Source organism: Paenibacillus sp. RUD330, from assembly GCF_002243345.2.
In the GTDB taxonomy this organism is placed as follows: domain Bacteria; phylum Bacillota; class Bacilli; order Paenibacillales; family Paenibacillaceae; genus Paenibacillus_O.
In genome coordinates this window covers 1,666,246-1,721,154 of sequence record NZ_CP022655.2, presented here as the reverse complement: position 1 = coordinate 1,721,154, position 54,909 = coordinate 1,666,246, and the positions used below count along the sequence as shown (strand labels likewise).

The 54,909-nt window shown below is 62.3% G+C and carries 55 protein-coding genes (2 of these 55 cut by a window edge); 14 read left to right on the top strand and 41 right to left on the bottom strand.

The genetic code is table 11. The features are described from left to right. From CIC07_RS07650 to CIC07_RS07595, 12 genes are all read right to left on the bottom strand, one after another. Positions 1–289, bottom strand: partial view of a GNAT family N-acetyltransferase gene (locus CIC07_RS07650; protein WP_076358386.1) — the 5' portion only. It extends 266 nt beyond the left edge of the window; only the first 289 of its 555 coding nucleotides appear in the window; the start codon lies at positions 287–289; its stop codon lies off the left edge, out of view. Between the two features lie 143 nt (positions 290–432). Next, positions 433–1,344: a 5'-3' exonuclease gene (locus CIC07_RS07645; RefSeq protein ID WP_076358387.1), complete on the bottom strand. Its 912-nt coding sequence runs from the start codon at positions 1,342–1,344 to the stop codon at positions 433–435. A 4-nt stretch (positions 1,345–1,348) separates the two neighbouring features. Next, positions 1,349–2,566: an aminotransferase class I/II-fold pyridoxal phosphate-dependent enzyme gene (locus CIC07_RS07640; protein WP_076358388.1), complete on the bottom strand. Its 1,218-nt coding sequence runs from the start codon at positions 2,564–2,566 to the stop codon at positions 1,349–1,351. Further along, positions 2,559–2,930 carry an arsenate reductase family protein gene (locus CIC07_RS07635; protein WP_076358389.1) on the bottom strand — a complete coding sequence of 124 codons (372 nt, stop codon included), beginning with the start codon at positions 2,928–2,930 and terminating at the stop codon, positions 2,559–2,561. The genes CIC07_RS07640 and CIC07_RS07635 overlap by 8 nt, the downstream gene beginning before the upstream one ends. Beyond that, positions 2,927–3,949 carry an RluA family pseudouridine synthase gene (locus tag CIC07_RS07630; RefSeq protein WP_442953351.1) on the bottom strand — a complete coding sequence of 341 codons (1,023 nt, stop codon included), beginning with the start codon at positions 3,947–3,949 and terminating at the stop codon, positions 2,927–2,929. The genes CIC07_RS07635 and CIC07_RS07630 overlap by 4 nt, the downstream gene beginning before the upstream one ends. Beyond that, positions 3,939–4,511, bottom strand: a complete 573-nt coding sequence (locus CIC07_RS07625; protein ID WP_076358390.1) for a cob(I)yrinic acid a,c-diamide adenosyltransferase — start codon at positions 4,509–4,511, stop codon at positions 3,939–3,941. The genes CIC07_RS07630 and CIC07_RS07625 overlap by 11 nt, the downstream gene beginning before the upstream one ends. Before the next feature lie 208 nt (positions 4,512–4,719). Beyond that, positions 4,720–4,950 carry an aspartyl-phosphate phosphatase Spo0E family protein gene (locus CIC07_RS07620; protein ID WP_076358391.1) on the bottom strand — a complete coding sequence of 77 codons (231 nt, stop codon included), beginning with the start codon at positions 4,948–4,950 and terminating at the stop codon, positions 4,720–4,722. A gap of 122 nt (positions 4,951–5,072) precedes the next feature. Beyond that, a complete protein-coding gene (locus tag CIC07_RS07615) occupies positions 5,073–6,287 on the bottom strand; it encodes an aminotransferase class I/II-fold pyridoxal phosphate-dependent enzyme (protein WP_076358392.1) in 1,215 nt (404 codons plus the stop codon). 12 nt (positions 6,288–6,299) lie between these two features. Next, positions 6,300–6,791, bottom strand: a complete 492-nt coding sequence (locus CIC07_RS07610; RefSeq protein ID WP_048747415.1) for an Lrp/AsnC family transcriptional regulator — start codon at positions 6,789–6,791, stop codon at positions 6,300–6,302. Between the two features lie 285 nt (positions 6,792–7,076). Further along, positions 7,077–7,547 carry a spore coat protein gene (locus CIC07_RS07605; protein ID WP_083688426.1) on the bottom strand — a complete coding sequence of 157 codons (471 nt, stop codon included), beginning with the start codon at positions 7,545–7,547 and terminating at the stop codon, positions 7,077–7,079. Between the two features lie 27 nt (positions 7,548–7,574). Next, entirely contained in the window at positions 7,575–7,799 is a 225-nt protein-coding gene (locus CIC07_RS07600; RefSeq protein ID WP_083688428.1) for a hypothetical protein, read from the bottom strand. Between the two features lie 115 nt (positions 7,800–7,914). Beyond that, entirely contained in the window at positions 7,915–8,586 is a 672-nt protein-coding gene (locus CIC07_RS07595; protein ID WP_076358393.1) for a hypothetical protein, read from the bottom strand. A 214-nt stretch (positions 8,587–8,800) separates the two neighbouring features. On the opposite strand from CIC07_RS07595, the gene CIC07_RS07590 reads away from it, so the two are divergent. Continuing rightward, entirely contained in the window at positions 8,801–9,919 is a 1,119-nt protein-coding gene (locus CIC07_RS07590; protein WP_083688430.1) for a CotH kinase family protein, read from the top strand. Positions 9,920–10,007: 88 nt separating this feature from the next. Here the strand turns inward: CIC07_RS07590 and CIC07_RS07585 are convergent, their stop codons facing one another. The 4 genes from CIC07_RS07585 to CIC07_RS07570 form a co-directional block, all read right to left on the bottom strand. Beyond that, a complete protein-coding gene (locus CIC07_RS07585) occupies positions 10,008–11,417 on the bottom strand; it encodes an MFS transporter (RefSeq protein WP_083688432.1) in 1,410 nt (469 codons plus the stop codon). 210 nt (positions 11,418–11,627) lie between these two features. Further along, positions 11,628–12,158 carry a hypothetical protein gene (locus CIC07_RS07580; protein ID WP_234993005.1) on the bottom strand — a complete coding sequence of 177 codons (531 nt, stop codon included), beginning with the start codon at positions 12,156–12,158 and terminating at the stop codon, positions 11,628–11,630. A gap of 131 nt (positions 12,159–12,289) precedes the next feature. Continuing rightward, on the bottom strand, positions 12,290–12,706 hold the full coding sequence (locus tag CIC07_RS07575) for a DUF350 domain-containing protein (RefSeq protein WP_076358394.1): 417 nt from the start codon (positions 12,704–12,706) through the stop codon (positions 12,290–12,292). Between the two features lie 71 nt (positions 12,707–12,777). After that, positions 12,778–15,141 carry an endonuclease MutS2 gene (locus CIC07_RS07570; protein WP_076358550.1) on the bottom strand — a complete coding sequence of 788 codons (2,364 nt, stop codon included), beginning with the start codon at positions 15,139–15,141 and terminating at the stop codon, positions 12,778–12,780. A 151-nt stretch (positions 15,142–15,292) separates the two neighbouring features. Here CIC07_RS07570 and CIC07_RS07565 point away from each other — a divergent pair, with 151 nt between their 5' ends. Both CIC07_RS07565 and CIC07_RS07560 read left to right on the top strand, forming a co-directional pair. Beyond that, positions 15,293–15,652, top strand: a complete 360-nt coding sequence (locus tag CIC07_RS07565; RefSeq protein WP_076358395.1) for a phage holin family protein — start codon at positions 15,293–15,295, stop codon at positions 15,650–15,652. 151 nt (positions 15,653–15,803) lie between these two features. Beyond that, positions 15,804–16,187, top strand: coding sequence for a cupredoxin domain-containing protein (locus CIC07_RS07560; RefSeq protein WP_076358396.1), 384 nt, complete (start codon positions 15,804–15,806; stop codon positions 16,185–16,187). 149 nt (positions 16,188–16,336) lie between these two features. Here CIC07_RS07560 and zapA read toward each other — a convergent pair whose 3' ends face one another. The 3 genes from zapA to pheS all read right to left on the bottom strand — a co-directional run bounded on the left by zapA (position 16,337) and on the right by pheS (position 23,251). Beyond that, complete coding sequence (zapA, locus tag CIC07_RS07555) at positions 16,337–19,387, bottom strand: cell division protein ZapA (protein WP_076358397.1); 3,051 nt, start codon at positions 19,385–19,387, stop codon at positions 16,337–16,339. A 374-nt stretch (positions 19,388–19,761) separates the two neighbouring features. Beyond that, on the bottom strand, positions 19,762–22,203 hold the full coding sequence (gene pheT / locus CIC07_RS07550) for a phenylalanine--tRNA ligase subunit beta (RefSeq protein WP_076358398.1): 2,442 nt from the start codon (positions 22,201–22,203) through the stop codon (positions 19,762–19,764). 13 nt (positions 22,204–22,216) lie between these two features. Further along, positions 22,217–23,251 carry a phenylalanine--tRNA ligase subunit alpha gene (pheS, locus tag CIC07_RS07545; RefSeq protein WP_076358399.1) on the bottom strand — a complete coding sequence of 345 codons (1,035 nt, stop codon included), beginning with the start codon at positions 23,249–23,251 and terminating at the stop codon, positions 22,217–22,219. Between the two features lie 736 nt (positions 23,252–23,987). Here pheS and mraY point away from each other — a divergent pair. Beyond that, entirely contained in the window at positions 23,988–24,938 is a 951-nt protein-coding gene (mraY, locus tag CIC07_RS07540) for a phospho-N-acetylmuramoyl-pentapeptide-transferase (protein WP_076358400.1), read from the top strand. 124 nt (positions 24,939–25,062) lie between these two features. On the opposite strand, the gene CIC07_RS07535 is transcribed toward mraY, so the two are convergent. From CIC07_RS07535 to CIC07_RS07520, 4 genes are all read right to left on the bottom strand, one after another. Then, positions 25,063–25,749, bottom strand: a complete 687-nt coding sequence (locus CIC07_RS07535) for a YcnI family copper-binding membrane protein (protein WP_234993004.1) — start codon at positions 25,747–25,749, stop codon at positions 25,063–25,065. A gap of 120 nt (positions 25,750–25,869) precedes the next feature. Beyond that, on the bottom strand, positions 25,870–26,607 hold the full coding sequence (locus tag CIC07_RS07530; protein WP_076358401.1) for a response regulator: 738 nt from the start codon (positions 26,605–26,607) through the stop codon (positions 25,870–25,872). A gap of 45 nt (positions 26,608–26,652) precedes the next feature. Further along, complete coding sequence (locus CIC07_RS07525; protein ID WP_076358402.1) at positions 26,653–27,519, bottom strand: sensor histidine kinase; 867 nt, start codon at positions 27,517–27,519, stop codon at positions 26,653–26,655. Positions 27,520–27,538: 19 nt separating this feature from the next. Beyond that, the gene (locus CIC07_RS07520) at positions 27,539–29,215 is read right to left on the bottom strand and encodes a copper resistance CopC/CopD family protein (RefSeq protein WP_234993003.1); all 1,677 of its coding nucleotides are present in this window, start codon (positions 29,213–29,215) and stop codon (positions 27,539–27,541) included. A gap of 201 nt (positions 29,216–29,416) precedes the next feature. On the opposite strand from CIC07_RS07520, the gene comJ reads away from it, so the two are divergent. Together comJ and CIC07_RS07510 are read left to right on the top strand one after the other, a co-directional pair. After that, the gene (gene comJ / locus CIC07_RS07515; protein WP_076358404.1) at positions 29,417–29,908 is read left to right on the top strand and encodes a competence protein ComJ; all 492 of its coding nucleotides are present in this window, start codon (positions 29,417–29,419) and stop codon (positions 29,906–29,908) included. A 98-nt stretch (positions 29,909–30,006) separates the two neighbouring features. After that, positions 30,007–30,165, top strand: coding sequence for a hypothetical protein (locus CIC07_RS07510; protein ID WP_157742050.1), 159 nt, complete (start codon positions 30,007–30,009; stop codon positions 30,163–30,165). Positions 30,166–30,214: 49 nt separating this feature from the next. On the opposite strand, the gene CIC07_RS07505 is transcribed toward CIC07_RS07510, so the two are convergent. From CIC07_RS07505 to CIC07_RS07485, 5 genes are all read right to left on the bottom strand, one after another. Then, the gene (locus CIC07_RS07505) at positions 30,215–30,703 is read right to left on the bottom strand and encodes a gamma-glutamylcyclotransferase family protein (RefSeq protein ID WP_076358405.1); all 489 of its coding nucleotides are present in this window, start codon (positions 30,701–30,703) and stop codon (positions 30,215–30,217) included. Continuing rightward, positions 30,693–31,511, bottom strand: coding sequence for a LamB/YcsF family protein (locus CIC07_RS07500; RefSeq protein WP_076358406.1), 819 nt, complete (start codon positions 31,509–31,511; stop codon positions 30,693–30,695). The genes CIC07_RS07505 and CIC07_RS07500 overlap by 11 nt, the downstream gene beginning before the upstream one ends. Before the next feature lie 125 nt (positions 31,512–31,636). Further along, entirely contained in the window at positions 31,637–32,200 is a 564-nt protein-coding gene (locus CIC07_RS07495; protein WP_076358407.1) for an MOSC domain-containing protein, read from the bottom strand. Between the two features lie 29 nt (positions 32,201–32,229). Further along, positions 32,230–33,423, bottom strand: coding sequence for a 5-oxoprolinase subunit C family protein (locus CIC07_RS07490; RefSeq protein WP_234993002.1), 1,194 nt, complete (start codon positions 33,421–33,423; stop codon positions 32,230–32,232). A gap of 132 nt (positions 33,424–33,555) precedes the next feature. Continuing rightward, positions 33,556–34,452 carry a helix-turn-helix transcriptional regulator gene (locus tag CIC07_RS07485; protein ID WP_076358408.1) on the bottom strand — a complete coding sequence of 299 codons (897 nt, stop codon included), beginning with the start codon at positions 34,450–34,452 and terminating at the stop codon, positions 33,556–33,558. A gap of 238 nt (positions 34,453–34,690) precedes the next feature. Between CIC07_RS07485 and fabF the strand changes: the two genes are divergently transcribed. Next, a complete protein-coding gene (fabF, locus tag CIC07_RS07480; protein WP_076358553.1) occupies positions 34,691–35,905 on the top strand; it encodes a beta-ketoacyl-ACP synthase II in 1,215 nt (404 codons plus the stop codon). Positions 35,906–36,051: 146 nt separating this feature from the next. Here fabF and pxpB read toward each other — a convergent pair whose 3' ends face one another. Continuing rightward, complete coding sequence (gene pxpB / locus CIC07_RS07475; RefSeq protein WP_157742048.1) at positions 36,052–36,810, bottom strand: 5-oxoprolinase subunit PxpB; 759 nt, start codon at positions 36,808–36,810, stop codon at positions 36,052–36,054. A gap of 295 nt (positions 36,811–37,105) precedes the next feature. On the opposite strand from pxpB, the gene CIC07_RS25655 reads away from it, so the two are divergent. From CIC07_RS25655 to CIC07_RS07450, 6 genes are all read left to right on the top strand, one after another. Continuing rightward, positions 37,106–37,231: a hypothetical protein gene (locus tag CIC07_RS25655; protein WP_268802145.1), complete on the top strand. Its 126-nt coding sequence runs from the start codon at positions 37,106–37,108 to the stop codon at positions 37,229–37,231. A gap of 163 nt (positions 37,232–37,394) precedes the next feature. Further along, positions 37,395–38,276 (top strand): ATP-binding cassette domain-containing protein, encoded by an 882-nt coding sequence (locus CIC07_RS07470; protein WP_076358409.1) that lies wholly within the window; start codon positions 37,395–37,397, stop codon positions 38,274–38,276. Further along, positions 38,267–40,531 (top strand): hypothetical protein, encoded by a 2,265-nt coding sequence (locus tag CIC07_RS07465; RefSeq protein ID WP_076358410.1) that lies wholly within the window; start codon positions 38,267–38,269, stop codon positions 40,529–40,531. The genes CIC07_RS07470 and CIC07_RS07465 overlap by 10 nt, the downstream gene beginning before the upstream one ends. 3 nt (positions 40,532–40,534) lie before the next feature. Next, positions 40,535–41,122, top strand: coding sequence for an RNA polymerase sigma factor (locus CIC07_RS07460; RefSeq protein WP_083688442.1), 588 nt, complete (start codon positions 40,535–40,537; stop codon positions 41,120–41,122). Then, positions 41,106–41,951 (top strand): hypothetical protein, encoded by an 846-nt coding sequence (locus CIC07_RS07455; protein WP_076358411.1) that lies wholly within the window; start codon positions 41,106–41,108, stop codon positions 41,949–41,951. Before CIC07_RS07460 ends, CIC07_RS07455 begins: the two co-directional genes overlap by 17 nt. Before the next feature lie 18 nt (positions 41,952–41,969). Next, on the top strand, positions 41,970–42,812 hold the full coding sequence (locus CIC07_RS07450; protein WP_076358412.1) for an ATP-binding cassette domain-containing protein: 843 nt from the start codon (positions 41,970–41,972) through the stop codon (positions 42,810–42,812). On the opposite strand, the gene CIC07_RS07445 is transcribed toward CIC07_RS07450, so the two are convergent. Further along, the gene (locus tag CIC07_RS07445) at positions 42,793–44,028 is read right to left on the bottom strand and encodes a vWA domain-containing protein (protein ID WP_157742046.1); all 1,236 of its coding nucleotides are present in this window, start codon (positions 44,026–44,028) and stop codon (positions 42,793–42,795) included. The two genes, CIC07_RS07450 and CIC07_RS07445, sit on opposite strands and share 20 nt — an antisense overlap. A 65-nt stretch (positions 44,029–44,093) precedes the next feature. After that, positions 44,094–44,246: a hypothetical protein gene (locus CIC07_RS07440; protein WP_157742044.1), complete on the bottom strand. Its 153-nt coding sequence runs from the start codon at positions 44,244–44,246 to the stop codon at positions 44,094–44,096. A gap of 193 nt (positions 44,247–44,439) precedes the next feature. Between CIC07_RS07440 and CIC07_RS07435 the strand changes: the two genes are divergently transcribed. After that, positions 44,440–44,742: a hypothetical protein gene (locus CIC07_RS07435; RefSeq protein WP_076358414.1), complete on the top strand. Its 303-nt coding sequence runs from the start codon at positions 44,440–44,442 to the stop codon at positions 44,740–44,742. Between the two features lie 133 nt (positions 44,743–44,875). Here the strand turns inward: CIC07_RS07435 and CIC07_RS25650 are convergent, their stop codons facing one another. The 10 genes from CIC07_RS25650 to CIC07_RS07390 all read right to left on the bottom strand — a co-directional run. Then, positions 44,876–45,001, bottom strand: a complete 126-nt coding sequence (locus tag CIC07_RS25650; protein WP_268802144.1) for a hypothetical protein — start codon at positions 44,999–45,001, stop codon at positions 44,876–44,878. A gap of 27 nt (positions 45,002–45,028) precedes the next feature. Further along, on the bottom strand, positions 45,029–45,631 hold the full coding sequence (locus CIC07_RS07430) for a hypothetical protein (protein ID WP_076358415.1): 603 nt from the start codon (positions 45,629–45,631) through the stop codon (positions 45,029–45,031). A 67-nt stretch (positions 45,632–45,698) separates the two neighbouring features. Then, on the bottom strand, positions 45,699–46,034 hold the full coding sequence (locus tag CIC07_RS07425; protein ID WP_157742042.1) for a hypothetical protein: 336 nt from the start codon (positions 46,032–46,034) through the stop codon (positions 45,699–45,701). Positions 46,035–46,054: 20 nt separating this feature from the next. Continuing rightward, the gene (locus CIC07_RS07420) at positions 46,055–46,969 is read right to left on the bottom strand and encodes an amidoligase family protein (RefSeq protein WP_076358416.1); all 915 of its coding nucleotides are present in this window, start codon (positions 46,967–46,969) and stop codon (positions 46,055–46,057) included. A 343-nt stretch (positions 46,970–47,312) separates the two neighbouring features. Further along, positions 47,313–48,356 (bottom strand): galactose/methyl galactoside ABC transporter permease MglC, encoded by a 1,044-nt coding sequence (mglC, locus tag CIC07_RS07415; protein WP_076358556.1) that lies wholly within the window; start codon positions 48,354–48,356, stop codon positions 47,313–47,315. Between the two features lie 31 nt (positions 48,357–48,387). Continuing rightward, positions 48,388–49,899 (bottom strand): sugar ABC transporter ATP-binding protein, encoded by a 1,512-nt coding sequence (locus CIC07_RS07410; RefSeq protein WP_076358417.1) that lies wholly within the window; start codon positions 49,897–49,899, stop codon positions 48,388–48,390. A 234-nt stretch (positions 49,900–50,133) separates the two neighbouring features. Continuing rightward, positions 50,134–51,180 (bottom strand): galactose ABC transporter substrate-binding protein, encoded by a 1,047-nt coding sequence (locus CIC07_RS07405; RefSeq protein ID WP_076358418.1) that lies wholly within the window; start codon positions 51,178–51,180, stop codon positions 50,134–50,136. A gap of 219 nt (positions 51,181–51,399) precedes the next feature. Further along, positions 51,400–52,374 (bottom strand): substrate-binding domain-containing protein, encoded by a 975-nt coding sequence (locus CIC07_RS07400; RefSeq protein WP_157742040.1) that lies wholly within the window; start codon positions 52,372–52,374, stop codon positions 51,400–51,402. Continuing rightward, positions 52,367–54,175 (bottom strand): cache domain-containing sensor histidine kinase, encoded by a 1,809-nt coding sequence (locus tag CIC07_RS07395; RefSeq protein ID WP_234993001.1) that lies wholly within the window; start codon positions 54,173–54,175, stop codon positions 52,367–52,369. The genes CIC07_RS07400 and CIC07_RS07395 overlap by 8 nt, the downstream gene beginning before the upstream one ends. Before the next feature lie 8 nt (positions 54,176–54,183). Beyond that, positions 54,184–54,909, bottom strand: partial view of a response regulator gene (locus CIC07_RS07390; RefSeq protein WP_076358421.1) — the 3' portion only. The gene runs 930 nt beyond the window's last position; only the last 726 of its 1,656 coding nucleotides appear in the window; its start codon lies off the right edge, out of view — the gene reads right to left on this strand; the stop codon is at positions 54,184–54,186.

The window sequence follows — 54,909 nt, the reverse complement described above, 5'->3', positions numbered from 1 at the left end:
GGCAGTGATCCCGCCTCCAGTTATGGTAACCGCATGTTCCCATGAGCCGGTCCTCGCCTTTGAGGGTGACAGCCCAGCGAAGGGCGGCGCCGCTGTCGATCCTCTCATTGAAGCGGCTGATCAGCGCCTCCGCCTGGCCCAGCTCCGTGAACGATTCCAGATTGTAATACTTCGTCACTTCATCGAGCGAGAAATAGGCGTACATATCCTCTGCATCCGACGAACGCAGCCTGCGAAGGGCAAGCCTTGGGGTTTCGAGTTCTGCAAAGGAGGAAGCTTCCGTCTTCATTTGACCATCCCTTTCATCCGATGAGCCTATTCTATCGTATAAGAATATAAATTATGGAATAATATGTCAATATTTTTCATTATCTTCTTTGCGAGAAATTAAAAAAGGACGCCCGATAGGCGTCCAATCGATCGTTCTTCCGATCAACTGATCAGGCTGATCAAGCTTCTGAATTCCAGCTCTTCGAACTTCTTCTCCACGAGAGCGCGATTGACGGACCAGCAGCAATCGTCCATCGCCAGGGCGACGGGCGCCTCGCAGTGGATCGTCGCGAGCCTCCGGGATAGATGGAGCATGTCCAGGTCGGCCTCGATCTTGGCCCGCACCGTCTTGGACAGCAGCTCGAGGCTGGCGAGGATGCCGTCTACCGAACCGTGCTCCTGAACGAGCTTGTGGGCGGTCTTCTCGCCGATGCCCTTCACACCGGGATAGTTGTCGCTTGCATCGCCCATGAGCCCCTTCACATCGATGATCTGCGCAGGCGTCAGCCCGCGCTCCTCCAGCAGCGTCTGAGGCGTATAAACCATATAATTGCCGTGGCCCTTCTTCATGATGACGACCGACACCTTCTCGTCCACCAGCTGCAGCATGTCGTGGTCCCCGGTCAGCACGAACACCTCGTGCTCCCGGCCGTGCAGCTTGGCCAGCGTCCCGATGCAATCATCCGCCTCGAAGCCGGGCGCGCCGATGTTCGGCACGCCGAAGCTCGCCACGACCTCCTTGACGAGATCGAACTGGGGAATCAGGTCATCCGGCGCATCCGGCCGGTTGGCCTTGTACAGCGCGAACTCTCCCGTGCGGAACGTCGTGCTCCCCAGATCCCAGCAGCAAGCGACATGGGTAGGCTGGAACTTGCGCACGGCATCCATGAAGTAACGCACGAAGCCATGCACCGCGTTGACCGGCAGGCCGGAACTCGTGCGCCGGACGCTGCCGCCGTATGCGGTGGCAAAATAAGCCCGGAATAAAATGGCCATGCCGTCGACGAGCAGCAGCCGCGAACCCGCCTCCTCCTGCAGAACGGGCGGTTCCTCATTCCATGTGAATAAATCCATTTCCCTATCTCCCCTCTCCCAACCCCTGCTTCTTCAGCCAGACTCCGATTCTCTCCGCCGCCTCTGCCAGACGGTCCGCGCTCTCGACAAGCGCGATCCGAACATAACCCTCTCCCTCGCTGCCGAACGCATCGCCGGGCACGACGGCTACGCCCGCATCCTGCAGCAGCTGCCGGGCAAACCGGCGGCTGCTCCAAGCCGCAGCGCCTGCCGGCGGCCGAGGCACAGCCGCCCACAGAAACATCGTCGCATCCGGCTTCGGCACGCTCCAGCCCGCCCTTGACAGCGCCTCGGCGAACCGGTCGCGGCGCTCTTCGTAGACGCCGCGGAATCCGGCATAACCGGGAGCGTCCATCGCTTCGCGCAGAGCTGCCGCAGCCGCCTCCTGCACGGCGGGAAAAACGCCGTAGTCGATGTTCGCCTTGAGCTCCTTGAGAGCTCCCACGGCAGCGGCGTTGCCCGCCATGAAGCCGATGCGGCAGCCGGCCATATGGAAGCTCTTGGACATCGAATGGAACTCGACGGCGATGTCCTTCGCGCCCGGAATCGTCAGGACGCTGAAGGGGCGGTAACCGCCGTAACCCATTTCCGAATAGGCCAGATCGAGGACGAGCAGCGTCCGATGCCTGCGCGCCTTGTCCACGAGCCGCTCCAGCACGTCCAGCCCTGCCGCGGTCCCGATCGGGTTGCCCGGCAGGCCGACAAGCACGAAGCGCGCCTTGTCCCAGATGCTGTCCGGAAGGGAATCGGGATCAGGGAGGAATCCTCCCTCCGCCCGCAGCGGCAGGAAGGCGGCCTCCACTCCCGCCACCGCAAGCGAAGCGGCGTAGATAGGATAGCCGGGATCCGGGACGATCGCCGTGTCGCCGGGATTGCAGATCGCCGTCGCCAGATGCGCCAGTCCGTCCTGGGACCCCATCAGCGTCACGACCTCCGTCTCCGGATCCACCTCCGTCCCGAACCGATGGCGCAGCCACTCCGCCGCCGTCCGGCGGAATTCGATGCTCCCCTCGGACGACGGATACCGGTACGCCTCCGGCCGCAGCGCCGCCTCGCTGAGAGCTTGGCGCACCGCAGCGCTCGGAGGCAGATCCGGGCTGCCGATGCTGAGGTCGATCACGTCGAGCCCGGCTTCGGAGGCTTCCTGCCTCCACCGGGCCACTTCGCTGAAGATCGACGAGCCGAGCCGGTCCAGCTTGTCCGAGCGCCAGGAGCTAGCCATGCCAGGCAGCCTTGTACGACTCCGGCTTGAAGCCTACGGTGACCCTCACCCCATCCGTGGCGATCGGCCGCTTGATGAGCCTGCCGTTCGAGGACAGCAGCTCCAGCTGCTCCTCCTCGCTCATCGTCCCGAGCTTGTCCTTGAGCCCAAGCTCCTTGTAGACTTCGCCGGAGGTGTTGAAGAACTTTTTCAGCTCGAGCCCGCTCTTCTTGACGAGGGAGCGGAGCTCCTCCTTCGAGGGCGGCGTCTCGAAGAGGGGAATCCGCCTCACGCTGCGGCCGGCGGCCTCCAGGTCCTTGAAGGCCGAGCGGCAGGTGCCGCATTTGCTGTATTCATACAGGATCATTTCCTTTTTGTCGCTCATCTTGTCCGCCCTTCTCCTTCATCGTGTCTTTGCCCGCTGTCCTGCCGCAGCAGCAGCTCCAGCCGCTTCAGATCCGGCGGCAGCGGCGCCGTGAATGTCATCTCTTCCCTTGTCATGGGATGCTCGAAGGAGAGCATCTCCGCATGCAGCGCCTGCCGTCCGGCGGCTTCCTCCCAGCTGCCGATGCCCCCTCCAGCCGCGGCCGGGCCGTACATGAGGTCTCCGATCAGCGGACAGCCGATCCAGTCCATATGGACCCGGATCTGATGCGTCCTTCCGGTCTCGAGCCGGAGCCGGACTTTGGAGGCTCGGCCGCCGTAGACGGCCAGCGTTTCGTAACGGGTAGCGGAAGCGTACCCGGACGGGGTCACGATCCGGTGATGGGGCGAGTCCGGATTCCGGTCGATCGGCGCGTCGATGCGTGCGGCCGGAATCTCCGGCGCTCCGTACGTATAGGCCGCATACTGCTTGCGGATGCGCCCGTCCCCGTGCTGCTCGGACAGCTGCTGATGCACATATGGGTTTTTGGCGAGCAGCACGAGCCCCGACGTATCCTCGTCGAGACGGTGCACCGGCCTGAACCTTACGTTCTCGCCGGCCTGCTGCCAGTGGTGAACGGCCGCATTGGCCAGCGTATTCGTATAATGTCCGTGGGTAGGATGCACGACCATGCCGGCCGGCTTGCTTGCGAGCAGCACCCATTTGTCCTCGAACACGATCTCCAGGGGAAGATCCTGCGGGAGGATATCCTCGGAACGCTCCTGCTCCATCCGGATTTCCGCGATATCCCCGGATCGGACCGGGTCGCCGGAGTAGGCGCGGACGCCGTTGATCATAAGTCCCTGCTCGGTCAGCTTGAGCCGGGAGAGAAGCTTGCGGGAGACGCCGAGCCGCCGCTCAAGCAGCTTGCTCAGCCTCCAGCCGTCCTCCCGCTCTCCGGCCTCGATCCGGATCGGCTCGTAATAACCGAACGGCGGGGCGATTCCTTGCGCATACCGTTCCGAAGTTCTAGCGGTCACCACGAAATACATCCGCCCCCCGCACATATTCGGTGTCGGCCGTTCCCGTCCGGAAGTTCGACGCCCGCGAAGCCGCGAAGAAATAATCCGAAAGCCTGTTCAAGTATTGCAGGACGCCCGGATTGATTTCCTTTGCCGCAGCCAGCGCCGCTGTCCGTCTCTCCGCCCTGCGGCATACGGTCCGGCATACATGCAGCGCCGATGCCGCCGCCGTCCCGCCCGGCAGGATGAACCTTCTCAGCGGAGGCGTCTCGGCGCTCAGCGCGTCGATCCAGCCTTCCAGCTTCAGCGCCATCGTCTCGGACACCTTGAGCTGCTCCGGCTTGGGATCGGCATAACTCAGATCGGAGCCGCAGTCGAACAGCTCATGCTGGATCTCCTCGAGCTGCCCCGTCAGATCGTCCAGCCTCGGATCGCGAGCCGTCTCCGCCCGGGCCGCCCCCGTGAAGGCATTGAGCTCGTCGATCGTTCCGTACGCCTCCACGCGGGCGTCATGCTTGTCGGCTCTGCCTCCGATCAGCGAGGTCTGACCGGAATCGCCGGTTCTTGTATAGAGCTTCATCGCCAGCCTCCTGCACTTATTGGGATAGGTTCCATTATACCATATCGAACGGCTTCCTCTCATTCTGCAGCTGCTTCCAGCTTCAGGACGGGAGGCGGCCTCGAAGCTTCTTTTGGAGGCCCGGCTTCTACTGTCCGCACAGGGAAGAAGAGACGGATGCATGCAAAAAACCCGCTCCGGCAGCGCCGGGGCGGGTGGGTCGGTGGGATCAGCTCAGCTGGAAATGGAGAAACTCGTTGATCTTCAAGTCCAGCCTTTGGCTCGCGGCCAACAGCTCCTCGGACTGAAAGCCTGAAATATCCTCATAGATGGTCTCCATCTCTTTGCGAAGCGCATCGATTTCTTCGGAGAGACTTCTCAAAAGCGGGGACCAGTCGGGAACATTCCGTACTCTTGGCTTCGCTTCTGCCGCTGATAGACAATCCATGCCTGCCGCCATGCTGACATCCCTCCCCGCTTGCAATTGCAATCTTTTTCAATCCGAAATGCCCTTCATTCGACAGGATGTAAAAAAATTGAATTTTGATTAGTCCTGATTATAGCAAATCATCTTCCCGATGCCTACCTGATTTTGTGGACGAACGCTCCCATTCGATCCAACGCTTCATTGAGCTGCGTTACGGAAGTCGCGTAGGAGCATCTCAGATGCCCCTCTCCTCCCAGTCCGAACACGCTTCCCGGAACAGCCGCTACGCCATGCTCCTGAACGAGCCGTTCCGCGAATTCCTCCGAGCTCAGCCCAGTCGAGGCGATCGACGGGAAGGCATAGAAGGCTCCCTGCGGCTCGTGGCACTGCAGGCCGATGTCGCGCAGCCCTTTGACGACGAGGCGGCGGCGCTGGTTGTACGACTCCATCATGCGGTACATCTCTTCCATGCCGTTCGTCAGCGCCTCCAGCGCGGCGACCTGCGCCATATTGGAGGCGCACATGACCGTGTACTGGTGGATCTTGAGCATCGTGCCGATCAGCTCGGGATGGCCGCATGCGTAGCCGATCCTCCAGCCCGTCATGGCGAACGCCTTGGAGAAGCCGCTGACCAGAATCGTGCGGTCCTTCATTCCCGGCATGGAGGCGAAGCTGACATGCTTGCTCCCATAGGTCAGCTCGGCATAGATCTCATCGGATATGACGACCAGATCATGCTCCTCCACGACCTTGGCGATGGGCAGCCAGTCCTCGTAGGTCATGATGCCGCCGGTCGGATTGCTCGGATAGCTGAGGATCAGAATCTTGGAGCGGGGCGTGATGGCCGCCCGCAGCGTGTCGGCCTGCAGCTTGAAGGCATGCTCCGCGAATGTCTCCACCCCGACGGCAACCCCGCCGGAGAGCGTCGTGATCGGCGAATACGAAATGTAGCTCGGCTCCGGCACGAGAATCTCGTCGCCGGGACTGATCAGAGCCCGCAGAGCGAGGTCGATCGCTTCGCTGCCTCCGACCGTCACGAGAATTTCCTTGGCCGGGTCGTACGCGACGCCGAACGAGTCGCTCAGGTATTGGCCGATCGCTCCTCTGAGCTCCGGCGTGCCGGCATTGGACGTATATTGCGTCTTGCCCGCTTCCAGCGAGGCCACGCAGGCGTCGCGGACATGCCACGGAGTGACGAAGTCCGGTTCGCCTACGCCGAGCGTGATCACATCCTTGCGGCTGTTCGCCAGATCGAAGAACCGGCGGATTCCGGATGGCTTGATCGCCCTGGCGCCCGGGGACAGGTAGTCGGACATGGAACGGCGGACAGAAGGTTCGGAGGGACTAGGCGTCTTGCTGGAGATGGTCATGGTCTCTCAGCCTCACGGAGTGACCAGCAGCCGCTGATCGCCTTCTTTTTCTTCGAAAATGATGCCGTCCTGCTTGTATTTCTTCAAGATGAAGAATGTCTTGGTCGAAAGCACCGAATCGATCGTCGACAGCTTGCTGGAGACGAACGAGGCCACTTCGTTCAGCGTGCGGCCCTCCACCTCGACGAGCAGATCGTACGCTCCGGACATCAGGTAGACCGTCTTCACTTCCGGATACAGGTAGATCCGCTCCGCGATGCCTTCGAAGCCGCGGCCGCGCTCGGGCGTAATCTGAACCTCGATCAGAGCCGTCACTTTCTGGTCGTCCACCTTGCTCCAGTTGATTACGGGCGCATATTTGACGATGACGTGATCCTGCTCCATTTCCGCGATCGCCTGCTCCACCTCTTCCTGTGGCTTATCAAGCATCGTGGCGATCAGTTCGGGGCTCCTGCGAGCGTCTTCCTTGAGCAGCTCGAGCACCTTGAATTTCATTTCGTTCATCGTCTTTGACTCCCTTCCTGAAGCGTTATAAAGAACATTTTACACCGTTAACAAGCTATTTGGAAAGTGAAATCGCAAGCTTGGCCGCCAGATGTAAATCATTCCCCCGCCGCTCGTCCGGCTCTCCAGCTCCGTCCCCGCTTCCAATTCCAAACGGACTCCGCCTTCGCGGCAGACTTCCCGGCCGATGACAGAGCCGTACGCCGGGGTCGGATCCCGAAGCAGGCTCCGGCACAAAAAAAAGACAGGCGGGGAACCTGTCCCCGCCCGCCTTCTTCCGGCTGTTCAACTATAGAAATGCTGGCGCTGATGGTCCTGCACGGGCTGCGGAATCTGAGGCTGCACGTACTGCTGCGGAGAGTGCAGCTGCGGCTGCATATAAGGCTGCTGCGATTGCGTCTGAGGCTGCACAGGCGGCTGCGCCGCCTGGCCGCTCATCCGCTGATGGAGAAATTGCTGGGTCTGCTGCTGCTTCTGCTGGAACGAGGCAATATTCTTCTGGATGTCCTGGCGCAGCGCAGGCGAAGGCGCCGTGTACATATTCGCCTGCTGCATGGCGTTGAACAGCTCTCCCTGCAGCTGCAGGGTGCTGTTCGTCAGAGACGTGAACATCTTGCGCACTTCGGGACAGGAGCTCTCCGTCGCGGCCGTCGCATATTCGCGCACGACCCGCTTCAGGTCGCACAGGACCGTATTGGCCCAAGCGTCTTCCGGGAACGGAGTCTGCATGGCGTTCTGATTTTGCTGCTGATACATGTATTGGCCTCCTTGTTGGAATGGTTGTCAGCTTTGCGGCGAGGACGGAGCCATCGTCTGGTGCTGGTACAGGCTGTTCAAGAGCGTTGCGTAATTTTGCTGGTGGGTCATGACCATTCTCGAGGCGAGCTGGCTGACGCCGGGATTGCTCACGCTGGTCGCCATGCAGGCGCATTGCTTCATCAGCAGGTCCTCATTGGTCATGGAATCCGAGATGTACTGAATTTCCTTGCCGGTCAACGGTTGCAGCATGGTGCCCACTCCCTTGGTTTTGAATTGCTTCCAAGCTGTAGGATGCCCCGACGGACTGTCAATATGTACCCTCGGCGCCGGCTGCGGCATGAGTGCGGATGGCGGTATTCCGAGGTTAGAGATGCAGCGCTTCGATAGCGGAGAAATGCAGGCAGACGCTGCTGCCGGACGCGTCCGTCAGCGTGACGAGCTGACCGTCGATCGAGGCTAGAACGCCGGACAGATCCGGCAATTCGCCTCTTCCCGCAACGATGAACTCCCCCTGCAGCTTGGCCAGCTGCTGGGAGAAGCTCCGCGCCAGGCCCAGCGACAGCGGGCGCAGCGGGAACTGTTCCGGCGTGAGATGGTACGGCGCCAGCCCGGAAGGATAGGGCGATAGGCAGCGCAGGCTGCCGAGCGGGACAAGCACAGCCCCGTTCATCGGCGCGCAGAAGATCAGGAAATCGTTCATGACTCCGGCCAGATAGCCGTGAAGCTGCCGGTTGGAGGAAAGCTTGATTTCGGAGAACGAGCCTTTGGAGGCCAGCAGGATCTTGCGGTAGGTCATGCGCTCGGACGGGGTGCGGTAAGGATGGTCTTCGGCGATCGGGGAGCCTTCGGGGGCGGGCACGGGGGAGAGGGACAGCTCCTTGACTTGCACCAGCGGGATATAGCCGTAGCGCCGGGATGGGAGGATGAACATGGAGAGCATGTCTTCGCCCATCTCGCATAAAAGTCCCTCCAGCCTGCCGCCTCCTTCCAGAATGACGGTTACGAAGCGGTTCTGCCAGGGATGTTCGGATTTCATGGATGCTGTTGGATCGCCTCCTGCTTGAAGGAAGGAGCTCTCGTGGGATAGCCGCTCTTCCTGTCCCCAGTATATGCGGCCTGTCTTCCCGGCGACAGGGAGGTTGGCGGAGCGGGAGAGCCGCCGCCGGCCGAACCATCCTGCCGTATTCCGAATAGGGTAACGCATGGGCGGATACGCCTCAGGCCGAAGGCGGCAAGAGGAGGATGGGCATATGCGGACAGGAATTCCGGAGCGGTCGGTGTGGATGGGACCGGATCAGAGGTCGGAGCTTGACCGGGATATATGGAGCCGCAGATATGTGCCTGCGAAGCTCGGCATCGGCGGACGGATATCAGGCGCGAGAATCCGCTACAGAGGCGGACATACGCGGGAATACGCGAAGAAATCCTACGAGATCCAATTGGACAGCGGGCTGGTCCTTCATTGGAATGCGGAATCGGATGACCCTTCCATGATCCGCAACGCGCTCAGCTTTCATTTCATGGAGCAGATCGGGGTCCCGTCCCCGCGCACGCGTCCGGTATGGCTGTCGGTCAGCGGCAGGCCGGACGGCGTTTATCTGGAGATCGAAGCCGTCAATTCCCGCTTTTTTTCCATGCGCGGAATCCGCTACCGGTCGCTTCTGTATGCGGCCAACGACAGCGCCAACTTCGAGCTCAAGGATCCCGAGTCCCGGCGCCGCAAGCGGTCTCTTGCCGACGGGTATGAGTTCGTCGAAGGAGACGGAGGCACGCTTGTCCGCTTATCCGACTTCATCGGCGGCCTCCACCGGCTCAAAGACTCCCGCCTGCAGGAGGCCATCGAGGAGCGGCTCGATCTGGACCTGTATTTCAAATGGCTGGCCGGCGCCGTGCTCACCGGCAACTACGATGGCTTCGAGCAGAACTACGCCTTGTACGAGGATGAAGCTTCCGGCCGCTACGGCATCCTTCCCTGGGATTACGAAGGCTCATGGGGCCGCAATTGCTTCGGCAAGCCCTGCTCGGCCGATCTCGTGCGGATCCAGGGCTACAACGGCTTGACGCGCCGCGTCTTCCAGTTCCCGGAATGGAGAAGGCGATATGCCGAAGAGCTGGAGCGCATCATGGAGACGGAGTTCACGGAAGAGCGGATCGGTCCCGTCGCGGGCGGCATGCTGGAGAGGATCGCTGCTGCCGTCAAGCTCGATCCTGCGCGCGCTGCGACGCTGAAGGCGTTCGGCGGAGAAAAGGCCTTCATCCTCGCCTACATCGGCAAGCGCCGCCGGTTCGTCAAGGCGGAGCTGAGACGCTGGCTGGGGAGTGGCGCAAGCTTGCCTCGCCGGCAGTTGGCGGGCGGGTCCTCAGACTGAGCTTCGCGGGCGGGTCCCAGAACCGGGCCGGCAGTCGGCGGCGGGCAGCTGAGCTTGGCGGGCGGAGCCCAGGACCGGGCCGGCACCTTCATGGCTGGCTCCCCGGCGCGGCCGACGCCGGCTGCTCCCGCGGCTTCAGGGAACGCCTGATGAACCACCAGCCGGCAATCGGAGCGGAGCCCAGAACAAGCAGAAGCCAAGCCAGCCGATCCGGACTCGGGTTTCCTCCGGCAGCCACGACGAGGAACGCCGCTACTCCCGCCACGCGCCCGACTGTGAGCGAGGCTTCTCTAAGCACCGTATACTCCACCCTTCTCCGTACCGAATCCTCGCTTCTTCCGATCAGATCGAACACGGCGGAGGTCATGGGAATCATATACAACGGAGCGAACAAAGACGTTCCGATCCCAAGCAGCAGCAGCGTGGAATATTTCACCCCGGCCAGCAGCGGAACGACGACCGCCGTCATGGCCAGCGTGCCCGCCAGCATAGCCGCGCTCCGTCTGGACGGCCGCAGCAGCTTGCCGCAGATCCAGAAGCTTACGAGGGCGACAAGCGAGGTGACGAGATAAAAGGTGCCGAGCTGCTTTTCCTGCTGTGTCGCCGCATATACGGTCAAGCCGATCAGGAACATGAAGACCCCGTCCCGGAGCCCCTGGAACAGAATGGCCGGCACGAAGCGGCGCCATGGGCTTGACGGATCCTTCAGCTCGCGGATGGCCATGAGCCATTCGTACCGTCCTTGCGGAGGTCTTTTTTTCAGCTTGGCGCTGATGACTGCGGCTAATACGAACAGCACAAGCGACAAGCCGAAAATGACCGCGTATCCGGCATCGCCTCCACGGGCGGCGATGATGATTCCGGACAGCCATGGCGCGAACATGCCGACCCCCGAAGCAAGCAAGCCGGCCCATCCGTTGAACCGGTCCCGGTTGTCCCTTTCGGTGATTTCAAAATAGAGGACATTGTAGGCGAGCCAAAAAAATCCGCCTGCGATGCCGTTCAGCATGCCGAGCGGCGCGGCATAGCTCCGGGCGGCTCCCCCCAGCAGCAGCACGCTCAAATAAAAGATGCCGGATAAAGCGACGCCTGTTCTCAGCGACAGCACCAGCCCCCTCTGCTTCACCCAAGCCCCGGCGAGCCATACGATTATTCCTCCGCATAAGTATTGAAGCAGGGAATACATGCCGACCAGGCTGTAGTTGTGGCCTGCCTTGAACAGGTAGACCGGTACGAACGTCCCTGAAAAGGCATTCGCCGCATTGAACAAGGTCAGCACGGCGAGCAGCATGGCGGCTTGGCCGTCGATGGCAGCCGCGCCCCGGCTTGCGGCCTTCTGCCCGTGCGGCGCCGAAGAGCCGGCGTCCCCTCCGATCGGCATTTCTCCCGCCATTGCAGCCGCTTCGACATCCCCTCTGTCCGGTATCGCTCCTTGTCCGGAAACAGGCCGGTCTGCCGGAGCGGACTGCCGCCGCCTGCGATGTTTGCGTGTGCCCATATCAGCAACCACCTCCATCGTGACAGCATTCCCCGGCTGCCGAGTTCATCTGCATGCCTTTATTTGGTTCAGCGGGCAGGCATTGGTCTTGCGTCTTTCATGCTGGGGCATGACAGCTGAAAAAACGAAAAGGGCCGCCCCCAGTCATGTTCATGACTTGAAGGACAGCCCCGGCTTTTTGTTCAGCCGCTGGTTGCCAAAAACAGATGATCAGCTTTCCGCGCCGAGCGCGGAAGTCAGGAAGCCCCTGGCATCGCGGTCAAGCTTGAGCGACACCTCATGGCAAGCCGGGCAGACGTAGACCTGCAGGCCCGGCGATGGCGGGAGGAGCGGCTTCTTCAGCGCCGGTGGCGCGGCCGGCTCGAATGGAGCCAGCTGCTGGGTGCCGCCGAACAGCATGTACTCCCTGCAGGACGGACATTCCGGCATTTCCTCCTGATCGTCCATGATCCGCTGGATCTTCTCGTCGGCGAGCAGCCAGGAACGAGGCCTGCCTCCTCCGGCCCAGCCCGTGTCGTCGCCGGCCTGCTCGTCGGCATCCCAGTCCGCAGCCTCGCCGTCCTCGGCCTCTGCCGCTTCCGGGGCGTCCGCATCGTTCTCGCCCAGCTTCAACGTCCGGTATCCGGTCAGCTCGTTCTCGCAATGAGGGCAGTACTCTTCCGGACCGATCTCCTCATCCCATACGATTTCAGTCGAGCACCAAGGGCAGATCAAGCCTGTTTCCTGCATTTCTTTGCTCATCGGCTCCGTCTCCTTCCGTCAGTTCAAATAGATGATTCCCAAAACAAAAAACAATACCGCAAGCACGGCAAGCGTGCCCCATAAGTATTTCATCCCAAGCCCTCCGCTGCTTATGCCTCGCAAGTCGGCTTCTATATCGTTCCTCCGATCACGAAGGAAATGGAGACGGATATGACCATCGCGATGAATCCGACCGCACGGTTATCCTTCCTGATTTCCTCGTCGATCCGGAATACCGGAGTCAGAAACTCGAACAGAAAGTAGGCGAGAAGCAATATGATAAACCCGTATGCGCCCCAAAGCAAGCCCGCATAGATGGAATCCCCGGCATTGGCGGAAAAACGGAAAATGTTGCAGATGCCGAATATTTTGCCGCCGGTCGCGAACGCAACCGCCATATTGCCTTTGCGGATTTCATCCCAGCATTTGTACTTCGCGACCCATTCGAACAAGGATAAGAACAGGATCAAAGCCATGATGGCAATGGATACATAAATCAGGGAGGAAAAGTACTCGTTGCGCAGCAGACCATCGACAATCCTGTCCATTCCCGCACCTCCTGCCTGCTTGCCTTGGTTTCATTCAGCCTCCGGTCCTCGGCTCGCCGTAGCCGCGGCGGCTACTTCAGCTCCGCCACGGTCACTCCCGATCCGCCTTCGCCATAGTTGCCCAGCCGATAGCTCTTCACAAGCTTATGGCGGCGCAGGAAATCCTGAATTCCCGTCCGCAGCACTCCTGTTCCCTTGCCATGGATGATGTACACCTGTCCCATTCCCGACAAGAACGACTCGTCCAGGAACCGGTCCACCTCGATGATGGATTCATCCAGATTGCTGCCCCTGAGGTCGAGCTCCATCTTCACGCTGTCGTCACGGGTGCGCTTGAGCGTCGCCGAAGCTTTGGGCGGCTGCGTCTTCGGAGCCGGAGCCTGCTTCACGAGCTCCAGATCGTCTTCCTTGACCTTCATCTTGAGAATGCCCAGCTGCACGGTGGCTTCGCCCCCGGACATGTCGACGACATAGCCCTTCTGATTCAGGCTGTGCACGATAACCTCGTCTCCGGGGCCGATGCTGCGGCCGGCTTCCGCCTTCTTGCGGGCGGCCTGCTTCCGGACAAGCTCCGGAGAAGCCTCTTCCAGCCGCTTGCGGGCCTCGGTGAGCTTATGGTCCTTGACCGCCGCTCCTTCCTCCTTGGCGAGCTGGCGCAGCTCCGAGATGATCTCTTCCGCCTCGCGCCTCGCCTTGGCCACGGCGAGCCGGGCTTCCTCCTGGGCTTTGGCCAGCATCCGGTCCCGCTGCTCCTCGAAGCGCCTGAGCTCCTGGGCGTACAGGCTGCGCTCCTCTTCCAGCTCCTTGCGGAGCGCTTCGGCCTGTCCGCGCTCCGCTTCGGCGCTTTGGCGGTCACGCTCCAGCGAAGCGATCATGCTTTCCACGCGGAGATCGTCCTCGCTGACCTCGCCCCGGGCCTGCTGGATAATGCCTTTGTCGAGACCGAGCCTCTCGGCAATGGCGAAGGCGTTGCTTCGGCCCGGCACCCCGACCAGAAGGCGATAGGTCGGACTCAAGGTCGCGATGTCGAATTCCATGCTCGCGTTGATGAGACCTTCCCGGTTGTAGGCATAGGCCTTCAGCTCGCTGTAATGGGTCGTGGCCAGCATCCGTGCGCCGGACCGGTGGATATGGTCGAGAATGGCGATGGCGAGCGCGGAGCCTTCCGCAGGATCCGTGCCGGCGCCAAGCTCGTCGAGCAGCACCAGGCTGTCCGCTGTCATGCGCCCGAGAATGCGGATGATGTTGGTCATGTGGCTGGAGAACGTGCTGAGGCTTTGCTCGATGCTCTGCTCGTCGCCGATATCGGCATAGATGGCGTCGAAGACGCAGAGCTCCGTACTGTCGTCGGCCGGCACGAACAAGCCGGACATCGCCATCAGGCTGAGCAGGCCGACCGTCTTGAGCGCCACCGTCTTGCCCCCGGTATTGGGGCCCGTTACGATGATGCCGGTATGGCTTCCTCCCATCTCCAGATCGAGAGGCACAGCCTTGTCCCGCTCGATCAGCGGATGGCGTCCTCGCCGGATGCGCAGATACCCGTTGCCGTTCATCGCCGGGCGCTCGGCACGCATGCCATGCGCAAGCACGGCTTTGGCGAAGGCGAAATCCAGCTGCGCAAGCAGATCGTGGTTGATGGCCAGATCCTCGGCCGCTTCGGCCGCCTCGGCGGTCAGCTTCTGAAGGATGCGCTCGATCTCGCGCGCTTCCGCAGCCTTGACTTCCCGCAGCTTGTTGTTCATCGCGACGACTGCCTCCGGCTCGATGAACAGCGTCGCGCCGGAATTGGACTGGTCATGGACGATGCCGCCGAAGTGAGAGCGGTATTCCTGCTTCACCGGGATGACATAGCGGTCTCCCCGCAGCGTGATCAGGCTGTCCTGGAGCATCTTCTGAACGGAGGCGGAGCGCAGCATCGATTCCAGCTTCTCCCTTACCTTGCCCTCGCCCTGGCGCAGCTCCCGCCTGATCTGGGCCAGCTCGCTGCTGGCGCTGTCGAGGACATGGCCGTCCTCGTCGATGCAGGCGAAGATCGCGTCCTCGAGCTCCTTGCGCGGATAGATGCCTTCGGCCACATGCTCCAGCAGAGGAATCGGATGATCTTCATGCAGATGCTGGATATGGCTTCGGACTCTGCGGGCTCCTCTGGCGGTCAGCGCCGTTTCCAGCAGCTCCGCCGAGCTCAGCGTTCCTCCGATGACCGCCCGCTTGAGATGGGCGCGGATGTCGGCAATGCCGCGGAACGGGCCGATTCCCTTCAGGCGGTATGCCGCCGCCGCTTCCTCGGTAGCTTGAAGCGAGCGCTCGACATCGGGAAGATCCGAAGAGGGAGCGAGCTCTTCGGCCAGGCGGCGACCCATCGGGGTCGATGTATGTTGTAGTAGTTGGTCGATGATTTTGGCATATTCGAGTGTATGCAGGATTTTGCTGTCCACGAGCGTCATGCAGCTCCTTTCAACGTCATTATACCGGAAGCGGCGGATCCGCGCACGCAGGTCAAATCGGCTATACATGAAATAGCCCGAAAACATCCACACTAGGAGCGAAGGCTGAGTTCAAACTTCAATTCACTAAGGAGGTACCCGCATGAGCTTTTTAGGACATGTCGTTCGTTTCATCGTCGCGGCCATCGTTCTGATGCTGGTGGGTTACATCGTTCCCCAGTTTGCCGTAGGTGGATTCTGGAGCGCGTTGATGCTGGCTCTGGTCATCGCTCTGCTTGGATGGGTCGTCGAAGGCATCTTCGGCAAAAGAGTGACCCCTTTCGGACGCGGCATCGTCGGCTTCATCGCGAGCGTCGTCGTCATCTGGCTGGCCCAATTCATCGTCGGAGGAGTAACCGTGACCTGGCTCGGCGCCATTCTGGCCGCGCTCGTCATCGGGATCATCGATCTCTTCATTCCGACGCCTTTCGATGCCGGCCGCAGCAAGAAAGAGCATCATTGACCGCAGGCACGGAACGGAGCCGGCAACCGCTCCTTTCGTGCCTCTACATATGTCATTTTTTGTTCAAACCCTGTCCGGCATACTCGTTTCATCCCATATCCAAATTCGTTATGATAGATAGAAGACAATCCGAAAGGGGACAAACACAGTCATGTTGCATAAATGGGGAAGAAAGCTGCCGCTCGCGGCCGCCATGGCCGTACTTCTCGTTGCGCTCACCGCATGCGGCTCCGGCGCCAGCAATTCCGCCTCCACGACGGAGGATTCGGCTCCGGCCTCCCAGGAGGTCGTCGTCAAAGCCACCAATTACAAGTTCGACCAGCAGACATACGAAGTGAAAAAAGGCGAGCCGGTACGGATCAAGGTCGAAACCGACGGCATCCACGGCATCAAGGTCGCCAACACGGATATTGCCTTGAAAGCAGGACAATCGAAGGTTTACACCATCAACGATGCCGGCGAATATGAAATTGTCTGCAGCATCCCATGCGGACCCGGCCATGAAAAAATGCGCGCGGTTCTCAAGGTCCAGTAGGATTCCGCTCATCAAGGGGGCATCGTTCCCTGTTTACGCAGCCGGCTTGAATTGTGCCGGCATGCAAAAAAAACCGTCTCGGCTGCCGCAAGCGGCAAGGAGACGGTTTTTTTGAGCTGCGGTGACGAGCTCGGACGCCGCAGAGCCTGTCAGCTCTGTTCGATCAGCTCGATCCATTCGTTGTACTCTGTCTGCAGCTTGGAATATTCGCTGCGGAGCTTTTCATGCTCGATCTTAAGCCGTTCATGGGATTCGGCCAGCCGCTCGTTCTCCGTATGGAGATGGCTGATGCCGTCGCGATTGTCCGAACGCTCCGCTTCCAGCTCCTGCAGGACGCTCTCCAGCCGCTCAAGGGCCGATCCCGATGCCGCAGCCTCCTGGCGGGCACGCTCCATCTCCCGCCGCAGCTCGGCTTCCGTGCCGGATTGCTCCTCCTGCTCCTCCGCCAGCTGTCTAAGCTGATCTTCGCGCTGAGCCGCAAGCTGCTTCAGCTCCCGCAGCTTCTCCTCCAGCTGGAGCATACGCTCCCCGGCTGCCCGCTCGGAAGCCTCCCGCTCCGCTTCCGCCTGGGCCGACCGTTCCGCGGCCTGCCGCTCCAGGGATTCGGCGCGCGCTTGGGCGCTCCGGAGCTCCTCCAGCAATCCGCTTACGCGGCCCTGATGGCCTTGCTCGACTTGCGCAAGGCGATCTTCGGCAGCGGCCAGCTTGGCTTGCAGCTCCTCCAGCCGACCGCGGGCGAGATCCAGATCCTGCTGGGTGCCGCGAAGCTGCGCTTGCGACGCCTCGAGCAGACGGCCGCGCGCCTCCTCCTGCTCCAGCACGGAGTAGAGATGCTCCTCGGCGTCGCTTATCCGCTTGCTCCACTCCTCCTGCAGCGCGGCATTGGAGGCCGCCGCCTCGCCAAGCCGCTTTTCCAGCTCGCTCCGCTCCTCCGCCCAGCCGTCTGCGCTGCGAAGAAGCTCCCCTTGATGGGCATCCTCCAGCTTCTTGAGCTCAGACTGCCATTGGTCGCGGTTTCGGGAATTGCTCTCCTCCAGCTTCGCGGCCTTGGCTTCCGCCTTGACGGCCTCTTCTCCCGCACGCGCGGCTGCCGCTTCCGCCGCGGCAAGCTTCGCTTCCGCAGCAGCGGCCGACAGCCTCAGCTCCTCGCGGATCCGCTCCGTCTCGGCTGCCGCTTCTGCTCTCGCACGCTCCAGCTCCGCCTCGGCGTCCTTCGAGCGCTCCAGCTCCCTGCGCTCTGCGGCTTCCTTCACATGCTCGATTTCCCGCGCCGCACGCTCCAGCGACTCCCTGAGCTCGCTTGCCGCAGCTTCCCGCTCGGCCGAAGACGCCAGACGCAGACGTTCCAGCTCGGCCTCGAGAGAGGCCGTCCGCTCGCGCAGACGCGCTTCAGCGTCGATCCGGGACTGCTCCGCCTCCTGCAGCAAAGCCTCGGCAGCGGCCAGCGCCTCGGAAAGCTCGCTCTCCTGCTGCTTGCGCAGCTCTGCCTCGCGCTCCTGCAACGCCGCTTGCGCCGCAGCCGCAGCCTCGCCAAGCTCGCTCTCATGCCGCTTGCGCAGCTCCGCCTCGCGCGCCAGCAAGGCCGCTTGCGCCGCAGCCGCCGCCTCGCCAAGCTCGCTCTCCTGCTGCTTGCGCAGCTCCGCCTCGCGCGCCAGCAAGGCCGCTTGCGCCGCAGCCGCCGCCTCGCCAAGCTCGCTCTCCTGCTGCTTGCGCAGCTCCGCCTCGCGCGCCAGCAAGGCCGCTTGCGCCGCAGCCGCCGCCTCGCCAAGCTCGCTATCATGCCGCTTGCGCAATTGCTCCTCGCGCTCGCGATGCGCCGCCTCGGCAGCGGCTGCCGCCTCGCTTTGCCGGCTCTCAAGCTCCAGCCGCAGCTTCGCCTCGCGTTCCTCCATAGCCGCTTCCGCTGCGGCCGCCGCTTCTGCGAGAAGCGCCTCATGGCGCTCCTCCAGCTTCGCAGCCTCGCTGCGCCAATCGGCCTCCCGGCCGGCAAGCGCGCCTTCCATCTCCGCTCTCAGACGAGCGCGCAGCTGCTCCAGCTCGCTTTCCTTGCCCTTGCGCTCGGCGAGCAGCTTCTCCTCCAGAGCGCTCACCTGCTCGCGATACAGCTTCTCGCGGGCAGCAAGCTCCTCCTGATGCTGCTGCAGCAAAGCTTCCCTCTCCTGCTCGCGCTCGCGGCACTCCGCTTCATAGAGCTGTTCAAGCTCGGCGCGCTCCACGGCGCGGGCATCCGCCTCGCGGTCGTACAGCTCCTGCAGCTCCGCGACTTTCTGCTGCAAGGAGCTTTCGAGGTTCTTCATCTCGGAGGCGAACCTGGCCTCCCGCTCCTCGATCTGTGCCGCGTGAGCCTCGTCGAGCTCGCAGCGCTGCTCCTCGAAGCGTGCCGCAGCCGCTGCCCGCTCGCCCTCCAGCAGCTCCTCAAGCTCTCGCCTGGACTCCTCAAGCTGCGTCTGAAGAAGCTTGCGCTCGCGCTCCAAGGCATCCTTCAGCGCCGAGCTTTCCGCCGCATACCGGCTCGCCGACTGCTCCAGCGCCGCAGCGTGAGCTTCCTCGCGCTCCTGGGACTCCTCGTACATCCGCTCCCATTCCTTGCGCTCCGACTCCAGCAAGCGGGCCGATGCGCCGCGCTCGCTCTCATGCTGCCGCTCGCGCTCCTCGATCTCGCCGCGATGCGCCCTTACGAGCTCCTCGCGCTCAGCCAGCCAACGCTCCTCTAGCCGAGCGGCGGCTTCGGAGCCTTCGCGTTCCAGGCGCAGCGTCTCTTCCTTTACGGCGGCCTGTACCGCTCCAAGCCTTTCCTCCGCTTCGCTGCGCATGGCCCGCTCGGCTTGTTCCCGTTCGCTCAGCAGCTGATCGAGGCGTGCCCTGGACTCCTCCTCGCGCCGCTTCATCTCCTCCTGCATGCCCTCGACCGAAGCCTGGGCTTTCTCGAGCTCTCCGACAAGCGTCTTGCGCAGGCTCTGCTCTTCCTTCAGCAGGTCGCTGTCGCTGCGCAGCCGGAACACGTCCTCCGCCATATGCACCGCCGCCAGCACAGCCAGCCTCGGCATGTCGAGTCTCGGATAGCCTTTCGCCAGCTTATGCATGTTCTCGTCGACGAGAGCCGCCACCCGGCGGATATAGTCGATGCTGGAGTGGCCTGTGAGTTTGTATTGATGTCCGTATATATCCACCGTTACTTTCAAGCGATCGGCTTCCTTCAAGGCGGTATCCTCCCGTTGTTGTACGGCTGTGCTCCCGATGTCTGCCAGCGGCGGCGAAAGCGCTCCCGAGGAACAGGCGATTCCTGTCTTCGGCGGTGCCGGGCATCGGTGCAAGCCTCTATATTAAGGCCCGGTGACGGGCGATGGTTCGCATGTTGATGTGTTCATGTGGTTCCTGTCATTCAGGTGGCGAGCCGTTCCGTGCTGCTCGTTATGTAGCGATTGCCGAATGCATATATCCCTATCGAAAAAAACCTATTTCCTTACGACGAGCAAACGCCCCAAAAGGCTTCGGAATCCGGCACTCAAAAGGAAAAACCGCATCCGCAGTCCTCTTTGGGGACTACTTCGATGCGGCTTTACGCGTTTCCTGCCTATTTCCGCAATTCAGCGGAGAAAGATTGTTCCAATTCGGCGACGGCCTTGGCATGAAGGCCGGCGATCTCTTCGTCCGTCATCGTGCGCTCCGGATGGCGGTAGACGAGCGACAGCGCGACGCTCTTGCGTCCGGCGCCGAGCTTCTCGCCCGTATAGACATCGAAGACACGTACGGACTCAAGCAGCTCGCCGGCCGCTTCCTTCACGGCCGCCGTGAGAGCTGCCGCAGCCACGCCCGCATCTACCGTGACGGCGATGTCGCGCTCCGCGGCCGGATACCTCGGCAGCGTGCGGTAGACGATGGAGCGGTCCGCGGCGTCGTACAGAACGTCGAGATCGATCTCGGCGACGAAGGTGTCGTCCAGATCCTCCGCCTGCTGGGCTTCCGGATGAAGCTGGCCGACGTATCCGATCGTCTGCTCGCCGAGTTCGGTATGCAGCTTGACGGCAGCTGTCCGGCCCGGATGCAGATGCTCCGGAGCGTCCGCCTCGTAGGTGACGGAACCGCTCAGGCCGAGCGCGGCGAATACCGCTTCCAGCACGCCTTTAGCATCGTAGAAGCCGACCTTTTCCGCTTTGCGGTTCCAGGAAGCTCCGCGCAGGGCTCCTGTAAGCAGCACGGCCAGACGGTGCTTCTCGTGAGGAAGAGTCGTCAGCGCCTCTTCGTCGGTATGGAATACCGTGCCGATTTCGAATACGGCGAGATCCGGGTTTTTGCGGTTCCGGTTGTATGTCGCCGTCTCCAGCAGCTGAGGCAGCAGCGAGGTGCGCAGGACGCTCCGCTCCTCGCTCATCGGCATCGCCAGCCGGATCGGACGCGAGCCCCCTCCAAGCGCAGGGAACAGCTCCGTGCGGGACGGGGATGTGAACGAATAGTTGATCACCTCGCTCAGTCCTGCATCGGATAGCCGGCGCCGCAGCTCGCGGCGGATCGCCTGGGAAGCCGTCAATGCGCCCGGCGTCGTGTCGCCGTGGATCGGCGTCGTCGGAATGTTGTCGTAGCCGTACAGGCGCGCCACTTCCTCGATCAGGTCCACATCGCGGGAAATATCGCCGCGGCGGGTCGGCACTTCCACCTTGACGGCGGAGCCGTCCGCCGAAATTTCGGAGCCGAAGCCGAGGCGGCCGAAGATCGTCTGGATTTCCAGCTTCGCCAGCTCCGTCCCGAGGTAGGTGTTGATCCGCTCCAGGCCGACCGTTATGACAGCCGGCTCCGCAGCCTTGGAAACTTCCTGCACGATGCCGTCCGTTACGAGTCCCTGGCCGAGGCGGGCGATCAGCGACGCCGCCCGGTCAAGCGCCGGGACGACTCGGGCCGGATCCACTTCCTTCTCGAAGCGCAGGCTGGATTCGGAGCGCAGGCCGAGCTGTCGGGATGTGCGGCGCACCGTCGAGCCGTCGAACTTCGCCGATTCCAGCACGATGTTGACCGTATCGTCCGTCACTTCGGAGTTCGCGCCGCCCATGACGCCGGCAAGCGCGACCGGCTTGTCGCGGTCCGCGATGACGAGCATATGGGGCTGCAGCGTCCGCTGCTGGCCGTCCAGCGTTTCCAGCGACTCTCCTTCGCGGGCCAGACGCACGACGATGCTGCCGCCCGCCACTTGGTCCGCGTCGAAGGCATGCAGCGGCTGGCCGTATTCCAGCATGACGTAGTTCGTCACGTCGACGATGTTGTTGATCGGCCGCACGCCGGCCGCCATGAGGCGGTTCTGCAGCCAGAGCGGAGACGGAGCGACCTTGATGCCCTTGATATAGCGCGCGCTGTAGTGGGAGCACAGCTCCGCAGCCTCGACGCTGACGGACAGATGGTCGGCGGCTTTCTCAGCCGCGGCGAAGACATCCTGCTCAGGCAGCTTGACCGGACGGCCGGTCAGCGCGCCGACCTCGTAGGCGACGCCGAGCATGCTCAGCGCATCGGAGCGGTTGGGCGTCAGGTCAAGCTCAAGCACATGCGTGTCGAGGCCGAGAACTTCGCCGATCGGGCGGCCCAGCTCCAGCTCCGGCAGCACGAGAATGCCTTCCTGCAGCTCCTTGGGCAGCAGCTTGTCGTTCAGGCCGAGCTCGCGGGCGGAGCAGATCATGCCCTGCGATTCGACTCCGCGCAGCTTCGCCCGCTTGATGTTCAATCCGCCCGGGAGCTTGGCTCCGACCGTAGCGACCGGCACATGCTGGCCGGCGTCGACATTCGAGGCGCCGCAGACGATCTGCAGATCCTCGCCGGTGCCGACGTCGACCTTGCATACATTCAGCTTGTCGGCATCGGGATGTTTCGTCTTTTCCTTGATATAACCGACGACGACGCCGGCCACGCCTTGGTCCATCGGTTCGACCGCATCGATCTCGATGCCGCCGCCCGTCATCTTCTCGGCGAGCTCCTGCGGCGTGATGCCGCTGAGGTCGACGTAATCCTTCAGCCAGCTCGTAGATACTTTCATCGCTCGTTCCCCCTTACATTCTCGCGAACTGGCTCAGGAAGCGCAGATCATTGGTATAGAAATGACGGATGTCGTCAATGCCGTACTTCAGCAGCGCGATGCGCTCGATGCCCATGCCGAAAGCGAAGCCGCTGACTTCCTCCGGATCGTAGCCGCCGGCTTCAAGCACCTTCGGATGCACCATGCCGCAGCCGAGAATCTCGAGCCAGCCCGTCTGCTTGCACATCCGGCAGCCGCTGCCGCCGCACTGCGAGCAGGTGACGTCGACCTCGGCGCTCGGCTCGGTGAACGGGAAGAAGCTCGGGCGCAGACGGATGCGGGCCTGGCGGCCGAACATCTCCTGCACGAACTGGAGCAGCGTTCCCTTCAGATCGCTCATGCGGATGCCTTTGGCGACGACGAGGCCTTCGACCTGGTTGAACTGGAAGCTGTGCGTCGCGTCGTCGTCGTCGCGGCGGTACACCTTGCCCGGGCAGATGACCTTGAGCGGAGTCTTGCCGCCGCTGGCCTTCATCGCGCGGATCTGCACAGGGGATGTCTGCGTGCGCATCAGAATGTCTTCGGTCACGTAGAAAGAGTCCTGCATATCGCGCGCCGGATGGTTTTTCGGCAGGTTGAGCGCCTCGAAGTTGTAGTAGTCGGTTTCCACTTCGGGCCCTTCCGCGATGGAATAACCGAGGCCGATGAAAATGTCCTCGATCTCCTGCTGCACCTTCACGAGCGGATGGATCGCTCCCGTCGGCAGCGGGCTGCCCGGCAGCGATACGTCGATCGTCTCCGTGCGCAGCCGAGCATCCGTCTCGGCGCGGCGGTAAGCGGCGCCCTTCTCTTCCAGCACCGCCTCGATCGCGCCGCGCACATTGTTCGCGAGCTCGCCGATGACCGGACGCTCCTCGGCGCTCAGCGCGCCCATCCCGCGCAGAATTTCCGTCAGCGCGCCTTTTTTGCCCAAATACTTGATTCTGAGATCTCCCAGCTCCTGCGGGCCGGCTACCTTCTCCAGCTCCTGCAGAGCTTCGGCGCGCAGCGCCTCCAACCGTTCCTTCATGGCTCACATGCCTCCCTGATTAAACTCCTCGTAAAAACACTACTGAGAACAATACAAAAAGGCCCTCTCTCCGCAAAGGGACGAAAGGACCGTGGTACCACCCTGATTCCAGCCTGCTGGACGAAATGGCCACCCTATCCGAGGATACAAGCCATGCCGCCCCGGCGCGTCATGCGCCCGGCTGCTCTTGCCGGATAACGGCCGGCTGACCGTAGCCTCCTACAGGCGCGGCCGTAGCCGTGCGTTCAGAGCTCCGCTCCGGAGTGAATTCGGCCAAGCTGACAACCCGGGGACGCTCTCAATCTGCGGCGTTCCCTCCCTGTGGATCAGGCCTGGCTTACTGGTCTCCATCATTGCATTGTGGTTGATTAAGACAATTATGTCCCATTATATCCGGGTTCAGCCCCTGTTGCAACCGGGGCTCCCGCTTCCTCCGCTCAGGATGGCGGCTGGAACGCGGCTCGCGACCTCCGTCCGCTGGCGGGCTCTCCTCCAGCGGCGCCGCTTTCGTCGAGGCCGGCATCTCCTTGTTGCTTGCCGCCGTTTTCGCGACATCCCCTCTATAAAGAAGGAAATATGGGCGCAGTCCGTGCAACAAGCGGCGGCGGCAGAGCGTCAAGAACAGGGATTGCGGGCATATCCCCCGCCGTGGCGGCATACATAGGAATAGTTGTCCAGCCAGCCGGAGGTTGATCATAAAGGCGAAACGTTCGCCGGATGAAAGAGCGTGCGGAGAATGAATGGAATGCTTGGAGTTTCGGGATTGTCGTTCCTGCTGGTCGCGGCAGGCTCTCCGCTCCTCATCTGGATGCTGCAGAGCCTGAAGCTCACGCAGCCGATCCGGGCGGAGCTGCCCCCGGATCATCAGGTCAAGCGCGGGACTCCGCTGATGGCAGGCCTCATCCTGCTCATCGGCATCGTCATGTCCATGCAGTTCAAGGCGACGCCGCTGATGCTGTTCCTCTGCTCGACCTTCCTGCTGTTCAGCTCCATCGGCTTCATGGACGATTACCGCAAGGCGGCTTACCAGGATCCCGGAGGCATTTCCGGCCGCGCCAAGCTCGCGCTGCAATTCGCTTTCGCCGGGCTGCTGCTGTTTGTCCTGTTCCGTTATTTTTCCCAGACAAGCGAGATCTCGCTGTTCCAAGGCTTCGCCCTGCATTTGCCCGCTGCCGCATATATCGCCGTCATGCTGCTCTTCATCGTGGGATCGGCCAACGCGATCAATTTTACGGACGGACTGGACGGTCTGCTGATCAATGCCGCGATCCCGACGTATTTTTTCTTCTTCGCCATATCCGATCGGCCGGAAGTCCAGGCTTTCTCCCTCATCATGATCGCCTGCCTGCTCGGGCTGCTTCTCTACAACATCCACCCGGCCAGAGCGTTCATGGGGGATACGGGATCGCTCGCGATCGGCGGCTCGCTGTCGTTTCTGGCCGTCCTCGAAAAAGTCGAAATCCTCATTCCGCTCCTGTTCTCGGTCTACCTGGCCGAGCAGCTCTCCGTCATCCTGCAGGTATGGTATTACAAGCGCACCAGGCTCCGGCTGTTCCGCATGACCCCGATCCACTACCACTTCAGCCTGAAATACGGCTGGAGCGAGAACCGGATCGTCATCGTGTTCGGCTTGATCTCCTGGCTGTCGGCTCTGGCCGGCTGGCTGCTGTGGAAATTCGTTCTATAGGCTCCCTTTATTGCAACTGGAAAAATGAAGCGAAAAAACCGCGGGCCGGATGGAAATCCGGCCCGCGGTTTTCTGAGTCTGGCCATCGGGCACAGCCGCAAGCGGCGATGCCCGATTCCGGCTCTTACCCTTTCGAGCCCCGGCGTGCAAAGGCGGCAATGACCGCAACCGCGCCGAGAACGAGAGCGGCGATCGAGAGGTAGAGCGGCAAGCTGCTGTCCTTCTCGGCCGGAGCAGCCGCATGGTCGGCGTCGGCCGGCGCCGGCGAAGCCGCAGGCTCTGTGCCTGCCGCGGCGCCGTGGCCATGGCCGTCGCCTTCGCCGGTTCCCGCAGCTACCGTGGTGACGGAAGCGGGATATTCCGAGTCGGCTGCTCCGACCCACTCCACGACGCTGCTGTCGCTGTACGTCTGGTAAGCCTTCCAGTTCAGCTCCTTCGCATCGGCGGCGACTTTGCCCGAAACCTTGAATTCATTGAACTCCTGCTGCGTAAGGCCTTTTCCTTCATCCGCCGTCCAGGTGATGGACTCGATCCTGCCGTCCGCCGTCGTCCCGAGCGTCGTCTTCCAGCCCGGAAGCGGCTGCGTGCGGGATACTTCCACCCCGTCCGGAACGCGGACCTTGACCGCCGTCGTCGTGACATCCGCCTTCTCGCTCGGCACGCGGACCGTGAATACCTCGTAGGAGCCCTGTGTCGTCGCCTTCGGCCATACCGTCACATGCGCGCTCGCGATGCTGCTCATCAGGAGCATCATCAGGATCGCGGCTCCCGCCGCAGGGAACAGCTTTTTCATGCCTTTTGCTCTCATCATGCACCCGCCCATTCCTTATGGTCTGAATAACTCTGCTTCAAAGTATAATCCTGCTCCTGGGAAAGGACATGACTCCAAAGGGCTACCAGCCGCAAAAGAATGTGAACATCCTCCGAACGTTCAGCCCCGGTCCATCATTCCCTGCTCGAAGGCGTACCTTGTCAGCTGGACCCGGTTGTCCAGATGCAGCTTCTGCAAAATATTTTTGAGATGGTTTTTCACCGTATGCTCCGAAATGCCGAGCACCGCCCCGATTTCTTTGTTGGACTCGCCATGCGCTACCCGCTCCAGAATTCCTTTTTCCCGCTCGGTGAGCGGAGTGAGGGACGAGGACGCCGCCCGCTTGGCCGGCTTGGCCCGATAGGCGGACGGGGCTGGCGATCCGCCGCCGGCAGGCAGGAATTCATGCAGGATGCGGGTGGCGAGCTCCCTGCTCATCGGCGCCTGATCCAGCGACACGGCCCGCAAATAATCCAGCCAAGCCGATGGAGAAAGGTTTTTGAGCAAATATCCTTGAGCCCCGCGCTTGATCGCCTCGAACAGATCGGCAATATCATCCGATACAGTCACCATGACGATCTTGATTCCGGGCTGCGCCGCCTTGATCCGCGAGGTGGCTTCCAGTCCTCCGAGATCCGGCATCCGGATATCCATCAGGATCAGATCGGGCTCAAGCTCTCCGGCGAGCCGCACCGCTTCTTCGCCGCCGGATGCTTCTCCCGCGATCTGAAAGTAGCCATCCTCCGAAAGGATGATCCGCATGCCTTCGCGTCCATGCGGATGATCGTCGACCAGCAGCACCCTGCACCGGTCCGCTCCTGCGCCTTGAATCTCTTCCTCGCTATGAAGCTCTTCCATATGGACACTTCCTTTCCGATTCCGGCCATCGGGCCTGGAATCCGCTCAGTCATCAGCTTCCTTCGCCGCAGACGGCATCCGCGCCACCTCTACGGCCGTCCCTCCGCCGTCCCGGCAATCCGCCGGACTGGCGAAGCGGAAGGTCCAGCCCGCGCCGGCAGCCCGGTCCTTCATCATGCGCACGCCGTACCGGTCCTTGGCTTCGGCGGCGCCTGGAGCGGCTCCGTCCCCGTCGTCCACGATGCGGCAGCGGAATCCGCCCGCCCCTTCCGTGCGCCCGCTCACTTCCACAAGCGAAGCCGAAGCGTGCTTGCGCACGTTCATCAGCGCCTCGCGGATGATCGCGAGCAGCTCCACCTTTTCCCGGCTCGTCAGCTGGACATCGGGGATGCGCCAGTCGATCGCGACGCGGGTGCCGGACGCTTCCAGCTCCGAAGCCGCATCCTTCAGCGACTTCAGCCACGGAATCTCCTCGGGCTCGGGCGCGCTGCGCAGATTGGCGATCGATTCCCTCACGTCGTCATAGACATGCCGCACCGTGCGGCGGATCTCGTCGGTCGCCTCCTTCACATCCCCTGCGCCGGCCGACCGCTCGAGCCGGTCCAGCTTGACCGACAGCAGGAACAGCGACTGGGAGATGCCGTCATGAAGCTCGCGCGCCAGCTGATCCCGCTCCTGAAAGGCGGCTTTGACCGCCTGCTCCCGCCTCAGCTGCTCCTGGGCATTTTCCAGCATCTCGAAGAGCCGGTACAGTAGAGTGACCGTGACGAGAAAAACAAGCACCGGACTGATCAGATTGCCGGTATCCATGGACAAATAGGGAAGCAGGAACGTATGCCTGGAGTATTCCCATGCGGCCGTGACCACAGTCGGCGTCCATAGGATCAGGCGCTTGATCGTAACAGCCTTCATCCGTCCATTCCGCCCTCCGTCAATAATTGCGGAAGCTGGTCCGCTCGACATGCTCGTCGTCGTTGGAATCCAGCACCCTGACCTCGGCCGTCCATTTCCCGGCGAACGGAAGATAAGGGCCTTTCACCTTGTATGCGAACTTCGTATATCCGTCAAACGAGCTGATCTCGTCATCCTTGAACGGCTCCACCGGCACCTCGATCGGGCCCAAGTCAGGCTTGTCCTCGGAGATCAGCCGCAGCTTCACCGACTTGGGCGCTCCGAGCTTGTTGAACATCCACACCCTCGTCGTGAATTCATTGTCTCCCGGCACGTTCGGTGCGATGCGGATCGACACGTGGAGGGCGCTGCCCATCTGATGCCAAGCCACCGGCTCGTTGGCGGGCAGCGGGCTCAGATACGTGAAGGCGCCGACGACGATCAAGATCAGGCTCATGAGGATGCCGTCGGCTTTGAGCATGGCTCCGGACGGGAAGCCGGAACGCTTCATCCGGCGGCGGATGAAGGCTCCCGTGACGGCGACGAGCACGACGAGGCCGGTCTTGACGAGCAGCATGATTCCCCATGGCGTGATGAACAGATAGGAGAGATCCGTCAGCCACAGCAGCGTCATGGCGATGCCGGAAAGAGTCAGCACCGCGATGCTGATCCAGGCCGCTCTCGTGAAGCTGGCGGCGAAGCGCCCGGCTTCCTTGCGGTCTCCCGCCCACAGCGACAGCAGCAGCATGAGACCGCCAGCCCACAATGCGGCGCCGGCCAGATGGACATAATCGAGTGCCAGATTGACCGCCTTCGGCTCCAGCGCGGCCGCATGCCCGCTCCACGCCTCCTGGGCGAGCAGCAGCAGCGCCAATAGAGCCCGCGTCTTCGCCAGGCGGGCCGGCACCATCAGTCCGGCAGCCGCCAGGACGAGCAGAGACAGCCATGTGATGCCGACCGATGTCCGGGTGAACAGCTTGATCCATTCGGATCCGGCCTGGCCTTCCATCAGCTGCGTCGATTCCATGAACACATAGAGCAGCCCAGCCAGCATCAGCCCTTGGCCCGGCAGCCTCTCCAGCCGGGAGCGCAGCGGATCGGCCAACCCTGCAAGAGGCCGGTACAGGAGGAACCAGATCGCCGTTCCCGCCGCGAACATCAAGGCGGCGTAATAGAGGAACCTCACCGCATAGAGCAGCAAGGCAGAGGTCGTGAGCGCCCCTTCCGCTTCATGCCCGGCATGGCCGAGCTGCGCGTGCAGATCGAAGGCCGAGGCGTCCTTGGCTGCGGGAGGATTTCCCACTACGAATACGTAAGAGCCCCCCACCGGATGGCCGTCCTCGGATATGATCCGGTAAGAAACGGTGTAGACGCCCTCGTCCAGCTTCGGCAGCGCGAGCGTGAGCGCCCGGTGATCGCTGCTGAGGACGGCCTTGCCGGATGTGACGCTGGCCGACTTGCCGTCCAGCACCTGGAGCGCTCCTACCGCCTCCTCGATCCTCTCGTTGAAGACGAGCTTCACTTCGGACGGAGCCTCCTCCACGCGGGTGCCGGCGGCCGGAGACGCCTCCTGCAGCGAGGCGTGCGCCGAGGCGAGGCCGGGCAGCAGGCTGAGCCAGATCGCCGCGGCCGCCGCCAGCGCCATCAGGCAGCGGAAGCTCATATGGATCGGCTGCGGGCGCCGCCGCGACGGCCGAAGATCAGAATTTACATGCATGATGCCTGAACACGTCCTTTCCGTATGTCAGCTTTAGTTTACAAGAAGGAGGCCGGACTGACCAAGCGGAAGTGTGAACGTTGTCCAACACTCGGGCTGGAAGCTCTTTTCAAGCGTGGAAGCAGCACGGCATCAAGCAGGACGAACGACGGCTCGCAGCGAATGCGTAGGGATACGGATGAAAAGGAAGGTGCTGCGTGCATGAACATCGTTGCCCGATCGAAGGAAATCGTCGTCTCCTATTCTCAGCTATGCGTCTATCCGTCAGGGACCAAGGAACCGTTCCCGGATTGGACGGATGAAGAAGTCGAGCAGGGCTTTGCCTGGAAAAACAAAAGCATCTCAAGCTTCGAAGCGATGGAGGATTCCCGCTGCATCGTGGCGGTAGCGGTCGAGGAAGGCGAGCCTGGAGCCGCCGCGGGCGCCGCGCGGTCCATATTGGTTCCTTTCGAGGTGCCCGCAGACGGGAAACTGAGCATTGCCAGCATCCTGTCGGACACGGTCGAGGCAGACGTTCCGCCCGGCAGCTGCGGACTCGTCTTCAATGCTATGCCGGGCGCCGACGGCGATGCGGCGGACCAGCCATGGACCTATATTTTCGCCTTGTATCCCGGATATGAAGGCAAGGCGGCGATCCTCGTCCGGGATGAGGAGCTGGATCCCCCTTCCCCGCTCGTGCTGGCCGGAATGTAAAGCGGACTGTAGAAAGCCGGAATGTAAAATGGACAGTCGAAGGCCTTCATGCATAACGCTGCGCCGGGCAGACCACGCTACCTATGGAGGTGGATATCATGCAGCAGCCGTTCGAGCCTTACCGGTTCGCCGATCTGAGCGGGTCGGATGATGCCGTGCAGCAGATCCGGGAACTGGAGCGGCAGCTTACCCGGCAGCGGGGCGTTCCCGTCACGCTCATCGCTTTTCAGCCGGAAACGTCTGAAGAAGACCGATAAAGCCCCTGCCAGCGAAAACGCTGCAAGGCCAAAAAGGCCGCTTTCCCCGTCAATCCGGTGAAGGCGGCCATTTGCTGCTTCCGATCGGCGGGCAGCCTCGTCTGGTCGGCCAGACATATACCCAGCCTTGCCTGGAAGGAACATCGAGATCGGCCGTCCAGATCCGCTCGTAGTCGTTGCTTTCCTCCGGTCCGAAGTACTCTTCCAGCCTGTCGGTTTCGGCAAGGCCGCCGATGCCGATCCGCAGCCACCAGCCGGATGCGGAGTCGCTTTCCGCGATGCAGCCGTTGGCCGAGGCTTCAGGGAAGACGGGCTTGCTGTCAGGACGGGCGGCCGCAGCTGCCGGGAAGACCGCCTGAATGTCAGGCCTGCCTGCCTTGTCCATGGCCAGAGCCGGGTACAGCCCTGCGCCCGCATCGACCAGGAAGCCTCTTATCCGGCCCATCTCCGCTTCCCGTACCCATGTCTGGATGACCCCGTAATTGGACATCCCCGGCTGCAGAGTCCCGTAGACGAACAGCCAGGCCTCATCCTTCATGGAGATATCCCGTCCCCCCGCCAGGAAGGACGTCTCCAGCGATCTCGCCGATATCCGGAGCCGCAACGCGCACGCCGGCTTCCTCCAGCCCCCGGCGCAGCAGCTGCGCCGCTTCGGCGGCTCCGGGACGGTCCCCGTGCAGGCATAGCGTGGCAGCGGATAGAGACAGCACCGTTCCTTCCAGCGTTCCGGCTTCGCCGCGGGAAGCGATCCGCAGAGCCTGCGCGAGCACGGCATCCGGATCATGCAGCACCGCTCCAGGCAGCGAGCGCTCGGCCAGCTTGCCGGATGCGGTATAGGCGCGGTCGGCAAAAGCTTCGGCGATTGCCGGCAAGCCATGTCCGGCTGCCGCCTCGAGCAGCCGGCTTCCCGCCTGCGCGAACACGGCCAGGCCGCAGCGGAGATCCGCAGCCGCCCGCGCGACGGCTTCGGCGGCCGCTTCGCTTTGATTGCACATATGGTACAGCGCCCCGTGAGGCTTCATGTGGCGCAGCCGTCCGCCGCTTGCGCGGACAAACGCCTCCAACGCCCCGAGCTGGTACAAGACTCCGTCGTAGATTTCATCCGGGCTCAGCGCCATTTCCCGGCGTCCGAAGCCGAGCCGGTCCGGCAGGCCCGGATGCGCCCCGATGGCGACGCCGGCTTTCAGGCAGCCGAGGACGGAAGCCCGCATCGTGGCGGGATCTCCCGCATGCCATCCGCAGGCGATGTTGGCGCTCGTAATGCTGCGCATCAGGGCTTCGTCCTGCCCGAACGACCAGGCTCCGTAGCCTTCGCCCAGATCGGCGTTGAGATCGATGCTTGCCATGGCCAAACCTCCCCGAACGAATATGATTCCAACGATTGCCGCTCGATCTCCATCAGCCGCCTATACGGCCATCATGACAGCGGCCGTCATGGCGCATCTCGCGGCGAAGGGCGAGGCGGAGCTTGTCAGATAGGATCCAGAATCCGGATTTCGTCGCCGTGGCATACCCGTCCGGGACGTTCGACGGAGCAGACGATTCCCCGCCGTCCGGCAGCCGCCTTGACGAAGCTTTGCGGCAGCCTTTCCCTTGGCGCGACGTGGTTCTGGACTTCCTTGCCTGCCTGCATGCAGGGATGGTTCTCCCCTTGACATACGAGACCGGCTCCGCTTGGAAACAGAAGGCGCGTGCCTGGAGGCAGCTTCGTAAGCTCCGGCAAGCCGGCAAGCATGAGATTGGCGCCGATCCATTCCGGCTCCAGCGCCTCTACCGCCATATCGGCGCGCACAGCCTCCATTTCCTCAGCGGACAACAGGCTGATCTGGCGGCGGTTCAATATCTCGGTGCCCCTCGGGTACATCGGCTGGCGGGCATCCGCCTTGGCCGTCAGGCCAAAGTGGCGGTCGCCGCGGATGCCTCCGAATTCCAGCTCGGCTTCGGCGAGAGGTCGGGAGACGAACGAATTCGGCGCATCTGCGGTATATAAGCCGACAACCCGGGCTGTGCGGCTGTTAGTTCTGGTAGAGGACATGTTCGGTCATAGCCTTCTTTCGCTTGTAATTATCGGGAAAGGGTTTTGAGCCGGAGAGCATGGTCCAGCACAGCCAACTCCAGCTCCTGGCCGAGATCCAGCAGCTGCGCCTCCTCCAGCCCGATCTCGGAGAAGGATACGCTGTCGCCGGGACGGAGCTGGGCCAGCAAGGGCAGGTCCGCCGAGGCGACATGCAGGATGACCGGGTAACCGCCGGTCGTGCCGCAGCCGGCGCCGAGAACGACCGGCGCGCCTCCGGGCGGCAGCTGCACCGCGCCGGGCGTGACGCCATGCGAGCGGATCTCCGCATGGCGGATCAGCTCGACCGGATGGGCTTCCGGCTGCAAGCGGACGCCCATCCGGTCGCTGGCGGGAGCTGCGCGGAAGCGCTCCCGCCACAGCCGCGCGCGGGCAGCCTCCGTGAGCTGCCCGTATGCGGAGCCCGGCACCGCGCGCAGCACGGTGCCGGAGGCGGCCGCCGCGCCCGGCAGCGGGCGCGCGAACCATGGCGCCGCGGCGAGCGGAGCTCCGCCGGCGGAGCCTGCGGCGGCGGCGCGGCGCGCCAGCGCAGCCGCCCAGGCGGCCGCTTGCGGCGGCATCGCCCCGCAAGCAAGGGCGTCGCCGGCGCCAAGCCGGCGGCCGATGCCGGCGCGCGCATCGGCGCTCCGGCTGCCGAGCACCGGCGGCTCGGCGATGCCTCCGGCGACGGCGAGATAGGCGCGGCAGCCGCGGGACGCCCGGCCGATCTCCAGGAGCCGCCCGGGCATAACATAGACGGTTCGCCACGGCGGCAGCGGTACGCCGTCCACGACGGCCTCCATCCCGGCGCCGGCAAGAGCGCAGAGCAGGCCGTCCTTGCCTGCCCGGAGAGAAGGTCCCGACATCGTCATCTCGAGCGCCGCGGCATCCCTCCGGTTGCCGGCCAGCAGATTGGCGACCTGCAGCGACCAGCCATCCATCGCGCCTCCAGCCGGCACTCCCTGAGAACGCCAGCCCGGCCTTCCCCGATCCTGGACTTCGAGCAGCATGCCCGCCTTGACGATTTCAAGCTCCGTCCGCACAGCCCCCACCTCCCGCGATTGTTCGACCGCCATGGCAGCCCCGGCCCCGGAAGCTCCGCCGGCTGTCCCGTTCGCCGGCATCCGCTCCGCGCTCGGCGGACCAGGCGGCTGCGTCAGCGGACAGCTTATCGCTTCCCTGCGACCTGCAGTCTTTGATGGCAATCGTTTCCTCCTTTCCAGTGTAGCTCAGCTCCTTCGGATAAGCTATCCAAGGCTGCGGCCGATCGCCTGTGCGGCTGCCCGCAGCCCGTTCCCGGTCTGCTGTTCCGGAAGCTGCGCCACTCCCGGCAGCGATCATGCCTCTCCATCGGAGGCAGGCCGTCCCGTCCCCCCGCTCGCCATGTCCCTGCCCGCCTCCATCAGCCGGGCCATCTTGCGGTCCGCCCCCGTATCCGGAGCCGGCGTATAAATGCTGCAGCGGAGATCCTGCTCGCCTTGAACGCGCAGGCTCGTCAGCTGGAACTGCATCCGTCCGGCCTTGGCATGCCGGAATTCCAGGATGACCTCCGGCGCGGTGCTGACCCGGCCCTCCTCCCACAGCTCCCCGAACCGGGGATGCCTGGCCTCCATTTCGCGAATGAAGCCCTCATACCAGTCGTCATCCGCGTACTGCCCGTAGTAGGAACGGAAGATAGCCAAGTATCCGCGCACGAATTCATCCCAGTTGACGGCGAGCCGCTGCAGCTCCGGACGGGTGAACAGCAGCTGGATCATGTTCCTCTCGCCGGGCGGGATGATGCCGAAATCGAGAAATACTTTGGAGGCGGCTTCGTTCCAGCCGACGATCCGGCATCTCCGGTCCGAAAAGACAGCCGGGCAGCTGACGAGCTGGTCCGCGATCAGCCGCAGCGGAGGCGACAGCTCCTGCGGACGGGATTCGGGAGCCAGCTCTTCGCCCTCCGCCGCTCCCTCCATCGCCAGCGCCGCCAGATACCGCCGTTCGTCGGCATTCAGGCGCAGCGCCTTGGCGACCGCATCCAGCACCGAAGCCGACACGCGGATATCGCGACCTTGCTCGAGCCAGGTGTACCAGGTCGCGCTGACATCCGCCAATTGGGCCACCTCTTCCCTTCTCAATCCAGGCGTGCGCCTGCGGCCGCCTGCCGGAAGTCCTGCCGCCTCGGGCGAGACCGCCATCCGCCGCGATTTCAAAAAAGCCGATAAGGCCTCCAGCCTTGCTTTCCGGTTCATATGCGATCTCCTTTCGCCATCCAAGCGTCTTATCCGGGTACTGTTTATTCTAGTATAAACGACAACTTGTACTAGGATAACAGCTATGCCAAACTTCATGTCAAGCACAGCCGAGGAGGAATTTCACATGAAGCCAGCTACAACCGAAAACCGTCAACAGGGTGTTGCCGAATCGCCATCCCGAGCCTCGGAGAATCAGCGCGGTACGGCGCTGGGCCGCCGCGTCGTCATTACCGGCATGGGAGCGGTGAGCCCGCTCGGCTGCAGCGTGCCGGCGCTCTGGGAAGGCTTGGCCGCCGGAAGCTCCGGCATTCGCCGTATCGATGCATTCCCGTCTGAGACGGGACGCGATGCCATTGCCGGAATCATCCCGGATTGGGACGGCGAAGCCCGCTTCGGCCGCAAGGAAGCCCGGAAAATGGACCGGTTCGTCCAGTTCGCCATAGCCGCAGCCGAAGAAGCGGTCAACCAGGCAGGCCTGTCGGCGGAGCAGCTGTCATCGGAGCGGGCAGGGGTATACGTCGGCTCGGGCATCGGCGGCATCGGCACGCTGATCGAGCAGGCCCGCATCCTGGGGGAGAGAGGTCCCGGCCGCGTCAGCCCGACGCTCGTTCCGATGATGATCGCCAATATGGCTGCGGCCATGATCAGCATCCGCTACGGGACGCTCGGCCCGTCGCTCGCTCCCGTAACCGCCTGCTCGATCGGCAATACGGCGATCGGCGAGGCCTTCCGTCTGATCCGCTACGGCGGAGCGGACATCGTGCTTGCCGGCGGCGCCGAAGCGGCGCTGACGCCCGTCGCGCTCGCCAGCTTCGGCAACGCGACTGCCCTCGCCTCTCCTGAAGGGAATCCGGCCGCGGCCAGCCGCCCCTTCGACGCGCTCCGCACCGGCTTCGTCATGGCCGAAGGAGCCGGCATCGTCGTCTTGGAGCCGCTGGAGCATGCGTTGGCGCGCGGAGCGGAGCCGCTGGCCGAGGTCATCGGATACGGAGCCACCTCCGATGCCTATCACATCGTGGCTACGGAGCCCGCCGGCCGCGGAGCCGCCGCCGCGATGAGGCTGGCCATGGCCGAAGCCGGCCTGGCGCCTGGGGATGTCGGCGTCATCAGCGCCCATGCCACCGGCACCGGCGTCGGCGATCTGTCCGAGACCGCGGCCATCAAGAGCGTCTTCGGAGACGATGCTTACCGGATTCCCGTCACGGCCAACAAATCGATGACCGGGCATATGCTCGGAGCGGCAGGCGGCGTCGAGGCCATCGCCCTGGTCCAGATGCTGCGCCAAGGCCTCATCACGCCCACCGCGAACCGGACCCGCCCCGATCCCCAATGCGATCTCGACTATGTGCCTCTGCATGCCCGCAAGGCGGAGCTTCATGCCGGACTGTCCAATTCCTTCGGCTTCGGCGGACATAATGCGGTCATCGCCCTGTCCCGTTACGAGGAGTAACCGCTTGTCCGATATCGGCCGCAAGCCTGGGACGCGGGTCTGAGCCATCGCAATCCGCCGGTCCAGGGCTGCCCCCGCTTCTGTGAGCATTACACCGTCATAAGCACAGCATAACGAGGCGGATGGCCCGCCTCCGCGCCTGCAGCTTATTCCGGGACGAACCGCACGTGGTCGCCCGCTTGCAGAAGCGAAGGCCTTTCCCTTCCAAAATCCGCAAGCTCGGCATCTGTGCGTCCGATCAGCCGCCAGCCGCCGGGAGATGCCGACGGGTACACGCCTGTCTGCCCGCCGCCGATGCCGACCGATCCTGCCGGCACCAGCGGGCGGGGCGAGCTTCTGCGCGGCTGGGACAGCTCCGGCGGCAGCCCGTCCAAATAAGCGAAGCCCGGCAGGAAGCCGATCATGACGACCCGGTAAAGAGGAGCGGAGTGAAGACGGATGAATTCCTCCGCCCCGAGGCCGCTGCGGAACGCCGCCTCCTCCAGATCGGGACCGGCTGCGCCGCCGTAGCGGACCGGAATCCGGACGACGGCGGCTTCCTCCTGATCCACCCTCGAGGGCTGCGCCTCCAATCGTTGCCTCATCATCTCGCCGGCAAGCTCATAAGGGAGAAGCAAGCCCGTGCCCGGATATTCCGCGCCGGGCTTCATGCTTTTCATGAGCCGGACGGGATCGTACACGGCAAGCAGAGTATCGTAGGCAGGAACGGCGTCGAGCAGCCAGCTCCATCGCGCCTCCTCCAGCCAGCGGGCGGCGGCGGCCAGACGGTCCTGCAGCGGCGCTCCAGCCAGTTCTGCCTGATCGAGGCTGATCATCATCGCGCGGTCGCCCGCAGGCTCGACCCTATAAGCGCAAGGAGCCGGACTTCGCTTGCCGATTCGGCTCCTCTTCTGTTTTTCATCCATTTTCTGTCCTCCCCGCAGCTTCTGGCCATCCTTCCGTTCCCCTTGCAATGTCGATCCTCGCCGGATGCCTCGACGCATCCCATCCTCTCCTGACTATATTAATCGTTGTCCTGGCCAAATCCTTCATCCGGAACGGCCGGCGCCCGTAGAGATGCTGGACATGACCTTCGTCCACGCCGGCATCGGGGCGGGAGCGTGTGCCGGAGGCCGGGTGCCTGCAAAGGCAGGATAGGTCACCCCGTATTTCTTTAATGACGGCCGAATCCATAAGCACCGGCATGGCAGCATCATCGGCATGGCAGCATCATCATCGGCATGGGATCCGCATCGGGGCATCGGGCATCGCCATGCCATCCTCATCCCCAACCGGCATCGGCATGCCATCCCCGTCCGCATCGGGGTCGCCGCCGTCTTCGCATGACTGGCGGCTGCAAGGTCCGCCAGGCGCGCTGCGCCCGCAGACGGCCTCTCACCGCCGGCCGGCCGCTCCCTCCCCACTGGCAGGCGGCGGAATGGTATAATGGAGGACAAAGAAGAAACTTTTTGGCACGGACAGTCGTCATTTGCGCAGGAGGATCAACACTATGCTTTCCGTCCATACGCTTGGAAAACAATATAAAGACCGGTGGGCTCTCCGCCCCCTGTCCCTTGAGCTCGGCAAAGGCATGCACGGCCTGCTCGGACCGAATGGCGCCGGCAAGTCCACGCTGATGCGCCTGCTTGCGGGACTGCTGCCGCCGACGACCGGCGACGCGATGCTCGGAGGAAGCTCCGTCCGCGATTTCAAGGTCAACGGAAACAGGATCGGCTATTTGCCGCAGACGGTGCGGATGCTCCCTCAGTTCTCCGCCCGCAGGTGGCTCGCCCATGCCGCCTCTCTTCAGGGAGGCAGCCGCTCCGAGCGGACGAGGCGGGTGGAAGAGGTGCTGGAGCAGGTCAACCTCCGCCAGGAAGCCGACGAGCCGGCGCGCTCCTATTCGTACGGAATGATCAAGCGGCTGGGAGTCGCCCAGGCGCTGCTCGGCTCTAAGGATCTGCTGATCGTGGACGAACCGACGGCGGGTCTCGATCCCGAGGAGCGGATCCGGCTCAGACGGGTGCTGGCCGATGCGGCCGCGACCCGGGTCGTGCTGCTCTCCACCCATGTCCTCGGCGACATCGGGGCAAGCTGCCGCGAGGTCATCGTGCTCGGCGAGGGCAAGCTCCTGCATCACGGAAGCACGGAAGGGCTGGCCGGGTTCGCGGAGGACCGGACCTGGTCCTGGGAAGCATCCGAGACGGAATGGCGCCGGATGCCGCTGGAAGGCCTGTTGTCCGCGAGACGCACCGAGGAAGGCATCCGCTGCAGGGCGCTCAGCGACCGCCCTCCGTCTCCGTTCGCGGAGCGGGTGGCGCCGACGCTGGAGGAAGGCTATCTTGCGCTTGTCAGCCGCAGCAAGGAGGACGCGGACGCCTCATGGCTGTGATTCTCAGGCAAGCCGCATTGGAATTGAAGTCTCTGCTGCTGCTGCGCTGGACGCTGCTGCTTCCGTTCGGAGCCGGCATATGGATGCTCCTGCATACGTATTCGCCCAATCCGCTGTCGTCGCAGGACGTCAATCTGTACGCCTCCTCCACGCATGCGATGCTGCTGACGCTGACCACCGCGATTCCGCTGCTGCTCGGCGTGCTGCTCGTCCGCAGAGACCTGCTGCATCCTTCCGGCGAGTGGCTGTTCCGGCTTCCGCTCAGCGCATGGGGCTGGATGTGCGCCAAGTGGATCGGCGGCTTCCTCTACATGTCTCTCTATGTCGCCGCGATCAACGCGGCATACGCCGCTTCGGGACTCCGCCACGGCTTGCCGCTCGGATCCATGGCATCGGAGATGGGAAGGTTCGCCCTGCTGTATGTGCAGTCCTACGGAATATCGCTTGCCCTCGGGCTGTTCCTCGGTTCCCTGCTGCCGCTTCGGTTCTCGCTTCCCGCCGCGTTCTGCGCATGGGTATTCGGCTCGCTGTTCCTTCAAGCCTATGTCGTGAAGGTATATCAGTGGGTATGGCTGAAGGCGTTCTACCTCCAGCCGCTGCTGGATTCCGATCTGGCCGGACATGAGGTATGGTCGTCCGTGCTGGCAGGACCCGAGCTTCGGCGCCTGGCCCCGTTCATGGTGTTTTCCGCCCTGGTCCTGCTGACGGCGGCAAGCGCTTTGCTCGGCAGAGCCAAGCCGCCCCTTCGCCCAAGAAAGCCATGGCTCGTCTCCATCGCCATGCTGCTTGCGGCCGGAGCCGCCTTCATTCCCTATGCCTCGCTTGTGTCCGATCGGACGGAGCATATGGAATCGCTGGCAGCAGCCGCTCCCGCTCTCGGCCAGGTGAAGGATCAGAACGCCTACCGGTTCAAGCTGGACAGCATGAAGCTTCATGTCGTGCGCCGTGCAGGGGGAAGCGTGGAGGCCGATGCGGAGCTCTCCGTCCCGACGCCCCGGGGCCGGCTCGCGGCGGCCGACGGCCGAAGCAGGCTTCAATACAAGCATCCGGGCGAAATGACGCTTCTGCTGTATCCTTCGATGTCAGTGCGGTCGGTCCGGATCAACGGCAATCCCGTCTCATGGGAGCGCGCCGGGGACCAGCTCCGAATCCGCGAAAGCCTGCTTGACCCGGCTCTGTCCGTTCAAAGCGTGGAAGTCGGCTACGAAGGGGATTGGAACGAATGGCTGATCGGCAGCAGCGGCAGCGAAAGCTTCCTCGCCTTCTCCCGGGGAGACGGGCTCTACCTGCCGGCAAGCATCGGATGGTATCCGCTTCCCGGCGGCGACAGCCTGCTTGCGAAGGATGCCGACGGCTCCCTGATGGATCGGCCGGGCTCCTCGCTCGCCGAGCCGATTGCCTACGAGCTGACGATGGAGGGCTTCCGGAGCTCCCTGTTCGCGACGATTCCGCCAGCCGGCGGCAGCGACATCGGCGGCGAGCTTCAGTTCCAGGGAAGCGCCCGGGACGGCGTCACCGTCATCGGAGGCCGCTTCTCCGTCGTGCAGGATCCGGAAGCCGCGCTGTCCATCGTCACGACTCCCGGCAATATCCGGGAAGCGGAGAAGTTCCTGGATCGCTTCCGCCAGAGGCGGGAAGGCTTGGCCGAGACAGCCGGCAGCTTGACGCCGCTGCGCCAAGTCTTTTTCTTCCCGATGGATCTGATCGGCTCCCCCGCCGAATCCGCCATCAAGACGCGCTCTTGGTATGCGGAGAACGACACCTTCTTCATCCCCGAGACGGAGCATCGCAATCTCGACAGCTATGCGGAGGACGCGATGAGCTCCCTGCTCCTCTTCGGCGATACGGGCCGCGGAGCGGAGCCCGTGCGCGACAAGCGCGGCAGCGTCCCGCAGGAAAAGGAATCCATGGCGCTTGAGATCCGGACCGCTTATGCTTATCTGTACAACCGGGAACGAGGCTCGGCTCCCGCCTACCGCCTGGAAGCGGCCGGCACGCCTTACTGGGAAGCCATCCGCAAGCTGATCGACGCCGCATACGAACGAGGCCATGCCTCGCTGATCCGTGAGACGCTCTCCCGTCTCCGCGAACGCGGACTCGCCTTGCCCGAGCCGGCTCGGACGCCGGCGGGAGAACGTTCCGCGGCATCGTACGCGCCCCGGATTACATTGAAGGAATTCATGCAGGAATGGAACCGGCTCATGCCGGAGGACACCCTGCCGACCATAATCGATCACGCCGGCAAGGAGGAATGAACCGTGACGGACGAAGAGCTGGTTCAGGGAATGATGGACGGAGACCAGGCCTGTTTCGAAGCTTTGGTGCACCGCTACCACGCCCCTTTGTCCGGGTTCCTGCAGCGGCAGCTGAAGGATCCCGGGAGGGCGGAGGATGTCGTGCAGGAAACGTTTCTCAAGCTGATCCGGCAGCTCAAGGACCGGAGAAATCCCGAGAATGTGCAAGCCTGGCTGTATCGGGTGGCGATGAACCAATGCCGCGACTATTGGAAGAGCTCCGCATACCAGACCGACCGCAACCGTTTCGGAGAGCCTCCGGAACGCAAGGACGAGCGGCCTTCGGTCGTGGAGCTGGCCGAACGGCAGGAAACGCGCCGCGAGATCAGCCAATCGCTCGAGGAGCTGCCGCAGGTGCAGCGGGAGGTCGTCATGCTGCGCTTTTATCAGGATTTGAAGCTGCAGGATATTGCCGACGTGCTTCAATTGCCGCTCGGATCGGTCAAGACCCATTTGTACAAAGCGCTTCGCAGGCTGAAGACAAGGCTGGCGGGCGACAAGAACGCGCGGGTGCGCGCAGAGGGAGGGAAGCAAGATGGAATTGCCGAATGACAAGGAATGGATGGAGCTGGAGAAGGAAATGCGGGAGCCTCTGTCTTCCCTGACGGTCCGTCCCGTGACGGCCCAGGAGACGACCCGCCTGCTCGCGGCGCTGCAGCCGGCCTTCGACGGGCTGAAGCCGGCGCTCGGCGGAGGCTCCGCTGCCGATTGGCGGTCGGAAGCCTCCTCGGCGCATAAGCGCCCGTCTCTGGCCAAGCTGCTTCGCACGCAGCTGAGCGCCTACTCGAGGGCATACTGGCTGGCGAGCCTCGGCGTATTCCTGATGCTGCTGTATGTGCTCCCGGCAGGCATGGAAGAGGAAGGCTGGTCGGGCCTGGCGGACATCAGCAGCAAGCTGTCGCTGTTCCTGCCGATGATGTTCCTCTCCGGACTGCTGTACAGCTTCCGCAGCTGGAACAAGGAAATGCGCACGGTCGAGAGCATCACTCCCTACCCGCCGGCTCTGCTGCTCATGGCCAGAGTCATGATCGTCGGCGGATTGAACGTTCTCTTCGGAATCGCGGCCTCGCTGTACATGGCGTCCAGAATGGACAGCTTTCCCGTCCTTCCGTTCATGCTGCAATGGATGTCTCTGATTCTGCTCATCGCGGGAGGAGCTTCCTACGTCATGCTGCGCGCAGGCGTCAAGATGGCGTTTGTCATGGGATCGGTGTTCTGGATGGCTTGGAATGTGATGGAGTATGTGCTGCGCTCCCCCGTCTCCGGCGAAGCGGCTCCGGATGTCATCCGCAACGCCATCTACTGGAGCTGCCTGGGAGCCGGAGCGCTCATGACGCTGCTGTCCTACAGACGCAGCCTCGTCATCAAAAGGGTCGTATAGGGAGGCCGTGACTTCGCCATGATCGAACTGAGCGGCATCCGTTGGCAAAGGAGGAGCTTCGTCCTTCAAGTTCCGCGTCTCGTGCTGAAGGAGGGCATTACCGTGCTGTCGGGCTCCAACGGTTCGGGCAAGTCCTCCCTGCTCCAGCTGCTGGCGACGGCCGAATTCCCCGACCGGGGCTCCATCCGCTACGGGACGATGACTCCGGACAGGGACCTTGCCTCCATCCGGGCTTCGATCGGCTATGTGCCTACCGGCCTGGAGCTGTACGAGGATATGAAAACCGAGCGTCTGCTCAAATATTTGTCCGAGCTCAAGGGAGAAGCCGGAATGGCGGAGACGGACAAAGTGATCGCCCAGTTCCAGCTGGAGCCTTACCGGCGCCGCGCCATCAAGACGCTGCCGCAAGGCATCCGCCAGCGGATCGCGCTCGCCCAGTCCGTCATCGGCTCCCCGAATTATCTGTTTCTGGACGAGCCGCTCAATGCGCTGGACTCGCTGGAGAGGCTGCGCTTCATTCGTTTTCTTGCCTTGTATGCCCGCAAGAGAACGGTCGTCGTCTCCTCGCATGAGCTGAACGAATGGGAAGCCTGGGCTACCCGCGTGCTGTGGCTTCATGAAGGCAAGCCGGGATTTCTCGGCTCCGCCCGCGAATGGACCGGTGGGCTTCCCCTCTCGGTCTGGCAAGGCACGGTCGATGCCTCCCGCTATGCCTCGCTGCCTGCGGAATCGATGCTTCAGGTACGCCCCGAAGGGAATTTCCGCCGGGTCCGCATCATGTCCGCGGAATCCCCCGGACCGGAGTTCGAGCCCATGGAGCCGACTCTGGAGGATGCGTATTTCATCCGATCGAGGCGCTGACGTAACGGCCGATCAGATCCGCAAGCAGCTCGTTGAGCGGCATGATCTGCGAGGTGACGCCCTCCGGCTTCTTGTGGCTGCCGCCGATGCCGCTGTCGTCCGTCAGGAACACATAGGTTCCTCCGGTCGCGACGGCAAGCGTGCGCATGAGCATCTCCGTCTCCAGATCCGCCCCGCTGGCGGCGACCGGAATGATGCGGATGCCTTGCTTCGCCGCCTCGGCCGCCATCAGGCGGATTCGCTCCGCCGCCGCTTGCTCCCGATGCGGCGGAGCGTCGAGCACGAGCAGTAGCAGGCGCGCCCTCGCGCTCTTGCTCCAATCGTGGCCGGAGACGGCATTCTCCAGCGCCGCGTCCACAGCCTCCGGGTAGTCCTGGCCGCCGTCCGCTTCCTGGGCCGCGATGCGTCCCTGAGCCTCGACGATATCGGTCGTGAACGGGAACGGCCTCACGACGTATTCATCATGCCGGTCCCGGTAAAAATTCGGGCTTACCCTGATTTCGAGGGTTTGCCCGTTTTTCTTTTTCACCTGACGGACGACGTTGCTCAGCTCTTCCGACAAATACTTCAGCTCGTCGGCCATCGAGCCGGTCGCATCGACCATAAGCATGAGATCGAGCACCTCGGACGGCTGCGTGCCGCTTCCGTCCAGGCTGATCGCCGCCGTCCCGGCTTTCCAGTCCGATTGCTCCAGCGTCCGGGACGCCGGACTGCCGCCAACCGGAGCAGCCTCGACCCGGCAGGAGGAAGCATCCGGCGAGAAGCCGCCATTGGACTGGCCATTGTCTTCCCGTTCGCCTGTGCCTTGCGGAACGGCCGGCTCATCCCCGAAGCCCTCCCGCCCGATCAAGTCTCCCGAAGAAGCCAGCGCAGCGAACAGATACGCTTGGCCCCTATTGTCCGTCCGGGCCGACCAGCCGTCATCCTGTCCGCATTGGAGCCTGACCGGAACATCGACGGCCGGCGAGCCGTCCCGTGTGACGCTGACGACCATCCGATAGCGGGTATCGAATCCCCAGAGCCGGATGTATCCGCTCCCTTCTCCGCCGCTGCTCAGGTCCTTCCACTTGCTCCAAGCCGCATGATCATTCCATTCGCCGGCTGTCAGCATGCCCGGCTGAGGCTCGGGATTGCTTTTTTTGTTCTCTGCCGGAAGGCTTTCGCCCATCTCCGACTGAGCGATGCTTATGTCCTTGGAAACTTTAGATTTCGTCAAAGGCTCGTTGTCCATGGCTCCCTCTTCGGCTGAAGAGACCATTGCCTGAGAGGCTGCATCACCGCTTACTGCCGCAGGCGCACGGCTATGGGAGCCGGTATCTGCGGATATCCCGCCCCGTTCCTGCCGGCCTCCGCAGAGCATCCGGCCAGCAGGATCAGGACGGCAAGCCCTGCCGCCATGCTGCCTTTCGCGCTTTTTTCTCTCTTCAGCCGCATCGTGAATCCCCCCGAAGCTCAGCAAACAATTGGATTCGCCATCCATATCCGCTGTTTTCGTCCAGACGCCCCGGGCAGCCAAAAGGTTGCAATGCGGACGGTCCGTCCTTACAATCGGAAACAGATCGGATCGCGGATCCATTCTTGAAGAAGCAAGCCTGAACCTGAATCCATTCCTAGGAGAGAACGCGTTATGGAAACCTACCGACTGCTGTCGCTTGAGATTGAACATGGGGAGTGGACACGCCGCCTGAACATGGAGTCGGCTGACTTGATCGTCGTGACGGAGGCTGGATCCCGCCTTTGGTATGTCGATGTGAACGGAATCCGGGACGAGGAGCTGCTGGACTATTTCTATACAGCCGCCGATATCCAAATCAGCCTGACCGCATGGACGGGCGATGGCAGGACACTCCGGGGCACGGCCTATTTCCATGCCAACAAAGCCCACCAAGCCGCCGCTCTGCGCGGGGATGGTGAGCTTCGAGGACTGTAGGATTCATGGGATAGGCGAGATATTCTTCAATGCCTGCCCTGCTGAACTAAATGCAACGGCGTATCCGTGCGGATCGTCGCTTCGGATTATCCTAAATACGAGAATCCAGGGAGGCAGGGATTAAGAATCGTGTTCAGCGCTGTTCCAGCTCGCTGACCTTGTCCTCCAGCTCCCTCACTCTTCGGGTCAGCTTATAGACCGGCCAATACAATAGGATCAGTATGAATACCGTATAGATGTTTTGCCCAGTCGAATACATATCCTTTCCTCCATACAGGCTAATGCCTTACCTGCTCCCGATGCCGGCCAGACGGTCCAGCAAAGCCGACAGCTCCAGCGCTTGAAGCTCCTCCAGAGCCTGCGTCTCGGGACTGGCGTGGCCGGTCAGCGCCGAAGCCGCCGATAAATCCGTCAACAGGGCCGCATTCCATTCCGGGCCCCTCTTCAGCTTGCGGACAAGCGCTTCATCCGCGATGCCGCCTCCGCCAGCCAGCTTGACTGCCTCCGCCTGCAGCCTCTGCGAGTCCGGATGGCCTCCGGCAACGCGAAACCAATAATTCGCGTTGCCGTAATCCCCTTCCATCCGGTGCATCATCCCGTGCAGATAGCTTCCTTCGGCTGTATCCAGATTCTGCGCAAGCTCATGGGAACGGTCCAGGCTGCCGTTCCATAGATGCAGGCCGGACACAAGCGCCAGCAGGCGGAGCCGTTCCTCTCCGCCTGTCTCCGCAGCCTCCGGTTCGAGCAGCTCCGCCTCGGCGCGGTCGAGCAGGCTCTCCAGCTCGCCGCTGGCTTCGGCTCCGTCCGGAGCCAGCCGGAGCCGGCTTCGCTGGCCGCGCAGCTCTTTCCATGTCGACGCCAGCTGTGCCTTCAACTTGCCGATCTCCATATTCAATCGCTCCTTCTCTGTAATGGAAGCCATCCCCGCATAAGCGGGAAGCGGTTGCTCCATCGATCTAATCCAAATTGTTCTCAAGAACGAAGAAATGGCCGAAAATGCCTACAACGCTGATTTCGCCGCCGTCTTCGAGCTGCGTCCGCGCTTGCATATACGCAATGTAGTTGCCGATCTGCTCCGAGCTGGATTTTTTTGAGCCCGGCAGGCACTCCGGATCATACACCAGGCATTTGACTCCATGCTCCTGGCTCAAGTAACGATGATAATCATCATCCGACGGTACGGTAAAAGCCGACGTCAACAGCAGGATGATGAATATATACCCCAGATGACGAGCCTTGATCTTCCGTCCCTCCCATGCTGCTATGCTTCTACATTCTCGAATTGAATCCATTTTATTTAAATCTATTGGATTCAGATTCTATCATTTGGATGGAATCTTTCCCATCCTGAAGCAGTGGGGCGCCAATCATATTCCCATTGCTCTCCTCCCGGAAATTCAATGACCGTCCTCAGTCCGCCCGGTACGGGAAGGATGTGGTGAAGCTCCGCATTTGGCGCCAGCATGGCGATCAAAGGCGTGAATACGGAAATCATGGCTTCCTCCAGCCACATTCGTTCCTTGAACCAACGCGGTGGATCGACAGGGGGAGGATATCCGCCATTCGGCGCGTTCAGCGCGGCTGCCAGCTCCCCGGGACTATCCGGCAGAGCGGCTCCGGCTCCTACGGCTGCGACGAAACGCAGGCAGAGCTCCACCGCACGCATGATCTCCCCATAATCAAGAGAGCCGTTGGCATAACGGATCTCGGCTGTGCCGATGTCGAACCAGGGCCGGATATTAATCCCGCATCGATGCGACTGCGGCCTGCCGAAATGCCTGACGGCAAGCGGGTCATGGCTGGAACGGAAAGCTTCGGCCATCTCTTCCGTGACGGGAGGGCAGTACAGCCTGCGATGCGGGCTCGACCCAAGCAGCCCGGCAAGCGCGTCCTGGGATCGAAGCGCCGCTTCAAGAAGAGGCAGCAGGATGCTCTCTCCGTATGCGGCCAGCTCCACATGCACATGGAGTCCGCAGCTCCAGTTCGCGGCGGCGCCTTGACCGGCCAGCCGATCCAGCATGATGCGGATCTGGCCGCGGTCCTCCCAGCGCAGCGGCGGCGGCTTCAGCTCGCTGCCCGACTTCATGCCCGTCTCGTCGATCTGCTTCTCGTCCAGCGACATGATCCAGCCCGGAAGCAGCTCCAGCTCCTGCGGCCTGCCTCCAACAAATTCGATTTCGATTCCGAAGCGCAAATCCTTCCATTGTACGATTTCGTTGTCTCTCATCCTATGCTCCTCCTTTTTTGTCCCTCCGGCAGAAAAGAGAACCAAAAAAGTAGGCGGGCCTCGAGATTAACGAGGGATCTTGTCTCTGGTCATCGATCATTCCTCCTGACGGGATGCAGAAGCCGTCTATCATTTTTATCGAAATTTCCAGCTTTTTATGAAGTCGCGATCCCCTTTTCCCTTATTATACCATTCGGAGCGCCCATCTTGGCTATCGTGTTTTCGAGCGAGCCTGCTCTGCAAGAGTCGAGTCCTTGCTCATCTCCATATGCAAAAACGGCAGCCGAGGGCTGCCGTTTCCATGTTCTCCATGTTCTCCATGTTCTCCATGCTCGAACTTCGATCAGCGTTTCGCTACATATTTGCGGATGTCGAAAGCGACCGCCGCAACGATGATAAGCCCTTTGATGATCAGCTGCCAGTACGGACTGACGCCGATGAACGTGAGGCCGTAGTTGATGACGCCGAAGATGAGGACGCCGGCCATGATGCCCGGCACGGTGCCGATGCCGCCGGCCGTCGATACGCCGCCGACGACGCAGGCCGCGATGGCGTCCAGCTCGTACATGTTGCCGGTGTTGTTCGTCGCTCCGCCGGTGCGGGCCGCCTCAAGGACGCCGCCTACGCCATAAAGCGCGCCGGCGATCGCATAAATGAAAATCAGGTTTCGGGCAACGTTGATGCCCGATACATGCGCGGCTTGGACATTGCCGCCAATGGCGTACATGTTTTTGCCCAGCCGGGTTTTGTTGAACAGAATCCAGCAGATGACGCCGATTCCGATGGCGATCAGGACAATGTACGGCAGCGTGTAGCCGCCTCCGAAGTCGATATAACCGGAGCCTAATTTCTTGAAGTCATCCCGCAAGCCGGCGATTGGCTGCGAATGGTTCGGGTCGCTGTCGAAATACAGCGAGTTGAGTCCATACACCGCCACCATGGTGCCGAGGGTTGCGATGAACGGCGGCACCTTCAGCTTGGCGATGATGAAGCCGTTGACGCAGCCGACGAGCACGCCGGCCAGGATGCCGACGAGAATCGGCCAGCCGACCCATATTTCATGCAGGTTCGGATAGAACTTGCTCGCGTATTTGTCCATCTGCAGCATGGAAGCCGAGACGACCGCCGTCAGACCGACGACCCGTCCCGCCGACAAGTCGGTGCCGCCTGTAATGAGGATGAAGCCGGCTCCAAGGGCGATGATCGCCCGGGTGGAATTCTGCTGAAGAATGTCCCGCAATGTCGAGTAGGCGAGGAAATTCGGATCCATGATCGCGATGGCCACGACCAGCAGGATCAGGACGAGGAAGATCGCTCGCTGCGTGACGAGATATTTCAGGTAGTCAAGGACGGCCCGACCGGCCGGTTTCTTGGCCGGAGTATTCATTTGCGTGCTCATCATCTTTCATTCCTTTCTGCTAAGCCATCCGCTGCTGCGCGGCGAGGCGCATGATTTCCTGCTCCGTTGCCTTGCGGCCTTCGAGGATGCCGGTCATCCGGCCCTCGCTCATGACCATGATCCGGTCCGACATTCCGAGCAGCTCCGGCATCTCCGAGGAAATCATGATGATGCTTCGGCCTTGCTTCGCCAGCTCGGCGATGATCGTGTAGATTTCGAATTTGGCGCCGACGTCGATGCCGCGGGTAGGCTCGTCGAGCAGCAGGATATCCGGATCGGTAAGCAGCCATCTGGCGAGCAGCACCTTCTGCTGGTTGCCGCCGGACAGGTTGCGGATCTGCGTGTCCACGTTCGGCGTTTTCGTACGGAATCGGGCGACATTCTCGGCCGCCTCCCTGCGTCCCTTCTTCTCGTCGATGAGGCCGAAGGCGTTGCGGTAGCGCCCCATGTTGGCGACAATCGTGTTCTCGTAGACGGATAGCACCGGGAAAATGCCCGTCGTGCGGCGCTCTTCGGTGAGGAGCGCGATTTTATGCTTCTTGGCGTCGGCCGGCGATTTGATGGCCACTTTCCTGCCGTCGATGGAGATCGTGCCCGTCTTCAGATGCCGCAGGCCGAACAGCGCTTCGATCAGCTCCGTGCGCTGGGCGCCGACCAGGCCTCCGACTCCGAGGATTTCCCCCCGGCGCAGCTCGAAGCTTACATCCTTGAACGACATCGGATTGGAGGAGGTCAGCCCCTCCGCCTTCAGAATGACCGACGAAGGCGTATTGGACCGCTCCGGGAACCGCTCGCTCAGATCGCGGCCGACCATGCGGCTGATGATCAGATCCGTCGTCAGTTCGCCGGCATCCCAGGTGCCGACGTATTTGCCGTCCCTCATGATGGTGACTTCATCCGAGATCCGCAAAATTTCCTCCATTTTATGCGAGATATAAATGATGGAAACGCCGCGGCTCCTCAGCTTGTTGATGATTTCGAACAGCTGCTCGACTTCGTTGCCCGTCAAGGAAGAGGTCGGCTCGTCCATGACGATGACCTTGGAATGGAAGGAGACGGCTTTCGCGATTTCCAGCGACTGGATCTTGGATACGGACAGCGACCCGGTCAATGCATGGGGATCGATGTCCAGGTTCAAATCCTGCAGCAGCTCTTTCGTGTCGCGCAGCATGCGGCTGTGGTCCACGAAGAAAAACCCGTGCATCGGAAAACGGCCCAGCCATATGTTTTCCATGACGTCTCGATGGGGAACGGGATGAAGCTCCTGGTGGATCATGGACACTCCGTGCGAGAGAGCAGCCTTGGAGTTGGGGATCTCCACCCTCTCGCCGCCGAGGAGAATTTCCCCTTCATCCGGCTTGTAGATGCCGAACAGGCATTTCATCAGGGTGGATTTGCCGGCTCCGTTCTCTCCCATCAGCGCATGCACCGTGCCGGGCCGAACCTTGAGGTTGACCTTGTCGAGCGCCTGCACGCCGGGGAAAGCTTTGGATATGCCTCTCATTTCGAGCAAATAGGGCGAGCCGATCATCGCTGCACCTCCTTGATTGCGTTCTGGTTTCTGGCGCGGGCCTGCAGCGGCCGCAGCCAGCCTGGCGGGAACGGCGCCGAGCGGCTCCGCCGTCGGCAAGACGGCAGAGGACAACCGCATCGCCCTCGCCGAAATCGGCTGTTCGGGACAACCTCCCGTCAAGAGAGCAAAAGGGCTCCGCTTGTTCAAGCCGCGAGCCCTTCGCGTTTCTATTTCCTGCATGGAGACGCGGAGTTACTGAGCGTCGGCTACATTTTCCTTCGTGATCTTTTTGTAGGCGATCCAGACGTACTTGCCGTCCGTAATGTCATAGCCCGTGTTGTCCTTCGTAGGCGTCTCGCCTTTGGCCAATGCCGTCGCCAGCGCAACCGTAGCCGCGCCTTGGTTTTTGGCATCGTTGAGCACCGTGCCGAGCAAGGTGCCGTCCTGCAGCGCCTGGATGGCCGGAGCCGTCGCATCCACGCCTACGACCGGCATGAACTTGCTGCCCGTGAAGTAGCCGCCCGCCTTGAGGGCTTCGATCGCGCCCAAGGCCATGTCGTCATTGTTCGCGAGAACCGCTTCGATCTTGTCGCCGCGTGCCGCTAGCCAGGTCTGCATCTTATCCTGGCCTTTGGTGCGGTCCCACATCGCCGTATCCTGCTCCAGCTTCTCGACCTTGATGCCCGCGTCCTCGATCGCCTGGATGGAGTACTTCGTGCGCAGCTCGGCATCCTGATGCCCCGGCTCGCCCTGCAGCATGACGTACTGCAGAATGCCGTCCTTGTTCTTGTCCGCTTCCGGATGGGCTTTCCAGTAGTCGGCGATGAGCTGGCCTTCCAGCGTGCCGGATTCCTCGGCTTTGGCGCCGACGTAGTAGACTTTATCCCATTTGTTCATGTCTTCGGCGACCGGCTCCCGGTTCAGGAAGACGACCGGAATGTTGGCCGGCTTGGCCTTGTCGATGATGACTCCGGCAGCCGTGCGGTCGACCGGATTGATCGCCAGCGCCTTGTATTTCTTGGAAATGAACAGATCCACCTTATCGTTCTGCGTCGCCTGGGCATTCTGGCTGTCCACGATGTCCAGCTCCGCCTTGTCCTTGGCCGCGTTCGTCATCGCGTTCCGGACGCCGGTCATGAAGGTATCGTCGAACTTATAGATCGCCACGCCGATTTTCGGCTTGTCGCCGCCGCCGTTGCCGCTTCCGGCGTCGCTGCCGCTGTTGCTGTTCGAGCCGCAGCCCGCAGCCGTGACCATGACCGCAGCCATCACTAGGGCCAGTGTCGCTCTTTTTTTCATATCCTTGACCTCCCGGTTCGAATAAGCTTGATTGAGGCCCGCGTCCGCTTCGCTCCCGCAGGAATGCCTTGCGGCCGCTGTCCTCCTCTTTATTATGAAAGGGTTTGCAGAAGATTCGAATAGAAGATTTTCATCTGTTTTATCAAAATCTTCATGTCATTCGGCTCCGGTCCGATGAAATTCTCGGCAGGATGAGCTCTCCGGTCGGATCCGGAGCCTTCACTTTACGAAAGGGAACAGTAGCTTCTGATTGTCCATCCAGAACATGCTGTCCGGATTCACGACCTTCGTATCCAGCGTGACGGTGCGGTCGACATGGCCGCCTTCCAGCAGCTCATGCGCCTGCTGCATGCCGAGATACCCGGCGTTGAAGCCGCTCTGCACGACGAGAATGTCGATGATTCCGTCCTGTAGCAGCTCCAGCTGAGGAACCTCGCTGCCGAAGCCGACGATCTTGACGCGGCTGGACAGCCCCCGCTTCACCGCTTCCTGCGCGGTGCTGAGCACTCCCTGCTCCTGCAGGGCCACTACGCCGTCAGCCTGCTCCATCAGCAGGCGCGCCGCTTCGGCGCAGCCGTCCGGAGAGCTTCCGCAGGAATAGCCGGTATGCACCGTTATTTCTTTGTGTCCGCTCAAAGCCTCCACGACCCCCAGCTCCCGCTGCTCATATCCCGGAGCCTCGGAGTCAGAGCCGAGCAGCGAAACGATTCCTCTGCCATGCAGCAGCTCCGCCATCGCCTCGCCGGCCATCCTTCCCGCTTCGCGGTTGTTGATCGATATGCTGCTTGCGATCCCCTCGACCGGGTAGGAGTCGTTCAGCGTCACGACCGATGCTCCCGCCTTGCCCGCTTCCTCGGCAATGAGCCGGAGCTGCTGCTCGCTGTCGGGGTCGAGCAGCAGGACCGACGCGCCCTGGGCGATCGCCCTTTGCGCAGCCTTGAGCTGGCCCTCCTCGCCGGAGTCGCTGACGTTGGCGTCCATGTACAGGAGCTGGCTGCCGTATTCCTTCGCCGCCGCCTCCGCCCCCAGCCGGATGGAATCGGCAAGCGCCCCGCTTCTCTGCGGAGCGATGAGCGCGATCTGCGCTTCGGCAGGCTGCTTCTCCTTGCTTGCGGCCCCCGCGCATCCCGAGGCGGCGCCAACCAGCATGAGCAGGGCCAGCCATCCGCCCGCCGCGGCCATACGTCTATTCATGGTCATCGACCTCCTTGATCGCCGGCATCCGGACCCATACGACCGTTCCTTCCTCCAGCTCGCTCTTGAATTCCAGACCGTACGGCGCGCCATAATACAGCCGGATTCGGTCATGGATGTTCCTCACCGCCACTCCGGAGCCTTTGCCCGTCGCCGAAGGCTCGCGTCCCGCATCCGGCGCGGAGGCTCCGTGCAGCAGCAAGGCCGCCTTGACGGAATCCATCCCGGCTCCGTTGTCCTCGATCCGGAACACGAGCATTCCGTCCTCGACGTCCGCGGAGATGTCGATGGTTCCCTCCTCCACCGAATATTCCAGTCCATGCTCGATCGCGTTCTCGATCAAGGGCTGCAGCACGATTTTCGGCGTCATGCAGGCTTCCGCTTCCTCGGAAGCGGTAATAGAGAACCGGAACTTGCGTCCGAAGCGCATCTGCTGGATGACCAGATAATGATGGGCATGCTCAAGCTCGTCGCGGGCCGAAATGACATTCTGCCCCTTGCTCAGGCTGATCCGGAACAGCTTGGAGAGCGAGGTGATCATCGTGACGACCTCTTCCCCTCGGCTCATCGCGGCCATGCGGACGACGGAATTCAGCGTATTGTACAGGAAATGGGGATTGATCTGGGCTTGCAGCGCCTCCAGCTCATGCTTGCGCTTGGATTCCTGCTCCTGGACGATCTGCTTCATCAGCTGGCGGATCTTATGGATCATCAGGTTGAACCGGCGGGACAGGCGCTCCACCTCAAGCGGCCCCTCGACCGGCAGCTCCACGTCGAAGTTGCCCCTCTCCACGGCCCGCATCGTCCGCTCCATGCGCTTGATGGGACGGACGATGGACATCGCGAGCAGCATGCTGACGAGCACGACAAGCACGAGAACGCCGGCCACGACGCGCACGAGATAGCGGTTCACCTCCTCGCGGCTCGTCAGGATGTCGTCCATGTACGATACCCCGATGATTTTCCAGCCGATATTGGCGACGGATTTGACGGTGATGAGACGCTTGTTCCCGTTCATGTCCTCCACATAGTCCGAAGAAGCGACGAGCGCCTGCTCGACATTCTCGCTTTTGAGCCCCATGTAGATGAGCTGCTGCTGGGGATGGTACACGATGTTGCCGGCGCCTTCGTCGATGATATAGGCGTATCCGCGATGGCCGAGGCTGATCCGGCTGCACAGCTCGTCGATTTGCTTGAAGTTCATGTCCACGAGCAGGATCACTTCCTGCGGCCGGCCGTCGCGGACGACGGTGATCCGCTTGCTCATGGATACGACCCACTGGTAGGAGCCTTTATATAAATTCTGAATATGAGGGAGCGAAAAGCTGAGATGATCCGGCACCCGGATCGCCGCCTGGAACCATCCCTGGCCGGTCGCGTTGGCGCTCGGCCTGAGAGCTGCCGCAGGGCTGTTCTTGAGCAGCTTGCCGCCGCTGTCGAACAGCGTGATCGAGACGATGTCGTCGCGGCTGCCCATCAGCGTGTCCAGCTGCTTGTCCACCTGCTGGCCGTCCCATTCTCCGTTCTTCAGCATGTTGACCTCTATGGCTCTGTAAAAGCCGGCCATGCCGCTGATATAGTCCTCCAGGTTGTAGCTGACCTGGTCGACCGTCTGCCTCGCGGCAAGAAAGGCGCTCCGTTCGGTGGAAGCCGAAAATTTTTCATGGAGAAGGACGGCGACGGTCGTTATCGCGACCACGATCATGATGGAGAAGGACCAGATCACGATCGACTGGATGCTGCTCACCCGCGATTTCCGCAGCTTCTGCTTGATCCAGCCCGGCATTTCCGGCCGGAGCATTCCGCCCCTCATCCTTCCTGTCCGGACGGACCGGCGTTCTTCATCCGGCTCCGATATTCCTTCGGGGTGCTGCCGGTATGTTTCTTGAAGCAGAAGCTGAAGTAATTCGGCTCGGAGAAGCCGATGCGCTCGGCGATCTCAAACGCTTTGAGCTCCGTCGTGCGAAGCAGCTCCTGCGCCCTGTCCATGCGCAGCTGCATGACGTATTGGAGGAAGGTCAGCTTGACCTCCTTCTTGAACAGGCCGCAGAAATAGCCGGCGCTGATATGGAGATGGGAGCATACCATCGGAATCGACAGATCGGAATCATGAATGCGTTCCCGTGTGAAGGACATCGCCTCTTCGATCAGATCCCGGTAGGCATGCTGCCGCTTTCCGGAGATTCGGCCCATGATAGCCCCGCACATCTCCGTTATCCAGCGACGGGCCTCGGCCAGCCCGGTCATCCGGACGAGCTCGGCATAGGGCTGGAAGCCGGCGCCGAGCACATCCTCCATGTCGACGTCGGAGGACTGGGCGGTGCGCCAGACCGTCGTCAGCACCTCGCTCAAGTAGAGCTGGATGCCGCTTGAAGTATGCTCCGCCCTGATCTCCCCGAAAATCGTCTCGAGAACGGCTGCCAGCTCCTCCGGGGTTCCGACCTTCAGGCAGCGGGACAGAGCCTGCTGCCGCAGCTCATCGAGCAGCAGAGGAGAGGCGCCCCGCCTCTCCACGTCCTCGATGAACAGAATCCG

What these genes read in the sequence shown, in the direction of transcription:
- CIC07_RS07645 (WP_076358387.1), bottom strand. Translation starts at nt 1,344, where the DNA reads ATGGATTTATTCACATGGAATGAGGAACCGCCCGTTCTGCAGGAGGAG.
- CIC07_RS07640 (WP_076358388.1), bottom strand. Translation starts at nt 2,566, where the DNA reads ATGGCTAGCTCCTGGCGCTCGGACAAGCTGGACCGGCTCGGCTCGTCG.
- CIC07_RS07635 (WP_076358389.1), bottom strand. Translation starts at nt 2,930, where the DNA reads ATGAGCGACAAAAAGGAAATGATCCTGTATGAATACAGCAAATGCGGC.
- CIC07_RS07625 (WP_076358390.1), bottom strand. Translation starts at nt 4,511, where the DNA reads ATGAAGCTCTATACAAGAACCGGCGATTCCGGTCAGACCTCGCTGATC.
- CIC07_RS07620 (WP_076358391.1), bottom strand. Translation starts at nt 4,950, where the DNA reads ATGGCGGCAGGCATGGATTGTCTATCAGCGGCAGAAGCGAAGCCAAGA.
- CIC07_RS07615 (WP_076358392.1), bottom strand. Translation starts at nt 6,287, where the DNA reads ATGACCATCTCCAGCAAGACGCCTAGTCCCTCCGAACCTTCTGTCCGC.
- CIC07_RS07610 (WP_048747415.1), bottom strand. Translation starts at nt 6,791, where the DNA reads ATGAACGAAATGAAATTCAAGGTGCTCGAGCTGCTCAAGGAAGACGCT.
- CIC07_RS07605 (WP_083688426.1), bottom strand. Translation starts at nt 7,547, where the DNA reads ATGTATCAGCAGCAAAATCAGAACGCCATGCAGACTCCGTTCCCGGAA.
- CIC07_RS07600 (WP_083688428.1), bottom strand. Translation starts at nt 7,799, where the DNA reads ATGCTGCAACCGTTGACCGGCAAGGAAATTCAGTACATCTCGGATTCC.
- CIC07_RS07595 (WP_076358393.1), bottom strand. Translation starts at nt 8,586, where the DNA reads ATGAAATCCGAACATCCCTGGCAGAACCGCTTCGTAACCGTCATTCTG.
- CIC07_RS07590 (WP_083688430.1), top strand. Translation starts at nt 8,801, where the DNA reads ATGCGGACAGGAATTCCGGAGCGGTCGGTGTGGATGGGACCGGATCAG.
- CIC07_RS07585 (WP_083688432.1), bottom strand. Translation starts at nt 11,417, where the DNA reads ATGGGCACACGCAAACATCGCAGGCGGCGGCAGTCCGCTCCGGCAGAC.
- CIC07_RS07580 (WP_234993005.1), bottom strand. Translation starts at nt 12,158, where the DNA reads ATGAGCAAAGAAATGCAGGAAACAGGCTTGATCTGCCCTTGGTGCTCG.
- CIC07_RS07575 (WP_076358394.1), bottom strand. Translation starts at nt 12,706, where the DNA reads ATGGACAGGATTGTCGATGGTCTGCTGCGCAACGAGTACTTTTCCTCC.
- CIC07_RS07565 (WP_076358395.1), top strand. Translation starts at nt 15,293, where the DNA reads ATGAGCTTTTTAGGACATGTCGTTCGTTTCATCGTCGCGGCCATCGTT.
- CIC07_RS07560 (WP_076358396.1), top strand. Translation starts at nt 15,804, where the DNA reads ATGTTGCATAAATGGGGAAGAAAGCTGCCGCTCGCGGCCGCCATGGCC.
- pheT (WP_076358398.1), bottom strand. Translation starts at nt 22,203, where the DNA reads ATGAAAGTATCTACGAGCTGGCTGAAGGATTACGTCGACCTCAGCGGC.
- pheS (WP_076358399.1), bottom strand. Translation starts at nt 23,251, where the DNA reads ATGAAGGAACGGTTGGAGGCGCTGCGCGCCGAAGCTCTGCAGGAGCTG.
- mraY (WP_076358400.1), top strand. Translation starts at nt 23,988, where the DNA reads ATGAATGGAATGCTTGGAGTTTCGGGATTGTCGTTCCTGCTGGTCGCG.
- CIC07_RS07535 (WP_234993004.1), bottom strand. Translation starts at nt 25,749, where the DNA reads ATGATGAGAGCAAAAGGCATGAAAAAGCTGTTCCCTGCGGCGGGAGCC.
- CIC07_RS07530 (WP_076358401.1), bottom strand. Translation starts at nt 26,607, where the DNA reads ATGGAAGAGCTTCATAGCGAGGAAGAGATTCAAGGCGCAGGAGCGGAC.
- CIC07_RS07525 (WP_076358402.1), bottom strand. Translation starts at nt 27,519, where the DNA reads ATGAAGGCTGTTACGATCAAGCGCCTGATCCTATGGACGCCGACTGTG.
- CIC07_RS07520 (WP_234993003.1), bottom strand. Translation starts at nt 29,215, where the DNA reads ATGCATGTAAATTCTGATCTTCGGCCGTCGCGGCGGCGCCCGCAGCCG.
- comJ (WP_076358404.1), top strand. Translation starts at nt 29,417, where the DNA reads ATGAACATCGTTGCCCGATCGAAGGAAATCGTCGTCTCCTATTCTCAG.
- CIC07_RS07510 (WP_157742050.1), top strand. Translation starts at nt 30,007, where the DNA reads ATGCAGCAGCCGTTCGAGCCTTACCGGTTCGCCGATCTGAGCGGGTCG.
- CIC07_RS07505 (WP_076358405.1), bottom strand. Translation starts at nt 30,703, where the DNA reads ATGAAGGATGAGGCCTGGCTGTTCGTCTACGGGACTCTGCAGCCGGGG.
- CIC07_RS07500 (WP_076358406.1), bottom strand. Translation starts at nt 31,511, where the DNA reads ATGGCAAGCATCGATCTCAACGCCGATCTGGGCGAAGGCTACGGAGCC.
- CIC07_RS07495 (WP_076358407.1), bottom strand. Translation starts at nt 32,200, where the DNA reads ATGTCCTCTACCAGAACTAACAGCCGCACAGCCCGGGTTGTCGGCTTA.
- CIC07_RS07485 (WP_076358408.1), bottom strand. Translation starts at nt 34,452, where the DNA reads ATGAACCGGAAAGCAAGGCTGGAGGCCTTATCGGCTTTTTTGAAATCG.
- fabF (WP_076358553.1), top strand. Translation starts at nt 34,691, where the DNA reads ATGGGAGCGGTGAGCCCGCTCGGCTGCAGCGTGCCGGCGCTCTGGGAA.
- pxpB (WP_157742048.1), bottom strand. Translation starts at nt 36,810, where the DNA reads ATGGATGAAAAACAGAAGAGGAGCCGAATCGGCAAGCGAAGTCCGGCT.
- CIC07_RS25655 (WP_268802145.1), top strand. Translation starts at nt 37,106, where the DNA reads ATGGCAGCATCATCATCGGCATGGGATCCGCATCGGGGCATCGGGCAT.
- CIC07_RS07470 (WP_076358409.1), top strand. Translation starts at nt 37,395, where the DNA reads ATGCTTTCCGTCCATACGCTTGGAAAACAATATAAAGACCGGTGGGCT.
- CIC07_RS07465 (WP_076358410.1), top strand. Translation starts at nt 38,267, where the DNA reads ATGGCTGTGATTCTCAGGCAAGCCGCATTGGAATTGAAGTCTCTGCTG.
- CIC07_RS07455 (WP_076358411.1), top strand. Translation starts at nt 41,106, where the DNA reads ATGGAATTGCCGAATGACAAGGAATGGATGGAGCTGGAGAAGGAAATG.
- CIC07_RS07450 (WP_076358412.1), top strand. Translation starts at nt 41,970, where the DNA reads ATGATCGAACTGAGCGGCATCCGTTGGCAAAGGAGGAGCTTCGTCCTT.
- CIC07_RS07440 (WP_157742044.1), bottom strand. Translation starts at nt 44,246, where the DNA reads ATGCGGCTGAAGAGAGAAAAAAGCGCGAAAGGCAGCATGGCGGCAGGG.
- CIC07_RS07435 (WP_076358414.1), top strand. Translation starts at nt 44,440, where the DNA reads ATGGAAACCTACCGACTGCTGTCGCTTGAGATTGAACATGGGGAGTGG.
- CIC07_RS25650 (WP_268802144.1), bottom strand. Translation starts at nt 45,001, where the DNA reads ATGTATTCGACTGGGCAAAACATCTATACGGTATTCATACTGATCCTA.
- CIC07_RS07430 (WP_076358415.1), bottom strand. Translation starts at nt 45,631, where the DNA reads ATGGAGATCGGCAAGTTGAAGGCACAGCTGGCGTCGACATGGAAAGAG.
- CIC07_RS07425 (WP_157742042.1), bottom strand. Translation starts at nt 46,034, where the DNA reads ATGGATTCAATTCGAGAATGTAGAAGCATAGCAGCATGGGAGGGACGG.
- CIC07_RS07420 (WP_076358416.1), bottom strand. Translation starts at nt 46,969, where the DNA reads ATGAGAGACAACGAAATCGTACAATGGAAGGATTTGCGCTTCGGAATC.
- mglC (WP_076358556.1), bottom strand. Translation starts at nt 48,356, where the DNA reads ATGAATACTCCGGCCAAGAAACCGGCCGGTCGGGCCGTCCTTGACTAC.
- CIC07_RS07410 (WP_076358417.1), bottom strand. Translation starts at nt 49,899, where the DNA reads ATGATCGGCTCGCCCTATTTGCTCGAAATGAGAGGCATATCCAAAGCT.
- CIC07_RS07405 (WP_076358418.1), bottom strand. Translation starts at nt 51,180, where the DNA reads ATGAAAAAAAGAGCGACACTGGCCCTAGTGATGGCTGCGGTCATGGTC.
- CIC07_RS07400 (WP_157742040.1), bottom strand. Translation starts at nt 52,374, where the DNA reads ATGAATAGACGTATGGCCGCGGCGGGCGGATGGCTGGCCCTGCTCATG.
- CIC07_RS07395 (WP_234993001.1), bottom strand. Translation starts at nt 54,175, where the DNA reads ATGCTCCGGCCGGAAATGCCGGGCTGGATCAAGCAGAAGCTGCGGAAA.